A 57671-nucleotide genomic window follows, 5' to 3' on the forward strand; every position below is an offset into this window, starting at 1 on the left:
CGGCGACGGCGAAGTTGCGGAATTCCACGTCCCGCTCCGCGCCGCCGAGTCCCTCGGCGAGCAGGGCGGCCCAGCCCCGCCAGCCGCCCGGAACAGGGTCCCCGATTCCTTCGGTCAGCGAGTCCCCCAGTGCGGCGAACCGCAGGGTTTTACGGGCGGCCGTGGCGCCGGCTCCGGGTGTCGCGGGACCGGCCGTCGCGTGGAGGCCGGCCGGCCCGCTCATGGCCTCGCCCCGAGCGCTCCGCGCCGTTCGGGGGCATCGTGCGCGGCCAGGAACGCGGCCACCGAGCGTTCCCAGCCGAAGAGTTCGGCCCGCGCCCGCGCCGCCGCCCTGCGTTCCCGCTCGGGGCGGGCCAGGAGTTCCCGTACCGCGGCGGCGAACGCCTCTCCCGTGTCCGCGGCGGCCAGGCCTCCGTCTCCGATCACCTCCGGCAGTGCCGAGGTGCCGCTCGCGACGACCGGGGTACCGCAGGCGAGTGCCTCCAGGGCCGACAGGCCGAACGTCTCTGCGGGGCCCGGGGCCAGACAGACGTCCGCCGTCGCCTGAAGGTCGGCCAGGTGGGTGCGCTCCCGTACGTGGCCCAGGAACTCGACCGGCAGGCGCTCCGCACGGGCCCTGTTCTCCAGCCCGGCCCGCAGCGGCCCGTCACCTGCCACGACCAGCGCGGCGCGCACCCCTTGGCCCCGCAGCGCCGCCAGTGCGTCCAGGGCGCGGCCGGGCCGTTTCTCCACCGAGAGCCGTGAACACAGCAGCAGGAGCACCGCGTCGCCGACGGTGTGACGGGCGCGCAGCGTCCCGCTGCGGAGATCCGGACGGCACCCGCGCAGGTCCACGCCGAGCGGGGCGCGCACGACGTTGCGCACACCGATCCGTACGAACTCGCGCTCCGCCCATTCCGTGGTGCACACGATCCGGGTGTAGGCGTGGGCGCTCCGTGCGTTGAGACGGTCGGCGGCGCGACCCGCCGCCGCCGGGGGGACGCCCCAGGTGCGCAGGACTCCGTCGGCCGTCTCGTGGGACACCATGACCGCGGGCACCCGGGCGCGGCGTGCCCACTCCCCCGTCCATCGCAGTGTGGTCCGGTCGGACGCCTCGAGCCGGTCGGGGCGCAGCCCCTCCAGGAGGCCGCGCAGCCTCCTGCGGTTCGTCAGCACGCGGTAGCCGCCGCTTCCCGGCAGGACCGGCCCGGGCAGGGTGATCACGCGGCCCTGGGGGGTGTGCACGTCGCTCGCCGTGGCCCCCGGGACGATCAGTACGGGCTCGTGCCCCGCCGCGCGGTAGCCGCGGCCGAGCTCGTCCAGTGCGGTGCGCAGGCCGCCGGATGCGGGGGTGACGAAGTTCGCCAGACGCACGATCCTGAGCCCGTCCCGGGCTCTTGGGGTCCTGCCGTTCACGCGGCCACCGCCGTCCGGCCGCGGAGGACCTCGTCGTAGTGGCCGAGCAGCTGGTCGCCGACCGCTGCCCAGGTGCGGCCCTCGACCATGGCCCGTGCGGTCCTGCCGTAGGCCTCGGCGCGCGCGGGGTCCGCGACGAGGGCGCCGACCGCTGCTTGTACGGCCCCGGGGTCGTGCGGGGGGACGAGCACCCCGGTGCGCCCGTGGTCGACGAGGTCGAGCGGTCCGCCCGCCGCCGGGGCGACCACGGGGACGCCGGAGGCCATGGCCTCCTGCACGGTCTGGCAGAAGGTCTCGTACGGACCTGTGTGTGCGAACACGTCCAGGGAGGCGAAGATCCGCGCGAGTTCCTCTCCGGTCCGCCTTCCCAGGAAGACGGCTCCGGGCAGTGCCGTGCGCAGCGAGGCCTCGCTCGGTCCGTCGCCGACGACCACGACCCTGACGCCGGGCAGGGTGCAGGCTCCGGCGAGGAGTTCGACGTGTTTCTCCGGGGCCAGCCGGCCGACGTAGCCGACGATCTTCTCCCCGCCGGGAGCGAGCGAGCGGCGCAGCGCCTCGTCCCGCAGACCGGGGCGGAACCGTACGGTGTCGACGCCCCGCGGCCAGAGCCTCACCCGGGGCACTCCGTGGTCGGTGAGATCGCGCAGTGCGGCGGCGGAGGGGGCGAGGGTGAGGTCGGCCGCGCTGTGCACGGCGCGCATCCTGCGCCAGGCGGCGTTCTCACCGGTGCCCAGATAGGTGCGGGCGTAGCCGGCCAGGTCGGTCTGGTAGACGGCGACGGCCGGCAGCCCCAGCCGGGTGGCGACGGCCATCCCCCGTACGCCGAGGACGAAGGGTCCCGCGAGATGGACGAGTTCGGCGCGGTGCCCCGTGAGCGCGGCGGCGAGCCGTCGGCTGGGGAGCGCCACCCGGACCTGCGGGTAGCCGGGCAGAGGCAGGGAGGGGACACGCACCACCGGGCAGGGCGCGTCGGTGTACGTGGGGTCGGCGGAGACGGTGGAGGACGTTGTCCCGGCGGCTGCCGGGGCGATGACGAGCGGTTCGTGGCCTCGGGCGACGAGATGCCGTGCGGTCTGCAGGGTGCAGTGGGCCACACCGTTGACGTCGGGCGGGAAGGACTCGGTGACGATGACGACACGCATACCCGTGTTGTCGCCGCGCCGGGCGTGGCTGCGCCGACTTGGATCTTTCCGCCCGGGGAACGTCCTATGAGCTTTTGCGCCGCGTGCCCCCCGACACGCGGCATCCCGGGTTCGGCGCGGCAGCCCGCGCCCCGGGTCAGACGGCGGGAGCGTCCGGTCCGATCCGGCTGCGTACAGCCGTCTGTACCTCGGCTTCCTCGGCCGGGTCGGCGGCCAGCCGCCGCAGGCGTTCGGCGACCCTGATGTCCCCCGTCTCCGCGTGGAGCGCGGCGAGTTCCCGGGTCGTCTCCTCGCAGTCCCAGAGGCATTCGACCGCGAAGCCGGTGGCGAAGGAGGGGTCGGTGGCTGCCAGGGCGCGGGCCGCCCGTCCTCGAAGGTGCGAGGAGGACGTCTCCCGGTAGACGTGGCGCAGTACCGGAGCGGCGCAGGCGATGCCGAGGCGGCCCGTGCCGTCGACGAGGGTCCACAGCCGCTGGGCGTCGGGGCCGTCCCCCCGTACGGCCTCGCGCAGCGCGGCGAGTACGAGCGGGGCGTCCTCGGCGCCGCCGCGGCAGGCGAGCACTCCCGCGGCCGACGCTCCGAGGGCGTCGGGCCGGTGCGCCCAGCGCCGGGCTCGGTCCACCGCCGCGTCGCCGCACATGCGCTCGAACGCGGCCACGGCGGCTTCGGCGACGACGGACGAGGGGCTGAGGGCGGCCTGCTCGATCAGGTCGAGCACGGCCGGGTCCTGGGCCTCGACGAGGTAGTGGAGGGCCGCACAGCGTGCGCCGTCGGAGCCGCCGCGGGCGGCCTCGATGATCAGCGGCCTGTCCTCGGCGCCCGCGACGGCGGAGAGGCAGCGGGCGGCCGGCACGTGGAGCACACTGCCGCGCTCCAGACCTTCCTGTGCCCAGTCGAAGACGGCCTGGACACTCCAGCCGGGGCGGGGACCGCCGGGCCGCATCTGCCGCTGCCACCGGTCGAAGGAGCCCTGTTCGGTCGCGGCCCGGACGCGGGCTCCGACCGCTTCGCGCGGGTCGTCCGCCCACAGCCGCCAGGGCCGCGGCTCGAATGCGTCCCGTACGGCGGCGGCCAGCTCGGCGGTGCCTTCCGGGGTGGCGGGGAACCGGCCGAGTACGGGTACGGCGAGTGAGCGCAGTCCGGCGTCGTCGTCGCGCAGGGCCAGCTCGTCGAGTGCCCAGGCCCAGTTGGCCCCGGTGGCCGCGTAGCGCCGGAGCAGCACGAGGGCGTCGTCGCGTCCGTAGGAGGCGAGGTGGCCGAGTACGGAGAGTGCCAGGCCCGTGCGTGAGTCCTCGGTGTCGAGCTGGTCCTCGGGGTCCCACAGGTGCCGCTCGATCTCCTCGATGCCGCCGTCGAGATCGAGGTACAGGCGTGCGTAGTAGAGGGAGCGGTTGTCGACCTGCCAGTCGTGACGCGGATCGCTCAGGACGCAGTGGTTGAGGGCCGCGAGAGCCTCGGGGCGTGGTGCGGCGAGTGCGTGGAGCGTGCCGTCGCCGCGGCCCCTCTGCAACAGGCCGAGCAGGGTGCCGCTCGGCGCTATGAATGGATCGAACATGGGGAAAGCCTCACATCAAGCTGTCGACGCAACCGGGACTGTGCTGTTCCAAGTGCCTGGGAGGCACTAGGCCGCGCAGCAACATGATCGGCCGACCGCCGTCTTCTGCCTGGTGCTCATCTTCCTCTGCCTCTCGTCGGTGGTCCTGAGCGGACCCGCGACGTCATGATGACCCAGCCATTTCGCCGACGCGACCACATTTACGGCGCACCGGTCAGCCGGCGGTCCGGGCGGTGTCTCAGCGCGCACCGAAGAGTTCCAGCAGGTCGCCCTTGCCGAACATGCGTGCGGTGTCCACCGCGGACGGTGTTCCGGCGGCCGGATCGGCTCCCGCGGCGAGCAGTGCCTCGATCACGGTGCGCTCCCCCTTGAAGACGGCTCCGGCGAGCGGGGTCTGCCCCCGGTCGTTGGCGCGGTCAGGGTCCGCACCACGGCCGGCGAGGGCCGTGACGGCCTCTGCGTGCCCGTGGTACGCGGCGAGCATCAGCAGGGAGTCGCCCCGGTCGTTGGTGAGGTTCGCGGGGACTCCGGCGTCGACATAGGCGGCGAGCGAGTCGGCCTCCCCCTTGCGAGCGAGGTCGAAGACCTTGGTCGCCAGCTCGACCACCTCGGGATCGGGGGTTTCGCTCATCGGACGGACCGCCTTCCATAACCGTTGGTCGCCGTTGCCGACCTGGTGGGGAGTACGGCGGGGGCCGTACGAGTGAATCGACAGGGTACTGCTCCGGTGCCGACATGAGCGTGCCCGGATGCGGCAAAAGATCACGACGAGTGGCGGCCTTTGCGGCGCGCTCTCCGGACCGTTCCGCTCGGACAACCACTTTTCGCCCGCCGGTCGAGTGAAAACATCACCATTTCACCCAATTGCACCTTTTATCGTATAGATACATCTTGTGATCCTGGAAGTACTCATGGTGACTGTCCCCTTCAACCAGGAGAACTGCTCATGATCCTCTCCATCTCGGGCGTGGTACTGCTCGGCATCATCGTCTTCCTGTTCTTCAAGAAGGACGGGCTCAAGGCATCCCACGCCCTCATCTGCGCCCTGTTCGGCTTCTACCTGGCCGGCACCGCCATCGCTCCCAGCATCACCGCAGGCGGCGCGAGCCTCGCCAGCATGCTGGGCGGGATCAAGTTCTGACGCTCCCCTCCCGCTCCGACCTCTTCAGGAGACCGACGTGGCCCGGCGACCACTCCCCCGCATTCTGAGCAGCGGCAGCGCTTCGATCACTCGCAGTCGCGAGTTCGCGCGCACGGCCGCCGACAACGCCACCGACGTCCTCCATCCGCTGATCACGGTCACCCGTGGACTGCGGCTGCTGGCCGGAGCAGGACGACAGAAATGGGCCGCGACGCCCAGGGACAGGCGCGGGCACGTCCTGTTCCTCGTCGCGGCCTGCGTACTGGTGGTGGCGCTCATCCCGTACGGGCCCCTGCTGGCCCTGATCTCGGTGATGGGCGCCGCCGCGTGGAAGGGACGGGACCGCACTCCGGTGAAGACCGGTCCCGACGACACGGAGACGGCACGGCTGCAAGCGCTCTACGAGGCGCTGGTGCCCCACTTCTCCGTGGCCGACGACCCCAGTCCGCTGTACTCCCACGGCGGCGACTGGGAGAAGGCCTTCGACTCCTCGTTCGCGTTCGACGGCAGCGGCCGCCTCACCCGTCTCCAGGTGGGCTACCCGGCGTACTTCACGGACGGCGAAGCGGCTTCCCGGACGCGCATCGAGCAGGTCCTCCACGCCAAGTCGGGCCGGGGCCGCGAGTACCACTTCGCCTGGGACGAGGAGAACAACCACCTCCTCATGACCGTGCTCGAAGCGCTGCCCACCACCATTGCCGCCCAGCGCTTCGTCACCGGCCCCGGTGAGACCGTGCTGGGTTTCACCGACGCCGACGCGGTGCGGCGCACCGTTCCGGTCGTGGACGGTGACGCGACCCGGGACGCGCCTCCGGTGGTCTGGCGGACCGGAGCCCGTTCCACGGAACCGCATCTGCTCGTCGTCGGGCATCCTGGCAGCGGCACGACGACGCTCCTGCGGTCCATCGCGCTGCAGGCCCTCCAGCACGGCGACGTCCTCGTCGTCGAAGGCAGCGGAACCGGCGAGTACGGCTGTCTGGCAGGACGCCCGGGAGTCCTCGCCGTCGAATGCGGTCTGGCCGGGTCCCTGGCAACGCTCGAATGGGCCGCGCACGAGACGGAACGCCGGCTCATCGCGGCGAACCGGGCGCGCCAGGCGGGCCACCCCGAACCCGAGGACATCAAGCGCCCTCTCTGGATCCTGCTGGACCGCCCGAGCGCGCTCGGACACCTGGCGGCGGCCGACGGCAGGCCCGATCCGCAGGAGCTGCTCCAGGTACCACTGCGACACGGCCGTGCGGCCGGTGTGACGGTCGTCGTGGCGGACCAGTTCGACAGCGTGGACGCGCTCACCGATACCGTACGGACCCACACCCGGGCCCGCGCCGTCCTCGGCCCCGCCACGCACGAGCAGGTCGAGTCCGTGCTCGGTGCCCCGCCCCACACCACCCCGACCGCGGACGTACCGCCGGGCCGGGGGTACGCGCGACTGGGCACCGGCCCGGTCCTGCGGCTCCAGGTCCCGGCAACACCCGACCCGTACGACCACGCGACGAGCGAGGCGCACCGGCAGGCCGTGCTCGACCTGCTGCCGGGTGGGCAGCAGCCTCCGGTGGAACAGGCCCCACGGGCCGCGGAAGCCGCCGAATCCGTCCCCGTCCCGGCACACCCGGATCCGCTGATCACGGCGCCGGCCACTGCCGAGGGGTGAAGCCGACGGCCTCAGGCCACGAACGTCCGCGGGGTCTCGGCTCCCGCGCTCGCGCCGGACCTGACGAGCTCCGCTGCCGCGGCGAGTCTCACCGCAGCCTCGTCCGCCACCGGGCCGCCCACCGTGAACGGCAGCCGCACATAGCCCTCGAACGCCCCGTCGACCCCGAACCGGGGCCCCGACGGCACCCGTACGCCGACCCGCTCGCCTGCCACGGCCAGCCGTGATCCGGAGAGCCCGCCCGTGCGCACCCAGAGGGTGAGCCCGCCGCGCGGCACCTCGAACTGCCACTCCGGGAGTTCCCGGCGCAGTGCCCGCACCAGGTCGTCCCTGTTCACCCGCGCCTGGTCGCGCCGGACCTCCACCGCCTGTTCCCAGCCTCCGGTGCGCATCAGCCAGTTGATGGCGAGCTGTTCCAGTACCGGAGTGCCCATGTCCGCGTACGCACGGGCCGCCACCAGGCTGCGGATGACGTCCGGGGCCGCCCGGACCCAGCCGATCCGCATTCCCGCCCAGAAGGCCTTGCTCGCCGATCCGACGGTGAGGACGGTGCTGCCCGCCGGGTCGAAGGCGCAGACCCGGCGGGGCATCTCCACGTCGGCGTCCAGATGGAGCTCGTTCATGGTCTCGTCGACCACGAGCACCGTGCCCGCGGAGCGGGCCGCGTCGACCAGGGCGCGCCGTTGCTGCTCGTCGGCGAGCGCCCCGGTGGGGTTGTGGAAGTCCGCGACGACATAGGCCAGCCGGGGCGCGGAGTCCCGCAGGACCTGGCGCCACCGGTTCATGTCCCAGCCGCCGAGCCCCTCCTCCATGGCCACCGGTACCAGCCGGGCCCCGGCCTCCCGCATGAGCTGCAGGATGTTGGCGTAACTCGGGGACTCCACAGCGATGCGCTCGCCGCGCCCGGCGAAGAGGTGGCAGATCGCGTCGATGGCGCCCATCGCCCCGGTGGTGACCATGATCTGTTCCGGCATGGTGGGGATGCCGGAACCGGTGTAGCGGGCGGCGATCATCTGCCGCAGTGCGGGCAGGCCGGCCGGGTAGTCGCCGTGGGTGTGCGCGTAGGGCGGAAGCTCCTCCAGAGCGCCCTGGACGGCCCGGGTCAGCCAGGGCTCCGGGGCCGGCAGCGAGGCGCAGCCCAGATCGATTATCGAGCCGAGTGATTCCGGGGGCAGGGGTTCGAGACCGCGGGCGGGCAGCGGGTTGCCCGCGGGGACCGCGGTCCAGCTGCCGGCCCCGCGGCGGGACTCCAGGAACCCCTCGGCACGCAGCGCCTCGTACGCCGCGGCGACGGTGGTCCGGCTGAGCGAGAGGGCGAGGGCCAGCTCCCGCTCGGCGGGCAGCCGGGCGGCGACCGGGACCCTGCCTTCGAGGACGAGCAGGCGCACACCGTCGGCGAGGGCGCGGTAGGCGGGCGGCTTGCGGGTGCCCTGCCCGGCGGGCCGGGGCTGCTGCGCCCTGAGCTGCCGTGCGAGCTGCGCGGCACCCACCGTCGAAGTCCACTGAGCCATGGAAATCAGTCCACCTTCCTCGGATTGGCCATAGTTGGCAGCCGATCCCCCGCCACAGAGTGTCATGCAGCAGTCCAACACCACCACACAGGGGGCACCACTTGTCCGAACCCACCGCCCGGAGCGGGACCCGCCTCAGCCGGCGGCTGATCCAGCTCTATGCGGGCCTGGCCCTCTACGGAGCGAGTTCGGCGCTCATGGTCCGCGCCGGGCTCGGGCTCGAACCGTGGGGCGTGCTGCATCAGGGCCTCGCTGAGCGGACGGGCATCTCCATCGGCGTCGTCTCGATCATCGTCGGCGCCGTCGTGCTGCTCGTGTGGATCCCGATCAGACAGCGCCCCGGGCTCGGCACAGTCTCCAACGTCTTCGCCGTGGGCATCGCGATGGACTCCACCCTCGCCCTCCTTCCGGATGCGCACGGGTTCGGGGCGCAGATCCCGCTGATGGCCGCGGGCATCGTCCTCAACGGCGTCGCCACCGGGCTGTACATCTCGGCGCGGTTCGGCCCGGGGCCGCGCGACGGGCTGATGACCGGCCTGAACCGGCTCACGGGGCGCCCCATCAGGCTGGTGCGCACGGCGATCGAGGTGGCCGTCGTGGTGACCGGATTCCTGCTCGGGGGCTCCCTCGGCGCAGGCACTGTGCTGTACGCCCTGGCCATCGGCCCGCTGGCCCAGTTCTTCCTACGCGTCTTCGACCTCCCGGCGCCGGACGAGGGCACCCCGGATGTTGCCGGCCGGACACCGCAGGAGGCGATACTGCCGCAGTGACAACAGCGACTTCGGGACGCCACCCCTATCTGGACCACCCTTCGCCGATTCCGTTCGCCCACCGCGGCGGAGCGGCGGACGGGATGGAGAACACGGCAGCAGCCTTCCGTCGGGCGGCCGGTGCGGGCTATCGCTACTTCGAGACGGATGTCCACACCACCGCGGACGGCCGCCTGGTGGCCTTCCACGACTCCACCCTGGACCGTGTCACGGACGCCCGGGGCCGGATAGCCGAGCTCCCCTGGAGCGAGGTGAGCCGGGCGAGGGTGGCGGGAAGTGAGCCGCTGCCGCTCTTCGAGGAGCTGCTGGAGGAGTTCCCCGAGGCCCGCTGGAACGTGGACATCAAGGCGGAGCCTGCCCTCGTCCCGCTCATCGAGCTGATCCGCAGGACCGACGCCTGGGACCGGGTGTGCGTGGGGTCGTTCTCGGAGTCGAGGGTGGCCAGGGCGCACCGTCTCGCGGGTCCGCGCCTGGCCACCTCCTACGGTGTGCGCGGTGTGTTCGGCCTGCGGCTGCGTTCGTACGGCATTCCGGCGGCGCTCCGCGCCGGGGCCGTGTGCGCACAGGTCCCGGAGAGCCAGAACGGCATCCGGGTGGTGGACCGGAGCTTCGTCCGTACGGCCCACGCACGCGGACTGCAGGTGCATGTCTGGACGGTCAACGAACCGGAACGAATGGCGGCGCTCCTGGACCTCGGTGTGGATGGCATCATGACCGATCACATCGAGACGCTGCGCACGGTGCTGAGCGAGCGGGGGGCCTGGGCCTGACGCCGGCACGGCCGCGTCCGCACTGCATCAGCGAGGGGGCGCGGCGTGAGCACCGGAACCGCAGAATCGACCGGACCTGCGGAACGGCCCCCCGGGGCCGCGGACCGCCTTCGGGAACAACGAGGCTGGTACTTCTACGACTTCGCCTGTTCCGTCTACTCCACCAGCGTCCTCACGGTCTTCCTCGGCCCGTACCTGACGTCCATAGCCAAGGCCGCCGCCGATGCGGACGGCTTCGTGCATCCGCTGGGCATACCCGTGCGGGCCGGCTCGCTCTTCGCGTACGCCGTCTCGGTGTCGGTCGTGGTGGCGGTACTGGTGATGCCGATGGCGGGCGCCGCCGCGGACCGTACGGGGCGCAAGAAGCCGCTGCTCGCGGCGGCGGCTTACGTGGGCGCCACGGCGACCGCCTGCATGTTCTTCCTGGACGGCGAGCGCTATCTGCTGGGTGCGTTCCTGCTCATCGTGGCGAACGCGTCGATCTCCGTGTCGATGGTGCTGTACAACGCCTATCTGCCGCAGATCGCGGCTCCGGAGGAACGCGACGCGGTCTCCTCCCGCGGATGGGCCTTCGGGTACACCTCGGGTGCCCTCGTCCTCGTCCTGAACCTCGTCCTCTACACGGGCCATGACTCCTTCGGCCTGTCCGAGTCCGACGCGGTCCGGATCTGTCTCGCCTCGGCCGGTGTGTGGTGGGGCGCCTTCACCCTCGTACCCCTGCGAAGGCTGCGCGACCGACGGGTGGCTCCCGGCGGCGAGGGGGCGGTCGGATCCGGCTGGCGGCAGCTGATGGCGACCCTGCGCGACATGCGCCGCCATCCGCTGACGCTGTCCTTCCTGCTCGCCTACCTCGTATACAACGACGGGATCCAGACGGTGATCTCCCAGGCCTCGGTGTACGGCTCGGAGGAGCTGGGCCTCGACCAGACGACTCTGATCACCGCGGTGCTTCTCGTGCAGGTGCTCGCGGTGGCCGGGGCGCTCGGGATGGGCCGGCTCGCCCGGGTGTACGGCGCGAAGCGCACGATTCTCGCCTCGCTGGTCGTCTGGACGCTGATCCTCGTCTGCGCCTACCTGCTGCCTGCCGACGCGCCGGTGTTCTTCTACTCGCTGGCGGCCGCGATCGGCCTGGTTCTGGGCGGCAGCCAGGCGCTCTCGCGCTCGCTGTTCTCGCACCTCGTGCCGCGCGGGAAGGAGGCCGAGTACTTCTCGGCGTACGAGATGAGCGACCGGGGACTCAGCTGGCTGGGCCCCCTGGTCTTCGGTCTCGGCTATCAGCTGACCGGCAGCTACCGGGACGCGATCCTGTCCCTGGTGATCTTCTTCACGCTCGGTTCCGTGCTGCTCGCGCGGGTGCCTGTGCGGGCGGCTGTGGCCGCCGCGGGCAATCCCGTGCCGGACCGGATTTAGACGTTGAAGTGAAAGGCCGGTAGTGTACGCCTTTGGCCTGCCCGGAGGACCGTTACTGCGAGTGGTAGAAGCAAAACCGTTGGGTGACAACTTCCACCAGAGGTGACAAACCGGGCACCGATGGGTACTCAACCCAGATACAGCAGCGGCACGACGGGCGACGCATGACCGGAAACGGGAATCTTTACCGCCGACCGGACGTTGACCGGATGACGACGACAGCGACATTTGTCCTGTGGGCGACAAGCCCGGGAGGCACGATTCATGAGTGAGCGAGCTCTCCGCGGCACGCGACTTGTGGTTACCAGCTACGAGACGGACCGCGGCATCGATCTGGCCCCGCGCCAGGCGGTGGAGTACGCATGCCCGAACGGCCATCGATTTGAGATGCCGTTCTCGGTAGAGGCGGACATTCCGCCGGAGTGGGAGTGCAAGGCGTGCGGCGCCACGGCACTCCTGGTGGACGGGGATGGCCCCGAGGAGAAGAAGGGCAAGCCTGCGCGTACGCACTGGGACATGCTCATGGAGCGGCGCACACGCGAGGAGTTGGAGGAAGTGCTGGCCGAGAGGCTGGCGGTCCTGCGCTCCGGCGCCATGAACATTGCCGTGCACCCGCGGGACAGCAGGAAGTCTGCCTGACCGCATATCACCGCACAGATCCAAGAGCCGCGGGCCGTGACACAGAACGTGTGTCACGGCCCGCGGCTCTTTGTCCGCCCGTGCACCCAGGGCTTGTGCGCCCAAGGCGTTGTGGGCCGCGCTGCACTTCTGTGGGCTGTGCGGCCTCGGGAGCCGTACAGCCCACAGAGTTTCAGGGGGACAGCGGCGGCCGGTTCGCTCCGGGGCCCTCGTCGGGGCGGGAGTGCGTCCGCGTGCCGTCCTCACGGATGACCTCGCCCTGGACGACCTTTCCGTCCGGCCGGTGCATACGGGCCTGCTGGAAGGCGTCCGACAGGCTGCCCGGCCCGGCCGCCCGCATCCGGCGCTCCAGGGAACGCTCCACGTAGCGGCCCGCCATCGAGCGGACCGGCGGCAGCAGGAGCAGCAGTCCCGCCGCGTCCGAGATGAGGCCGGGGAGCATGAGGAGCAGGCCGGCCAGCATCAGGAAGCCGTTGCCCTTGCTGCCCGACGGGGCAGCGGCCGGGGTCGCCGTCGCGCCCGGCTGCCCGGGCATCTGCTGGAAGGTCTCGGTGAGGGTGCGCATGGCCCGCCGCCCCGCCCGCTTGATCACCACGGCCCCGAGTACGGCGCCGGCGACCAGGATCAGCAGCACGGTGAACGCGCTCGCCGCTTCGGCCACCACGGTCAGCAGCCAGATCTCCAGCACCAGCCAGGCCGCGAGGCCCAGGGGCAGGAAGGTACGGGCGCGTGAGCGCCGTGGACGGTTCGAAGGCGGTGTGCCGGTCGTCATGCACCCAGTGTGCCTGTACGGGCGTGGAAGCGGCATAAGGGGGTGATCATGGTGCCCGCCGCCGATCATCGACCGGGGCCGGGAGGTCAGGAGGGCTTGCGGCCGAGGACCTTGCTCACCCGGGTGGTGATTCCCCATCCGGTGACCCGCCACAACGCCTCGACCAGGATGTCGCGGCTCATCTTGGAGTCGCCGATCTCCCGCTCCATGAACGTGATCGGCACCTCGACCACGTGGTAGCCCGCCTCGACCGCGCGGCGGGCCAGGTCGACCTGGAAGCAGTAGCCCTGCGAGGCGACCTCTTCGAGGCCGAGGCCGTCCAGGGTCGGGGTGCGGAAGGCACGGTAGCCGCCGGTGACGTCCCGCACCGAGAGGCCGAGGAGCATCCGGGAGTAGAGGCTGCCGCCGCGGGAGATCATCTCGCGGTGCCTGGGCCAGTTGACCACCCGGCCGCCGGGGACCCAGCGCGAGCCGAGGACGAGATCGGCGCCCTTCAGCGCGGTCAGGAGCCGGGGAAGTTCCTCGGGCTGGTGGGAGCCGTCGGCGTCCATCTCGACGAGAACGCCGTAGTCGTTCTCCGAGCCCCAGCGGAAGCCCGCCAGATAGGCGGCTCCGAGCCCTTCCTTGCCCTTGCGGTGCAGGACGTGCACGTGGTCGTCGCCCGCTGCGAGCTCGTCGGCGACCTTTCCGGTGCCGTCGGGGCTGTTGTCGTCGGCGACCAGGATGTCCGCTTCCGGAACGGCGGCGCGCACCCTGGCGACGATCAGCTTGATGTTCTCGGCCTCGTTGTAGGTCGGAATGATCACCAAGACTCTGCCGAGCGGGCCGAACTGCCTCTGACCGCCGTCGTTCACTACTGCCCCTTAAAGTCCGTACGCAGGTGCACACCATATCCAGCGCGCCACGGCCGGACTCCGACGCGGTCACGACGTGACGCGCGAGGCGCGCCCGCGGTACCGGACAGAAGGATGGAACTGCGGACAGAACTGCGGATCGGGGCCCGGCGTCCTTCGGGCCGACCTGGGACCCGCTGGCTGCGGGTCGACCGAATGCCGTTGTCTACTGAACCTCCGGGCCCCACCCGGGTCGCACCCGCCGTCCGGCCGAAACCTCCCCTCGCCCCCGAGGCGCGGGCGCTGAACCTGGCTGTCAGTGGTGGCGCGCCGGTGCGGCACACCACCCCGTGACCCAGCGGCGTTCGACGACTGCGTGGAGGTTTGACCGGGCGGACGTCCAGTGGTGGACCCAGCCGAACCTACCGGCCCGTGGGCACTCTCTGTCAACAGCCGTTTGACCTGCGATTTTTACCTAAAGCGCCTGGCCAGTGCCAAGGGTCCGCAGGTCGCGGCAGAGTGCGCGCAACTTCGATCGGCGGTACGAAATGTCACGACGTCACTCGTTCGGCCGTACGTAGACAGTTTGTCCGAAAACCACGGTGCGCAGGCATACGGGAAGCTCACCCCCGGGAGTGAGATCCGGCAGGCCAGGGGTGCCGGAACGGGGGTCGGTCGACCAGCGGGAGACCCTGTCGTCGGGGGCCTGAACGACCAGCTCACCGGCACGCCACACGGCGTAGTCGGCGGGCGCGCCGGGGACGAGGACTCCCGCGTCGTCGCGGCCGACCGCCCGCCAGCCGCCGCGGGTGTGTGCCGTGAAGCCCGCCCGTACGGAGATGCGGTGCCCCGCCGTCCGGTGGAAGGCAGCGGCGCGCACGGTCCCCCACGGGTCCAGAGGGGTGACCGGGCTGTCCGAGCCGAAGGCGAGGGGCACACCTGCGCGCAGGAGTGCCGCGTACGGATTGAGCGTGCCGGCCCGCTCGGCACCCAGCCGACCGGTGTACATGCCGTCCGGGCCGCCCCAGGCGGCGTCGAAGGCGGGCTGGACGGATGCGGTGAGCCCCAGCTCGGCAAAGGCCGCGATGGTCTCGGGGGTGAGCATCTCGGCATGTTCCACCCGGTGCCTGGCGGCGCGGATCCGGGCCAGTCCGAGAGTCTCGGAGGCAGCCCGTACACCCGCCACGACCGCGGAGACCGCGGCGTCGCCGATGGCGTGGAACCCCGCCTGCAGTCCCGCCTCGGTGCAGGCCGTGACATGCGCGGCGATCTGCGCCGCGTCCAGATGGGCGGTGCCGGTGTGCGGCGCGTCGGCGTACGGCTCGTGGAGGAAGGCGGTGTGCGAGCCCAGGGACCCGTCGACGAAGAGGTCCCCTGCCGCGCCGGCGGCTCCGAGCTCCCGGATCCGGGCGGCGCCCTTCGCGTCCTCGATCCGTTCGGCCCAGTATCCGAAGACCCGGGGGCCCGACTGTTCGGCGGCGATCTTCAGCAGAGCGGTGAAGTCCTCCTCGTCCGAGATGTCGGGGCCGGCGCACTCGTGCACCGTCCCGATGCCGAGCGAGGCCGCCTGCGCGAGCGCGGCACGCTGGGCCTCGGCACGCTGCTGCGGTGTGACGGCGCCGTGGGCCGCGGCGCGCACCGCGTGGTGCGCGGCGCCGACCAGAGGGCCGTCGGGGTGGTAGCCGGTGAGCTCGGTGGCACCCGGGACGAGGTCCAGGAGCGCGGTGGTGACCACCGCGGAGTGCACATCGACACGGGGCAGGTAGACCGGCCGGCCGCCGGCCGCCGCGTCGAGTTCGGGGCGCGAGGGGGGCCGCTGTTCCGGCCAGCGCGTCGCGTCCCAGCCATGGCCGAGGACGACCCGCTCCCCCGGGTGGCTCTTCACGTACGCACGCACGAGCCGGAGGGCGTCGGCGAGCGTGCGCGCGCCCGAGAGGTCCAGCCCGGTGAGAGCGAGTCCGGTCGACGTGGTGTGGACGTGCGAGTCGGTGAACGCCGGGGTGACCAGGGCCCCTTCCAGGTCGATCACCTCGTCGACGCCGCTCGCGAAGGCGTCGGCGGCCCCCTCGGACCCCACCCAGGCGACATGCCCGCGTTCGACGACCATCGCGGTCGCGAACGGGTCGGCGGGGCTGTGGACGTCTCCACCGCGCAGCAGCACGGTGCGGTGGTCGCCCTGAAAGGCGGTGCTCTCGGTCATGGCACCAGTCTCGCGCCTGCCCGGACCGCTTCGGTCCGCACCCCCCTCGACGGAGGGCTGCACCCCCTCGACGGGGGGCCGGCACCCACGCACCGACGAGCACCGCCCGCTCCCGGGCGGGGGCCGGGGCACCGCGCCTCAGATACGCGGGGGGCGGGCCTCGTACGGTGTGGAGAGGACGACGGTCGTACGGGTGGAGACACCGGCCAGCGAGCGGATCCGGGTCAGCAGGTGCTCCAGCTCCAGGGGGGTGGCGACCCGCACCTTGAGGATGTAGTTCTCGTCGCCCGCGACGCTGTGGCAGGCCTCGAGCTCCGGGACACCGGCGAGGCGTTCGGCGATGTCGTCGGGCGCGCTCGGGTCGAACGGCTTCACCGAGATGAACGCGGTAAGGGGCAGGCCGACGGCTTCGGGGTCGACGACCGCGGCATAGCCCCGGATGACCCCGCGCTGCTCCAGCCTGCGCACACGCTGATGAACGGCCGAGGTGGACAGGCCCGTGGCCTTGCCCAGGTCGGTGTAGCTCATCCGCCCGTCCTTGACGAGCAACTCCACGATCTGACGGTCCAGCTCCTCCATGCGGATCAACCTATGGCCCCAGGTCCCTCCAAGCACAGTCGTGGAGCCTGTGGAACTGCACGTTCGGGGGGCATGTGACGAATGCCACAAGTTTACGGGTGGGTAGCCGACGGCCTCGCGGTTACCGCCCGCTCCCGACGGGAAGTGCTTGCTGTGGTCGAGGCCGTGGCGCCTTGCCGGCCCACCCGAGGGGGGAACAACCCATGCAGAGCCTGAAGCTCACCGGACGTACCGAACCGGAGCCCGTTGATTCCGACGAGGACACCGCTCCCGACGCGTACGACACATTCGAGATGTACCGGGTGATCTGCCCGGACTGCTCCCAGCCCATCGCCCTGCTGGCGGACGAGGACGTCCTGCCCGAGCACGCGTTGTGCCCCTCCCCGTGGAATCCGTTCGTCCTCACCGTGTGCTCGGGCACGAGCCGCTCCGCCGCGGACGCGCGTCCGGCCGATGAGTCCCTCGATGCCCAGGAGCAGGAGACGGCCCTGCTGCTGACACTCCCTCAGGGGCTCGACTGGCGGATGCAGCCCTTCTCGCACGCCGGCGGCCCCGGCTCACGCCCCCTGCAGGTTCCGCAGATGCGGCGTCGCGCCGCCTGACGTTCCCTGAGTCGCACATCTGTGCCGCACCACGACGGCGGGCCGTCGTGGTGCGGACAGTTCCACCGACCGGTTCCGGCGCCCGTACAGCCCGGACACCGTCCGGGGCACCCGCATGCGCCCTCCGGGGCCCGTGCACCCGAGGAACGGGCGCACGAATCGCCCGGACGGTGACCCGCCGCCCTGCCGGGGCGTTGTTTGCGTATGAGCATGCTGCACTCGACAGCCGGACCGGTTCGCCGCCGCCTGACCGCTCCGACGCCCGAAGAATCGGTTCCTCAGCCCGGCCAGGCACCCCGGGAGGCGGCACAGCCGCCCGTGCCGCACACGACCGACCCGCCCATCTACCGGGCGATGCTGCACCATTGGGAGGGTACGGGCCGGACGCTGCCGGGCCGCCAGGACCAGGAGTGGAACCGGATCATGACGACGCCGGTGTGGTCGGACCGGCCCGTCCGGGTCAGCGCGTCTCGGGACCCGCGAGATGGCGGGCGATGACCATGCGCTGGATCTGATTGGTGCCCTCGACGATCTGCAGCACCTTGGCCTCACGCATCAGACGCTCGACGGGGAAGTCGAGGGTGTAGCCGTAGCCCCCGAGCACCTGGACCGCGTCGGTGGTCACCCTCATGGCCGCGTCGGTGCAGAACAGCTTCGCCATCGCCGCCTGCCGGGAGAACGGCAGGCCCGCGTCACGGAGGCGCGCCGCCTCCAGGTAGAGCGCCCGTCCGGCCTCGATCTGGGTGGCCATGTCGGCGAGCATGAAGCGCAGGCCCTGGAAGTCCGCGACGGGACGGCCGAACTGACGTCGTCCCGTCGCGTAGCCGACGGCCTCGTCCAGGGCCGCCTGGGCGACCCCGATGGCACAGGCGGCGATCCCGAGCCGCCCCGAGTCGAGCGCGGACAGGGCGATGGCGAAGCCCTGCCCCTCGTCGCCGATACGGCGGTCACCGGAGATCCGCACACCGTCGAAGTGCAGCTGGGCGGTCGGCGAGCCCTTCATGCCCATCTTCTTCTCGGGTACGGCCGCGGTGAGCCCCTCCGCGTCCCCCGGGACGAGGAACGCGGTGATCCCGCGGGAACCCTCCACCCCGGTCCTCGCCAGCACCGTGTAGAAGTCGGCGATGCCGCCGTGCGTGATCCAGGCCTTGGTGCCGGTCAGCACCCAGTCGTCGCCGTCCCGCACCGCCTTCGTGCGCAGCGAGGCCGCGTCGGAGCCCGAGGCGGGCTCCGAGAGGCAGTAGGCGCCCAGCAGACCGCCCGAGAGCATCGCCGGGAGGTGGGTTGCCTGCTGCTCCTCGGTGCCGTATCCGGCGAGCGCGTGGCAGGCGAGGGAGTGGACACTGACTCCGAGTCCGACGGTGAGCCTGGCCGCGGCCAGCTCTTCGAGCACCTGGAGGTACACCTCGTACGGCTGGTCACCGCCGCCGTGTGCGGAGTCGTACGGCAGGCCGAGCAGTCCGGACTCGGAGAGCAGGGTGAAGACCGCGCGCGGGAAATGGCCCGCTTCCTCCTCCTCCGCCGCCCTGGGAGTGATCTCCTTGGACACGATGTCGCGGACGAGCTCGATGAGCTGCCGGGACTCCTCGGTGGGCAGGCGGCGTTCCACCGGCTGCGGGGCACTGTCGGACATGACGGCGCTCTCCTCCCTGTCGGGCGTTGCGGCGGTCGCGCGCGCGGGGTGTGAGCGGCGCCGCCGGGTGGTCCCGGGCGATGCCCGGAAATCTATGACTCCCCAGCCGATCCTGCCTGCTCGGATCACGAGAGGCGCTGGCCAGCGGCTGTGGCGCGTTGAGTATGCCCGATCGGAGCGCTTGCGTCACCGGTCGCCCGGCGTCCTTGATCAGGGAAATTGGTCCGAACCATTGACCCAACTGGTCTAGTCCACCTACGGTTTCCCCCATTGCCGATCGCGTCCATGCCAAACCTATGGATTCGGTCGGCACCCCCACACAGAAGCCCTCCCCCACGAGGAGCCACAATGACCGGACTTCACCGTCCACGCGCCCGCTTCCGGGCGCTCGCAGCGACCGTCTGCACCGCCGCGCTCGGAGCCGCCCTCCTAGGCGTAGCAGGGACGTCGTCGGCGGGTGCGGCCCCCGCCGCCCCCGCACCGGCAGCCGCCGAGGCCGCCCCCGCCGCCGCCGGCGGCAAGGTGGTCGGATACTTCACCAACTGGGGTGTCTACGAGCGCGATTACCACGTCAAGAACATCGAGACGTCCGGCTCGGCCGACAAGCTCACGCACATCAACTACGCCTTCGGCAATGTCCAGGGTGGCAAGTGCACCATCGGCGACAGCTACGCCGACTACGAGAAGGCGTACACGGCCGACCAGTCCGTCGACGGCGTCGCGGACACCTGGGACCAGGAACTGCGCGGCAATTTCAACCAGTTGCGCAAGCTGAAGAAGCTGCACCCGGACCTGAAGATCATCTGGTCCTTCGGCGGCTGGACCTGGTCCGGCGGCTTCGGTGAGGCCGCGCAGAATCCGGCCGCCTTCGCCGAGTCCTGCTACAACCTGGTCGAGGACCCCCGCTGGGCCGACGTCTTCGACGGCATCGACATCGACTGGGAGTACCCGAATGCCTGCGGCCTGAGCTGCGACACCAGCGGCCGTGACGCCTACGGCAACCTTCTGTCCGCTCTGCGCACCAAGTTCGGCACCGGCAACCTGATCACCTCGGCGATCACGGCCGACGGCTCGGACGGCGGAAAGATCGACGCCGCGGACTACGCCGGTGCGGCGAAGTACCTCGACTGGTTCAACCCGATGACGTACGACTTCTTCGGCGCGTTCGCGGCCGAGGGGCCGACCGCCCCGCATTCCCCGCTGACCTCCTACCCGGGCATCCCGACGGAGGGCTTCGACAGCGACGCGGCCATATCCAAGCTCAAGGGTCTGGGCGTCCCCTCGGAGAAGCTGCTGCTGGGCATCGGCTTCTACGGCCGCGGCTGGACGGGCGTCACGCAGTCGGAGCCCGGCGGCACGGCCACCGGGGCTGCCCCGGGGACGTACGAGGCGGGCATGGAGGACTACAAGGTCCTGAAGAACAGCTGCCCGGCCACGGGCACGGTCGCCGGGACCGCGTACGCCCACTGCGGCACCGACTGGTGGAGCTACGACACCCCGGCCACCATCGCCACGAAGATGGACTACAAGAACCAGCAGGGCCTGGGAGGCACCTTCTTCTGGGAGCTCAGCGGTGACACCACGAACGGCGAGCTGATCAAGGCGATCAACTAGCCGCGACGGGGTACACGCACGACAGGGCGGGCGAGGGGCGGGGGGCCGGGCGGGCGCCTCGCCCCTCTCGCACGTGCCCCCGCGCCGCGATCGTCCGGCGTCACATGAGTCCGGCCTGGGTGACGAACATCGCGAGCACGACCACGAGCGTCCAGCCCAGGATGTGCTCCAGCACCTTCGGCCCGTCCTGGGGGCCGCCCGTGCGGGCGCGGCGGGCGCGGGTCGTGTTCTCGGCTGCGGTCGCGGTCATGGCATCTCGCTCGGTCGTTCGGCAGTGGTCGTCCCCCGTGACCCGACCACAGTGCCAGCGTGGCCGGCTCACGGGTAGAGACCCGGATCACTCCCGCCGCGGCCCGCGGACCGGGCGTGCGGCCGGCCGCTGTCCCGGATCCCCTCTGCCGTAAGGGATCCGGGACGGGACCGGAGCGGAGGGAGCGTGCCGGCTGTGCGGGACACCACACGGCACCCGAACCGACTCCGGGCCCGCTCCGGTCCGACGCGGACGCACCGGCCGGCGGGGCATTCCTCGTCTCGGGCAGCGGGCGTTTCCGCCCTCCTCCTCATGGCCGAGGTGCCCTGCGAGCGGGCACGGGCATCAGGTGATGCTCCATCGCTGGGCATTGTTGTTGTTGCAGGTCCATTGACGGACCTCGGCGCCCGGCGCGGTACCCCAGTTGTAGTTGTCGAGGCACAGCCCGCTGTGCCGGTTGACGAGGGTGGAATACCCTTCCCCCACCGGAACCGGCCGCCATTGCTGCACTGTCGCGCCATTGCACGTCCACTGCTGAACGACGGATCCGGGCGCGGTCGCGAAGTCCTTGTTGTCCAGGCAGAGCCCGCTGTGCCCGTTGCGGATCCGGTAGTACCCGTTCTCCGTGGGTGTCAGGGTCCAGTTCTGGACCGCGGCGCCGTTGCATGTCCACTGGCGCACCTCCGCTCCTGGCGTGGTGGCCCAGTCGTAGTCGTCCAGGCACAGGCCGCTGTGCCGGTTGCGGAGGGCCACCGGTGCGGGGGCGGCGCCGGCCTCGCCCGACGGGCCCTGGAGGACGGTCGACGTCGAGACCGGGGTGCCCAGGTTCGGAGTGCCATCGGCGTTCCAGGAGATCTTCTGCACCCGCGTCGTGCGTGTGGTGCCGCAGCCCTGGCTCGCCGAGGAGTTCGCGTGGTAGGCGATCCAGGTCTCGCTGCCGTCGGGGGACGTGAAGAACGAATGGTGCCCGGGCCCGAACACCCCGGCCGCGTCGTTGCGCTGGAAGATCGGCTGGGGCGACTTGGCCCAGGACGCGGTGGCGAGCGGGTCGCCACCGCTGTACTCCAGCATGCCCAGCTTGTAGTGGGGGCCGTTGCAGTGGCTGGCCGAGTACGTCAGGAAGGTGCGGCCGTTGCGTTGCAGGGCGAACGACCCCTCGTTGACGGCTCCGTCCTGCCGTTCCCACGCGAGGGTCGGAGCCGATATCCGCGTGCCGTGGGCGCCGGCCGTCCAAGGGTTCGACAGGGGTGCGATGTAGAGCGACTGCAGACCGTCCTGCGGGGAGAACGCGGAGTAGGTCATGTAGAGAGCGCCGTTGAGCCTCAGCGGGCTCGCATCGATCGCCCACCCGTTGTCCGGCATCAGATGGATGATGCCTCGGTCCGTGTACGGCCCGAGCGGATCGGTCCCGGCGCTCTCCAGTGCGTGCGTCCGACGGGGGCCACCGGACTGCTCGACCGAGTAGTACAGGTACCAGCGGTCGCCGATCATCTCCAGGTGGGGTGCCCACATCGCCGTTCCGGCCGTGCGGAAGACCACCTGTTCCGGGGCGTTGCGCAGACCTGCGACGGTCGTCGACCGGCGCATGACGACGTCGGAGGACCATGTCGTGGCGACGTAGTAGTAGAAGCCGCCGTGGAAGACCAGCGTCGGGTCCGCGCTGTTCGGAACATTTACCACAGGGTTGGTGAAGGATGGGCCGGGTGCCGCCTGAGCAGGGCTCGCGCTAGGCAGGCTCATGCCAATTGCGGTGATGAACGCGAGAAGGAGGAGAATTCCTCGCCCCACGGCTCTTCCTTCATGGACGAACAGCACATCTTCTCCTCGGGGGAGTGTGAAGGTTGCGGACGACGGACTGCGCTGCGCAGCCGAGATCGCTCGGGCAGGAGGAGCCCTCTCGGCAAGCCCTGCGACGGAAGCGTGGTCACTGCTGGCGGAACGTGGCGTCCTGGTTGGCGGTCGTCGTACCGACGCTCTGTACGTACAGCAGGAAGCCGAAGTGCCGGACGTACTGTCCCGGAAGCCGGTAGGCCTCGTAGGAGACACCACCGGCCGCATCCGCGAGGCCGGGCCGCTGGTAGAAGGTCGCTCCGTCGGCGAAGGTCGTGGTGCCGTCGTTCTTCTCCACCCAGACCTCGCCGTTCCTGGCGCGCAGGTAGTAGCCCGGGAAGTTGGCGGACTCCAGCGAGACCGTTCCGCTGCCGGTGAGCCCACTCACGGTGCGGAATTGCGAGTCAGCGAGATTGCTGACGTTCGCCTCGAGCTTTCCGCGGAATTCCCAGTGCCGGATGTAATGGTTCGGGAAATTGAAGGAGGACAGACGCTTGGGGGTGACACCATCGGCGACCGGAATCCCGAAATTGGGTGTGCCGTCGGCGTTCCAGTAGACCTTCTGGACACGCGTCCTGCGGTTGGGGTCGTTGAGCGGATCGCCGGCGATGTCTTTGTAGTTGCGGTCGTGATAGACGAGTACGTCGCTCCTGTTGTCCTCCGAGGTCGTGAAGGAGTTGTGACCCGGGCCGTACTGGCCGGTGGCCGCGTTGGTGGCGAAGACGGGAGTGGCGCTCTTCGACCAAGCCGCGGGATCGAGCAGATTTCCGGTGGCCGAGGCGGTGAGCATGCCGAGGCAGTAGTTGCTGTCGGTCGCAGACGCGGAGTACGTCATGAAGACCTTGCCGCCGTGCTGGATCAACGCCGGACCCTCGTTGACTCGATAGCCGGCGGTCTCCCAGCCGTACGTGGGCACGCTCAGCCGTACAGGCGTGCCGCTGATGGTCCACGGGTTGACCATCTTGGCGATGTAGAGGTTGGAGTTGCTGTTGATGCCCGGGTCCTGCTGCGCCCAGCTGAGGTACCGGGAACCGTTCACCACGAAGGTGGTCGCATCCAGCGCGAAGCTGTCCATCGGCGTTTTGATCTGACCCTTTTCGGTCCATCCACCGGTCAGCGGGTTCGCGGCAGAGCTCTCGAGGACGTGCATCCTGATCTTCCACACGTCGTCGGCGCGTCCTGCAGCGAAGTAGACATACCACTTGCCGTCGATGAAGTGGATTTCCGGCGCCCAGATGTGTGCGCCCATCTCTCCGGTCGCGTGCTTCGTCCAGATCACCGTTTCGGAGGCGGTGGAGAGTGCCTGGATGGTTGTGGCCCGGCGCAGGACGATGCGGTCGTACTCGGGGACGGTTGCGGTGAAGTAGTAGAACCCGTCCGTGTGTTTGAAGATATGCGGGTCGGCCCGCTGATTCACCAAGGGTTGGAATACGGGACGGCCGGCGAGTCCGGCGCGGCGGCCTGGGCGGGAGAGGGCAGCAGCAGGGTTGCCACCATGACAACCCCGACCGCGAGAGCGCTGAAGAGCTTACGGAACCCCACTCTGTCCTCCTCATGTGGCGACAGTGAGGCCGACGGCCATCACTGGTAAACGTGCGTTGGGCCGGGCTGAGCCGAGATGGGCCGGGCTGGGACGGGCTGGGCTGAGCTGGATGAACTTTCAGGCCTACGCATGTCGCTGCACCCCGACGCCCCTTCGTCCTCGCGCACCAGCTGGGCATGCGTGGACGAAGGCCGACCCACGCCCGCCGGCCGGGGCCGCGGGCGATCATGCGGTGGCGTACGACATGGGCCCTGCCGTGCCGTGGGCTGAGACAACGAGCAGCGCCTGCCGTTCGACCCAGGAGGTCCATCGGTTGCGAGATTGTTAACGCTAACAGCCCGGGCGTCAAGAGCTCTGTCAAAGTTCGACTCCACCCCTACGCCCGACCGGCTCTGCGGGCCTGGTGGAGCTCCAGCGTCACGCCGACCCCCGAGGCGGATGACCTCAGGGCCGCCCGTCGCGTCCACCGCGTATCAACTCATCGCATCTAGGGATGAATCAACCAGCGTGGTCCCGGTCTCCGCTCACGGAGCCCGGCATCCCACCGCCCTCCGACGCCTTACGCCTCCACCCTGGATACCGGCCGCCTGGAAGCATGATGAGCCCCTCAAGGCCCGACGGGTCAAGAATGGATAACGCGTCACCGAGGCCTTGAAGTCTCGATGTGTGAACGCTAACAATGATGCGCGCTCAGCCTCTGGCCACCTCCCGCCTCGCCTCCCTGGCGGCCACGGAGCCCTCCCACGGCGCACCCTCAGGGACCCATCCACCCCGGTGCACTGCCTTCACCGTGCTCCGGGGCCCACCCGCAGATGCGAGAGGACCCAACGACCATGAAGCGCAGAGCTCTTCTCGCCGCCGCCGTTCTGGCAGGCTCGATGCTCACCGCCTGCTCCACCGAGCAGTCGTCCGGGGAGGACTCGGACGGCGAACTGGTGCTCGGATTCGCCCAGGTCGGCTCGGAAAGCGGCTGGCGCACGGCGAACACCAAGTCCGTTCAGGAGGCGGCGAAGAAGGCCGGCATCACCCTCAAGTTCTCCGATGCGCAGCAGAAGCAGGAGAACCAGATCGAGGCGATCCGCGGATTCATCCAGCAGAAGGTCGACGTCATCGCCTTCTCCCCGGTCGTGGAGTCAGGCTGGGGTGCGGTACTGAACGAGGCGAAGGACGCCAAGATTCCGGTCATTCTCACGGACCGTGCGGTCGACTCCGAGGATGTCCCTCTCTACACGTCCTTTCTCGGCTCGGACTTCGTCGAGGAGGGCGAGGAGGCGGGAGTCTGGCTCGTCAAGGAGTACGAGGACCGTAGTGGCCCGGTCGACATCGTCGAACTCCAGGGCACCACCGGATCCGCTCCCGCGAACGACCGCGAAGCGGGTTTCGCCGAGGCCATCAAGCTGGACGCCAAGTTCAGGATCGTGGCTTCGCAGTCGGGTGACTTCACCCGCGCCAAGGGCAAGGAGGTCATGCAGGCCATTCTGAATTCGCACAGGAACCCCGATGTCCTGTACTCCCACAATGACGACATGGCTCTGGGTGCGATCGAGGCCATCGAGGAAGCCGGAATGGAACCGGGGACCGACATCAAGATCATCTCGGTCGACGGCACGAAGGATGCCTTCATGGCCATGAAGGCCAAGAAGATCAATGTCATCGTGGAGTGCAATCCGCTGCTCGGCGACCAACTGATGCGCCTGGTCCGGCAGGTAGCAGCCGGGAGCAGGGTTCCCCGGCGCGTCGAGACGGTTGAGGACGTCTACACCCAGGAGGAGGCCGAGGTGGCTCTGCCGAGCCGCGAGTACTGACGGGCCGCCGACCACCGCGTCGCCGTCGGCGATCGGTACTCCATTGTCACACCAGCAGGTGCTGCTGACGGATCACTCCCGGGAACGCTCCCCCGAAAGAAAGTCCCCTGCGTGATCATGGAGTCGTCCCAGCCGGTCATCCGGCTCCACCGCCGCAGTCCCGGAGGGTGATGCCGCACTGCGGGCGAGAGGACGCAGACCGCACCCGAAGGGCCGGCCGAGGCCCGGCCCCGGCGCACCGGGTCACTCCCGTCGCCCCGTACGTGTCGGCGGACGAAGCGGGCTCGGGCATGGGCCCCTCGTGGGGCCGCCGAAGGCCGACCGGTCTCGAAGGCCTGCGTCCGGGCGGCAGAGCGGGCACCTACCGCCGCCTCCGTGTCCGCGTCCACCCGAAGTCATGACGTCGCAGCCGGGCACGCCCGGCGGCCCGCTCGGACGGAACCCTTCCCTGGCGAGCTCCGTGGGCGACGCCGTAGGAGCGCCCCCCGAGCCGCACACACCTGCTGTTGCCCGGCACGCCGCAGTCAACGGGCAGGCGTATGAGCGGAGTTGCCGTAATAGGCGTCCGGTCCGTGCTTCCGCGTGAAGTGCCTGTCCAGGAGATGCTGCGGTGGGGCCGACACGGCCTCGAGTGCCGGCTGGAGCGCCAGCGTGTGCAGGGCCATCTCGGCTACGGCCTCACAGATGATGGCGTTCTCGAGCGAAGCCGTGGCGGTGGCCCCCCACGTGAAGGGACCGTGACGCGAAACGAGTGCCCCGGGGACGTCCTCGGCACGTCGGGGGTCGCCTTCGAGCAGGGCGACGATCACCTGGCCGGTGTTGTACTCGTAGTCCTTCATGCACTGTTCGGCGGTGAGATCCGCTGTCACGGGGATGGCCCCGTTGAACGTGTCCGCATGTGTCGTACCCAGGACGGGTACGGGGCGCCGGGCCTGCGCGAAGGCGACCGCGTGGGTCGAATGCGTGTGAGTGACTCCCCCCACCGAGGGAAAGGCCCGGTAGAGGCAGCGGTGGGTCTCGGTGTCGGTGGACGGCTTGAGGCTCCCTTCCACGACACTGCCGTCCTCCAGCGCCACCACCACGAGATCTTCCTCGGTGAGATCGGTGTAGGAGACGCCGGACGGCTTGATGACGAACACACCCGCGTCACGGTCCACTCCACTCACATTCCCCCAGGTGAGCGTCGCAAGCCCGGCCTCCGGGATCCGCAGGTTGGCCGCCAGTACCTCGCGGCGGAGCTTCTTGATGGTGGTCTCGCTCACTACGTGTTCACCGGGCCTTCTGGGGTCGGCAGCAGTTCTCCGGAAGCGGAGCCGGCGGAGGCTGCGGCACGTCGAGTGTGTCGGGCATGGGTGCGCGTCGGCCGCGAGGGCAGCGGCTCTATGCCAATCAGATTGTGAGCGCTAACATCACAACACTCAAGACCTCTGGTGCACCAACTTCCCTGTCGCCCCGTACCAGGCATGGGGCAGAATGTGCGCGCGCACAAGAAGGACGGGTCATCACGCAAGTCGGCACCCACGCCCCGGCGTGGCCCCGGGCGGTACCTTGGACATGCCGCTCGCTCGAGGAAGGAAGAGGATTGACCCAGCTCCCAGATGTGGCGAGAGCCCCCACGATGGCAGACGTCGCTCGCGCGGCGGACGTGTCCCATCAGACGGTTTCCCGCGTCCTCAGTGGTCATCCGAACGTGAGCGCCAAGACCCGCGCCGCGGTGACACAGGTGATCGAGCAGCTGGGTTACCGCCGCAACTCGGCGGCTCGCGCCCTGGCAACCCGGCGCACTCACACTCTCGGTGTCATCGCGGTGAACACCACCCTGCACGGGCCCGCAAGCACCCTGTCGGGCGTCCAGGAGGCGGCTCGGGAGCGCGGTTACCTCGCTTCGGCCGTGACCCTGCGCATGGCCAATCAGGCCGCGCTCACGGAGGCCATGCAGCACCTCACGACCTGGGGAGTGGAGGGTGTCATCGCCATCACCCCCCAGCGTGACGCCGTGAAGGCCTTGGCGGCGCTCGACACCCCATGCCCTGTCGTCACCGTGGAAGGCGGCCACACCCTCGATCTGCCCGGGGTGTCCCTGGACCAGCACCTGGGCGCCCGGATGATCACTGAGCATCTCCTCGCCACCGGGCACTCCACCGTGTGGCACGTCGCAGGCCCTCAGGACTGGCTGGAGAGCGAAGCGCGGACCGCGGGATGGGAGAGCGCCCTGCGCGACGCCGGCGCCACGGTACCGCCGCCACTCCGGGGCGACTGGAGTCCCATGTCGGGGTACCGGGCAGGCCAGCAGCTCGCCGGCCACGTCCTGGCCTCACCCGGACGCGGGGACGGTCTGACCGCCGTGTTCGTCGCGAACGACCAGATGGCACTCGGGGTACTGCGCGCATTTCGGGAAGCCGGCGTGCAGACACCCACGGACGTCGCGGTCGCCGGCTTCGACGACATCCCCGAGGCGGAGTTCTTCCCGCCCCCGCTCACGACGATCCGTCAGGACTTCACCTCACTGGGCCGAAGCAGCATCGCACTGCTCCTGGACCACATCGAGGGCCGGACCAGCGAGTCGACCCACCTCACCGTCGCGCCGGAGCTCATCGTGCGTGCGAGCACCGCGCGCCGGAACATTCCGCACGCGGAATGACGACCCCCTGCCGCCGATCCCCGTGCTCCGACAGCGCGGTCGGACTCCTCGGCAGCGAGAGGCGTTCGCGGTACGTCACGCCCCGGGCCTGAGCAGTACCTTGCCGACACCGGGGTCGACCGATTCGGAGAGCTGTATGGCTTGCTGATAGGCGTCCAGGCCGAAGGTGTGCGTGATCAGAGGGCGGGTGGAGAGCCGTCCCGAGGTGAAGGCCCGCACGGCGCGGACCCACGCCGCCGATGTCGCTCCGAGGACACACTGCACATTCAGTTGCCGCTTCATGAGTTCGGCGGGATCGAGGAGGTCCGGGCCCAGACCCGTACTCGTACCGATCAGGCGACCACCCTTCCGGAGTGTTCCGACCGCCTGCTGCGAGGTGGTGTGCGCGTCGACGGTGTGTACGGCGACGTCGAACTCCCGGGGCAGAGACTCACCGAGAGCGATGTAGGCATGCGCGCCGAGAGCCAGGGCCAGGTCCTCGCGGCCCGCACCCGAACCCACCACGGTCACCCGCTTCGCACCGGTCGCCACCAGGAATTGGACGACGAGGAGCCCGAACACCCCGTCGCCGAGCACGGCGATGCTCTCCAGGGGGAGGGGCCGCGCCTTGAGCACGGCGGCCACCGCGCAGGCAGCCGGCTCGAGCAGGGCGGCCGCGGCAAGATCCGCGTCGTCCGGAAGCACATGCAGGTGCCGTGCGGGAATCACGAGCGTTTCGGCCATGCCGCCGGGCTGGGTGAACCCCGTCTCCTCGTACCCCGACTCGCACAGCGTGCTCTCACCCAGGTGACACCGCTCGCAGATCTGGCATCCCCGGGCACTCTCGCCGACAACCTTCCGGCCCAGGAGCCCTTCCGGCACCCCGCTGCCCACGCGCTCCACGGTTCCGGACCACTCATGGCCGGGCGTGAGCGGATACCGCACATAGCCGTCGGGTCTCGCACCGCGGAGTATGTCCGTGTCGCTTCGACAGAGCCCGTTGCTGTGTACGCGGACCAGCGCTTCGGCCGGGCCGGGCGACACGACTGGTTGCGATATCACCTGGTGCGCTCCCGGCCCGGTGACCAGGATCGCGGCACTCATCATTCACCGTCCATGGGCTGGTGGTGCCGCAGAGCCTCTTCTGGTCGGCGCGGTCGGCTGCCGTGCCGGAGTCCTTGTCTTGCGACGATCATCACCATGGCCCGATCTGTTCGGTATATCGAATGACGTTCGAGATGTTGGCGGTACGTTAGAGGCGGCGTCGAAACGAAGTCAATGGGCGTGCGTACGCCATCGAGGGGCCCTTCGAAGCCGAGCCTGACGGCTCGGACAGACTTCGGACGGATGGCCGCCCGCACGACCGGACAACCTCGCAGATGCGGACGGCCGGAGCGCACCGCTGCCGAAATCCGGGAGGGGTGCCGTCGGGGCGATCGTCCTCGACCGCTCTCCCGGAGGACGTGCCGACGACCCGACCCTCATCCGGGGCCGGGTACCAGCGGGTTCTCCGGTCAGTCCGTCGTGAAGCTCAGTACCGTGGTGGACCGGTACACCTCACCGGGCCGCAGCAGGGTGGTCGGATCACTTGCCCGATTGGGCGAATCCGGGAAGTGCTGGGTTTCCAGGGCTATCCCCGCATAGGCGCGGTACGGCCTGCCGCCCTTTCCGATGACGTCTCCGGAGAAGCCGTTTCCGGTGTACACCTGCATGCCTGGCTCTGTGGTGCGGACTTCGAGGCGCCGTCCGGACACCGGAGCGTGGAGAACGGCCGCCCTGCGCAACTGGGAGCGCCGCGCCGGGTAGAGGACCCAGTTGTGGTCGAACCCGCCTCCTGCGGTGATGAGCTGGGCGTCGGTGTGGGTGAGGACGTCGGACAGCCGCCGGGGACGGCGCAGGTCGAACGGTGTGTCGCTGACCGGCCGATGAGGACCTTCGGGGATGAGTTCGGCATCGACCGGGGTGAACAGCGGTGCGTCGATCTGGAGATGGTGCGCCAGGATGTTGCCGCGGTCCTCTCCCTCGAGGTTCCAGAAGGCGTGGTTGGAGAGGTTGACGACGGTCGGGGCTTCGGCCTCTGCCCGGTAGGACAGGGTCAGGTTGTCCTCCCGGTCCAGCGTGTAGCTCACGCGGATGCTCACGGCGCCCGGGAACCCCTGGTCCCCGTCCGGGCTGTGCAGGAAGAGCCTGACGCCGGTGCGGTTGGCGGAGTGAAAGGGTTCGCAGCGCCAGGACCGCTGATCGAACCCGTCGGGGCCGCCGTGCAGGCTGTGACCGGTGTCCTGCGTGTCGAGGCGATGGGTGACCCCGTCGACGGTGAGCCGGCCGTGGGCGATGCGGTTCGCGTAGCGGCCCACCGTCGCACCGAAGTAGCGGGCCTCGCCCTGGAGCGCCCCTGCTTCCCGGGGGGAGAGGACGACATCCGCGAGGCGGCCCCACCTGTCGGGTACGACAAGGGAGTGCAGGCGGGCGCCGCGTGTGTGGACTTCCGCGCGTGCCCGGCCGGGGAATCCGAAGACCCACCGGTCGCCCGTCCCGACGTCCGCCGACGGGAAGGGTCTACGGACCCGCCCGGAGGGCTCGCCCGTCTTCGGCCGGGGCAGTCCGCCCACTGATTCCTGTGGATGTCCCATGGTCTGTGTTCCCTTGGACGTGTGGCGTACCCGGTAGCGGTACCGGGCAGGGGGCGGGCGGCCGCTGCCCGGGCTGCACGGGCGGGCCGACCGGTGGGAGGAGAGACGTGCGAGGCGTCAGTCGGCGGCGGGGCGACGACCACTCATCAGGCGCTGCAGCACGATGAAGACGAGCAGCAGGGCCCCGATGACGATGCGGGTCCACCAGGAGCTGAGCGTGCCCTGGAAGTTGATGACCGTCTGGATCATGCCCAGGACGAGAACGCCCATGGCCGTGCCCAGGACGAACCCCGAACCTCCCGTCAGGAGGGTGCCGCCGATGACGGTGGCGGCTATGGCGTCGAGCTCCAGGCCCATGGCGTGCAGGGCGTAGCCGGAGAGCATGTAGAAGGTCAGCAGCACGCCACCGAGTGCGGAGCACAGACCGCTGATCGCGTAGACCGCGACCTTCGTCGTGCCGACCGGCAGACCCATCAGGCGGGCTGAGTTCTCGTTGCCGCCCAGAGCGTGGACGTTGCGGCCGAACCGGGAGTGGTGGAGGGTCACGAAGGCGGCCACCACCACCGCCAGCGCGATGACCACGGATATGGAGACGAAGAGTCCCCCGGGTGCGTAGAGACGCGTCTGCGCGATCTGCACCGTGGTGGGGTCGCTGATCGAGATGGACTCGGTGCTGATGGTGTAGCACAGGCCCCTGGCCAGGAACATGCCGGCGAGGGTGACGATGAACGGCTGGATCTCGAAGGTGTGGATGATCCAGCCCATCAGGGATCCCCCTGCCCCTCCCACCAGCAGCACCAGAGGGATGACGGAGACCAGCGGCCATTGGTGCTGTTCGACCAGCCAGGCGGTGAGCATCGTCGACAGGGCGACGACCGAACCGACGGAGAGGTCGATGCCACCGGTGAGGATGACGAAGGTGACGCCGACGGCGACGACCAGGAGGAAGCCGTTGTCGATCAGGAGGTTGAGCAGGACCTGTGCCGAGAAGAACCCGTCGTAGCGCACCGAGCCCACGGCGAACATCGCCACCAGCAGGACGGCGGTGACCATCAGGGGGATACGGGCGCGACTGCGCGCCGAGGCGGTCGCACGGAAGGGCCGGGTGAGGGTCGCGGCGGCCCCCGCGATGCCGGTGCTCATGCACGTACCTCCTGCTGCCGCGGGGTCTCGCCCGCCGTGGTGTGTGATCCGGGGGGCGCCGTTCTTCTGCGGCGGCGCAGTGCCTTGGCCCGGAATACCGGGGACTGCACGAGGCAGACGACGATGACGACGACTGCCTTGAAGACGAGTGTGACCTCGGGCGGAACGCCCAGGGTGTACACGGTGGTCGAGAGCGTCTGGATGATCAACGCACCCAGGACGGTGCCGCCGATGGAGAAGCGCCCGCCGGTGAGCGCCGTGCCCCCCACGACGACGGCGAGGATCGCGTCGAGCTCGATCCACAGTCCGGCGTTGTTGCCGTCTGCGCTGGAGACGTTGGAGCTGATCATCAAGCCGGCGATGGCGGCGCACAGGGCGCTGAAGACGTAGACCACGGTGAGGACACCGGCTGCGCGGATGCCGACCAGGCGGCTCGCTGTGGGGTTGCCGCCCACCGACTCGATCAGCAGGCCCAGTGCGCTGCGCCGCGTGATGGCCGAGGTGAGCGCGACGACGGCCGCCGCAAGGAGCACGGCGAAGGGGAACATGAGCCAGTAGCCCCCGCCGATCATCTTGTAGGGGCTGCTGGTCACCGTGATGATCTGACCGTCGGTGATCAGCTGGGCGACGCCGCGGCCGGCCACCATCAGGATGAGGGTGGCCACGATGGGCTGTACTCCGAGCCGTGAGACGAGCAGCCCGTTCGCCAGGCCGAGTACCGACGCCACACACAGCGCGATGACGACTGCCGTGGCCATGGTGCCGACACTGCCGGGATGTTCGGAGGTTGCGATGTGCTGGCAGGCGAGCGCGCCGGCGATGGCGACGGTGGAACCGACGGAGAGGTCGATACCACGAGTGGCGATGACGAGCGTCATGCCGAGCGACACCAGGATGAGGGGAGCGCCGAACTGCACGATGTCGATGAGGCTGCCGTAGAGGTGGTCGTTGCGTACGCGCACGGCGAGGAAGTCGTGCGTGAAGGCGAGGTTGCCGAGCAACAGGGCGAGCAGGATGAGCGAGGGCCACAGGAGTCGGTGGCCGGCCAGCCGCTTCCGGAGGCCGTCGGCCGCTGTGGCCTTGGCAGGCTGCGGGGTCATGAATGCGCTCCGGTGGCGATGGTGGCCAGAATGCGTTCGGGTGTGACGCTGTCGTCGTTCGTGAGGGTGGCGACCATGCGGTGGTCCCGCAGCACGGCGATGCGGTGGCTGAGGCGCAGGACCTCCTCGATCTCCGCGGAGATGAACAGCACGGCGGTGCCATCGGCCGCGAGGCGGGCCACGAGCTTCTGGATCTCGGCCTTGGCCCCGATGTCGATGCCCCGGGTGGGTTCGTCGAGGATCAGCAGTCTGGGGTCCGTCAGCAGCCAGCGAGCCAGCAGGACCTTCTGCTGGTTGCCTCCGCTGAGATGGCGCACCTGGGCCTCGGGGGCGGCGGGACGGATGTCCAGGGCGTCGATCCAGTGCCGCGCCAGCTCGTCCTGCCTGGCCCGGGACAGGGGCTTGGTCCAGCCACGGGCGGCCTGCAATGCGAGCACGATGTTCTCGCGGACGGTCAGTTCACCCACGAGCCCCTCGGACTTGCGGTTCTCCGAGCAGAACGCGATCCGGTGGGCGATGGCGTTGCGCGGGGTGCGGAACGAGACCGTCTCGCCTTCCACACTCAGCTCGCCGGCGTCCGCGCTGTCCGCGCCGAACAGCAGGCGGGCGGCCTCCGTTCGGCCGGAGCCGAGGAGCCCGGCCAGGCCGATGACCTCTCCGGGACGGATGTCCAGGTCGTACGGTTCGATGAATCCGGTGCGCGTCAGCTGCCGCGCCCGGAGGAACGGCTCGCCGCCGGCACGTTCGGAGGCTTCTCGGTGGGCTTCGTCCGAGAGCTGGTCGAGTGTGGCCAACGCCCCGCCGATCATGCGCTGCACCAAGGAGACAGGGGTGAGTTCCTCGATGGGGTACTCACCCTCCAGGCGGCCGTTGCGCAGGATCGTGACGCGGTCGCAGATGTCGAAGACCTGATCGAGGAAGTGGGTGACGAACAGAATGGCCACACCGCGGTCCCGCAGGCGGCGTACCAGCGTGAACAGCTGCGCGACTTCCTCCCGGTCGAGGCTGGAGGTGGGTTCGTCCAGCACGAGAACCTTGGCCGAGACGTCCACGGCCCGGACGATGGCGACCAGTTGCTGTACGGCAAGGGAGTGCGTGCTCAGCGGACTGGTGACTTCCAGGTCGAGGTCCAGTTCCGTCAGGAGTTCCCTCGCCCGCTGCCGCAGCGCCGACCAGTGGATGAGACCGAACCTGCGGGGTTCCCGGCCGATGAGGATGTTCTCCGCGACGGAGATGTTCGAGCAGAGGTTGACTTCCTGGTAGACCGTGCTGATGCCCGCACGCTGGGCCTGGAGGGGGTCGCCGAACTCCTGCGGCCGTCCGCCGACGAGAATGGTGCCTTCGTCGGCCGGGTGCACGCCGGTGAGAACCTTGATCAGAGTGGACTTCCCCGCGCCGTTCTCACCCATCAGGGCGTGAACCTCTCCGGGGTAGAGCCGCAGGGCTACCCCGTCCAGGGCGAGCACACCCGGGAATTGCTTGCGGATTCCGTGGGCTTCCAGAACCGGCCGTCGCTGGTCGGCCGTCTCTGCCTGGGGGGTGGTTGGGGCTGCCATCCGCCCTCCTCTCATGAGGTGTGGCCGAAGGAGGCGCACCGCGTCGGGGCCTCCTCCGTGCCGGTCGGACGTGCGTCAGTACTTACGGGTCGGCAGTGCGGCCTCGGCCTCGGCCTGGGGGAAGACTCCCTCCTCGGTCTCCACGCGGGCCGGCACGTCCTCCCCCGCTGCGACCTTCTTGGTCAGCTCCATCAGCTGGTCACCGAGCAACGGGTTGCACTCGACGACGACGTTGATCTTGCCTGCGGCCATCGCGACGAAGGCGTCCTTGATCCCGTCCACCGAGATGATCTTGATGTCGGTGCCCGGCTTCTTGCCCGCTTCCTCGATCGCCTGGATCGCGCCGAGTGCCATGTCGTCGTTGTGGGCGTAGAGGACGTCGATGTCCTTCTGGGACTTCAGGAAGGCCTGCATGACCTCCTTGCCCTTGGCGCGGGTGAACTCGCCGGTCTGCGAGGCGGTGATCTTGAACTTGTCGTCGCCCTTGATGACGTCGGCGAAGCCGGCCTTGCGGTCGTTGGCCGGCGCCGAGCCGGTGGTGCCCTGGAGTTCGACGATGTTGACCGGCGCGTCCTTGCCCTCGTACTCCGCCGTCAGCCACTCACCGGCGGACTTGCCCTCCTTGACGAAGTCCGAGCCCAGGAAGGACTTGTAGAGCGAGGAGTCCTTGCTGTCCACCGCACGGTCGGTGAGGATCACCGGGATGCCGGCGTCCTTGGCCTCCTTCAGGACGGTGTCCCAGCCGGACTCCACCACCGGCGAGAAGGCGATGACGTCGACCTTCTGCTGGATGAAGGTGCGGATCGCCTTGATCTGGTTCTCCTGCTTCTGCTGCGCGTCGGAGAACTTGAGGGTGATGCCGGCCTTCTTCGCCGCCTCCTGGACGGACTTGGTGTTGGCGGTACGCCACCCGCTCTCGGCGCCGACCTGGGCGAAGCCGAGCACGATCTTGCCGTCGGAGCCGCCCCCGCCGGCGCCCGCGGATCCGGATGCGGGGTTCTCCGTGGAGCAGGCGGTCAGCGCCGAGGACGCGATGAGGGCGATGCTGACGGCAAAGGCAGCTCTGCGAGCCATGATGGGTGTCCTTTCGGGATACACGAAATTCACGTCGGCGCGACCACGAGGCGGTCTCCGCAGGCGAGTTGAGCCCTGTTCGAGCAGTGGAGCCGGCAGCAGGAACGAGTACCGACAGGCCCGCCTCGAAGGGTGGGTGCCGCAGCATTGTGAGCGCTAACAGCTCAACATCTCAATCCCTTGACGCGCGTTACTTTTCCGTTATCTTGCTCCATGCCTCGGGTCGACCGACCTCCTCTCCGTCGGCAACTGCACCGCCACAAGGCTCGCCGTGACGCACACAGGACATGGAACTGCCGAGCAGATCAGCACCATTTACCCATAACCGGACAACATTTGCCCCACGTCTCGACCGGCGGCACGCACGGTCACCTCCCGCGCGAGAGGCGCCGGCAGCGCGCGACTCTTGATTTCACGATTGTTAGCGCTCACACTTCGAGTGTCGAGCAAGCCCGCTCCCTGGGCCCACACGAGTCGCCGCCCTCCTGCCGGCCGCTTGCTGTTGAACAACTTCCTCGAAAGGCACCCCTGGTGACGTCACCCCATCCCCCCGCGTCCCCCGTACCCCCGCGTTCCGAGGGCTCCGAGAGCTCCGAGAGCTCCGAGAGCTCCGAGCAGTACACCGTGGGAGTCGACTTCGGCACTCTGTCGGGCCGCGCCGTGGTGGTGCGCGTGCGGGACGGAGCGGAGCTGGCCACCGCGGTACACGACTATCCGCACGGGGTGATCGACCGGAATCTGCCCGGCACCGGCGCATCACTGCCGCCCGACTGGGCCCTGCAGCACCCCCAGGACTGGGTCGACGTCCTGCGCCACGCCGTGCCGGCGGCTGTCGCGGCGGCAGGCGTCGATCCCGTCTCGGTCATCGGCATCGCCACCGACTTCACCGCCTGCACCGTGCTTCCCACGCTTGCGGACGGGACCCCGTTGGCCGAGACGGGGCTCGCCGACCGCCCTCACGCCTGGCCGAAGCTGTGGAAGCACCACGCCGCACAGGGACAGGCCGACCGCATCAACGATCTCGCTCACGCACGGGGCGAGCAGTGGATCTCGCGGTACGGCGGCAAGATCTCGGCCGAATGGCAGTTCGCCAAGGCCCTGCAGGTCCTGGAGGAGGACCCGCAGGTGTACGACTCGTGTGCCCGCTGGATCGAGGCGGCGGACTGGATCGTGTGGCAGCTCACCGGTGCGGAGTCGCGGAACGCCTGCACCGCCGGGTACAAGGGCATCTACCAGGACGGCTCCTACCCCGGCGAGCAGTACCTGGCCGGCCTGGACCCACGCTTCTCGGACTTCGCCCGGACCCGGCTCGAGTTCCCTCTGTCCGCACTCGGCTCCCGTGTGGGATCACTGTCCGCCAGGGCTGCCGACTGGACCGGTCTTCCCGCCGGTATCGCCGTCGCGGCCGGCAACGTCGACGCCCATGTGACCGCGGCGGCCGCCCAAGCCGTGGAGGACGGCCGTCTGCTGGCCATCATGGGCACCTCCACCTGCCATGTCGTCAATGCTCCCGTGCTGGCCGACGTCCCCGGGATCTGCGGTGTCGTCGCCGGAGGCATCGTGGAGGGCACCTACGGCTACGAGGCGGGGCAGAGCGCGGTCGGCGACATCTTCGCCTGGGCCCTTCGCCAGGGCGTCCCGGCGGAGTACCTCGAAGAGGCGGCGTCCCTGGGCGAGGATCTGCACACCCTGCTGACCCGCAAAGCGGCTCGGCAGCCGGTCGGGGGCCATGGGCTGGTGGCCCTGGACTGGATGAACGGCAACCGTTCGGTGCTCGTCGACCACCACCTCTCCGGTGTCATCGTGGGACTCACCCTGGCCACCCGGCCCGAAGACGTCTACCGCGCGCTCCTGGAAGCCACCGCCTTCGGCACCCGCGTCATCGTGGAGACGCTGGAGAGCGGCGGCGTCCCGGTCAACGAGTTCATCGTGGCCGGCGGACTGGCCAAGAACCAACTGCTCATGCAGATCTACTCCGACGTACTGCGCCGTCCTGTCTCCCTCGCGGCCTCCCAGCAGGGACCGGCACTCGGCTCGGCCATCCACGCCGCCGTCGCCGCGGGAGCGCACCCTGACGTGCGTACCGCGACAGCCGCCATGGGCAGCCTGAAGCGCGACGCCTTCACGCCCGACTCCGCGCGCGCCGACGCCTACGACGCGCTGTTCGCCGAATACCGGCTGCTGCACGACCACTTCGGCACCGGCGACCTCCTGCACCGCCTGAGGAACGTACGGAACAACGCGATCGCCTCCCTCTGACAACGGCCACGACGCCCGCAACGCTCTGCGCGCGGCCCCACCACGTACACGACTACCTCCAGGAGCTCCCGTGTCCAGCCCCGCATCATCCATCCACGAGATCTGGTTCCTCACCGGCAGCCAGGGCCTCTACGGCGAGGAGACCCTGCACCAGGTGGCCGAGCAGTCCGGGCAGATCGCCGCTGCTCTCGCCGACGCGAGCGACCTCCCGGCGCGCATCGTGTGGAAGCCCGTGCTGACGGAGGCCTCCTCGATCCGGCGCATGTGTCTCGAGGCGAACAGTGACGATCGCTGCGTGGGCCTCATCGCCTGGATGCACACCTTCTCCCCCGCGAAGATGTGGATCTCCGGCCTGGACGCCCTGCGCAAGCCCCTGCTCCACCTCCACACCCAGTCGAACGTCGCCCTGCCCTGGGCCACCATCGACATGGACTTCATGAATCTCAACCAAGCCGCCCACGGCGACCGCGAGTTCGGGCACATCCAGTCCCGCCTCGGGGTGGCCCGCAAGACCGTGGCCGGCCATGTCACCGATCCCCTGACGGTCGCCCGGGTCACGACCTGGGCCCGTGCCGCAGCCGCCCGCTCCGAACTCGCCACGCTCAAGGTCGCCCGCTTCGGCGACAACATGCGCGACGTGGCCGTCACCGAGGGCGACAAGGTCGAGGCGCAGCTCCGCTTCGGGGTGTCCGTCAACACCTATGGCGTCAACGACCTCGTCGACGTGGTCGACAGCGCGGACGAATCAGTGGTCAGCGCCCTGGTCAAGGAGTACGACGACACCTATCACCTCGCACCGGAGCTGCGCACCGGGGGCGAACGGCACGAGTCGCTCCGCTACGCGGCCCGTATCGAGGTGGGTCTGAACACCTTCCTCGACGAGGGCGGGTTCGAGGCCTTCACCACCAACTTCGAGGACCTCGGCGGCTTGCGCCAGCTCCCGGGTCTTGCCGTGCAACGCCTCATGTCCCGGGGCTACGGCTTCGGAGGCGAGGGCGACTGGAAGACCGCCGTGCTGCTGCGCGCCCTCAAGGTCGCCGCCGCGGGCCTCCCCGGCGGAACGTCCTTCATGGAGGACTACACGTACGACCTCACGCCCGGCAACGAAGTCATCCTGGGCGCGCACATGCTCGAGGTCTGCCCGACGATCGCGACCGGCACTCCCAGCTGTGAGATCCATCCGCTGGGCATCGGCGGCCGCGAGGACCCCGTACGTCTGGTGTTCGACGCCGCCCCGGGCCCCGGCGTCGTTGTAGGTCTGGCCGACCTCGGGGACCGCTTCCGCCTGGTCGCCAACGACATCGACGTCGTGTCCCCGGCCGAGCCCCTGCCCGCCCTTCCTGTGGCCCGCGCCGTCTGGCAGCCCCGCCCCGACCTGCGTACCTCCACCGAGTCGTGGCTCACGGCCGGCGGCCCGCACCACACCGTGCTGAGCACCGCGCTCACCACGGAGCACCTGGACGATCTGGCCGAGATGCTCCGCATGGAACTCGCTGTCATCGACGGGGCGACGAACGTGCGGCAGTTCACGCGCGAACTGCGCTGGAACCAGGCATATCACCGCCTTGCTCTGGGGTTGTGACGCCGCCGGAGCCGCCCCGTCGCGCAGGGGAACGACCTGATCGGGGCGTGCGACGAGAACGGTGCGGTCAGTAGGGGGCCGGGGCGGGTGCGGGACCCGCCCCGGCCCTCATCTGCGCAGAGGCTGTGGTCGTGGCGCGACCGGCGGCGGGCGAGTCACTTCTCGATCCACCCTGCCGATGCGGTCCTGTCCCGCGGCAGCGTGGCTGCGGGGGCCCAACGGGGAGAACACGCAGCCGATCCGGCCTGAGAGACCTTCGAAGGAGCCTCATGTACGGAAATACGGAAACGCCAGTTCCTGCCTTGGGCTATTTCTTTCCTCTGCGTGGAAAGGTGAAGAGAGGCACGCGAGGTTCGGAATATCGAACACATGCCAGATGTCGCCGGAACCATAAGTGCCGGGCAATGCGGAGTCAACTCCCAGGACGCCTTTCGGTGACGTGAGGGCGGAGCAGATGAGACGGCAACGGCAGGCGCAAGAAATTACGTCACAGGCGTTGACGTCGCAGCGGCGGGCCCCTAATTTCTGACCGCCCAACCGAACTGGGTTCGAGATGCCGAACACGCGACCAATATGTCACTTCGCACTCCGCACCTGCACTCCCTCAGCTCGCCCCAGACCCCTGCCTCCAGCGAGAAACCGGAGTTCCGATGAGCATTCCCACCCGCCCCCGAGCCCTTTCGCGCCGTTCATTTCTCGGCGCCGCCGCAGCCACTTCTGTGGCTCTGGCCGCCGATGTGTCCCTAGGGGCCCGGACAGCTCACGCCGCCGATTCTGCATACGTCATGGGCTATTTCACCGAATCACCACTGAACAACGGAAACGACTACGGCCTCCACCTGGCTGTCAGCACCGACTCCCTGAATTGGATGCCGCTGAACCAGAACGCACCGGTGGTCACCCCCACCGCGGGCGCCGGCGGCTTGCGCGACCCGTTCATCCTGCGTAAGCAGGACGGCGCCTTCGTGGTTCTCGCCACCGATCTGAAAGGCACCGACTGGGGCTACAACAGCCAGTACATCCATGTCTGGGACTCCGCCGACCTGCGCACCTTCACCAACTACCGGCGCCCGAAGCTGCACGGCATGGCCACCCACAGCTGGGCCCCGGAAGCCTTCTGGGACGCCTCCCGGGGCCAGTACGCCCTCATCTACTCGTCGGTGAACTCGACCGGGCACAGCGTCATCATGGTCAACTACACGACGGATTTCCTGACGGTCTCCGCACCGCAGGTCTTCTTCGACCCGGGATACGACGTCATCGACGGGGACATGGCGGTGGGGGTGAACGGCGTCAACTACCTGTTCTTCAAGAACAGCGCCACCGGCGGTCTGACCGGGGCTCGGTCCACGTCGCTGAACCCGGGAAGCTTCGTTCCCTTCGGCACCTCGCTCGCCCACGGTGGCACCGAGGCGCCCACCCTGGTGAAGTCCCTGACCTCGAACACCTGGTACCTGTGGGGCGACACGTACACGCCGAACGGCGTCCTCTACGCCTGGCAGACGAACGATCTCGCCGCCGGCAGCTGGACCCCCGTCGACCAGCGGCTCTACACCCACCCCCTCAACGCCAAACACTGCACCATCGCCGCCATCACCGCCGGCCAGCACAGCAATCTCGTGACGCGGTGGGGAGCACCCGCCTGGAACCGGCTCAAGTCCTACAACTTCCCGGACCGGTACGTACGCCACGCCAACCTGATCGCGCGGTTGGACACCTACCCGTTCGACCCGTACCCCGACTCGCAGTGGAAGCTGGTACCCGGCCTCGCCGACGCTTCCGGAGTGTCCTTCCAGTCGGTCAACTACCCGACCCGCTACCTGCGTCACTTCAACTACGCGCTGCGCCTCGACGAGAGTGACGGCACGGCCGGATTCGCAGCGGACGCGACCTTCCACCGGGTCGCCGGCCTCGCCGATGCCTCCTGGGCGTCCTTCCGTTCACACAACAACCCGACCCGCTACGTCCGGCACTCCGACTACACCCTGCGGATAGACCCTGTCGTGACCGCCACCGACAGGGCGGACGCCACCTTCTCGGTCGGCTACTGACGAGAGCGATCGGCCCGCGTCGCAACCGCTGGGTGCATCCGGCCGAGCCGGCACCCAGCGGGCCCCAGTCGACATCAACGCCTGGGACTTCGCCGGGTCGACGTCACGGTGGACCCCGTACGGCCACCTCGCCCAGGACGGCCGGGAGCACTGCCGTCAGGTCGTCGAGGCGGCCGTGGGGTTCCCCGCTCAGGCCAGGCCCAGCGACCTCAGAACCCGCTGCTGACCCGGTGTCGGGTCCGTCGGCCAGTAGACGTAGCAGACCCCGCCCGTACCGCTCCTGACCGCGCCGTTCGCGTCGTAGCGCTTCGTCCTCAGCCAGATGTTCTCCCACTCTCGCCGAAGGTAGACGCGCCGCACGGCCCCGTTGTCCGGCGAGGCGGGGTCATTGGCGATCACATCGCCGTCGGCCGTGAAGCCGATGACGGTCATCAGATGGCCGGAGGTGCCGTAGCCCGCCCCGGTCAGCTCCGTCTCGAGGAACGACTGGGACGTTATGACCGGCACGCCCGCACCGACCAGCTTCTCCAGATCGCCCAGCGACCCGAGCCGGGTGACGACCGCGTTCATGTCCTTGTACGTGGCCGCGTATGCGGCGTTGAAGGGCCAGTTGCCACAGCCCTCGTACTGGTAGTCGAAGGTGTAGCGGGCCGCGTGGCAGACCTGGGGGTCGGCGAGCCCCGGCTTGACCCAGGACAGCTCGTCCGCGGTGGGCTTGCGCCCCCAGTACTCGATGATCATCTGCGAGGAGGTCGGGCTGCACCAGGCCTCGCCACCGTTGTCGTACTCGGGGTACTGCCCCACGTGGACGTTCTGCGAGTAGCGGGGCACCGGCAGTTCGCGGACGAGCCCCGGCGCGGCGGCCGGGACGGTGAAGCGGTCCGGGACGTCCGAGGCCATCGCGCCGACGCGGTGGACCGTGGGGGTGAGACGGCTGCCCGGGGTCCGGTGGAGGGTGAGCCGCAGCCGGTACGAGACCAGCCGCAGCCCGCTCGCGGCGTCGTCCACCGAGAAGGTGTCGGTCCAGACCGTGCTCCTGTCGTCGGTCTGGTCGTCGACGGAGGTCCGGCGGATGTCCGCGTCGCCGGAGGCCCAGCGGCCCATCACGTACCAGGGGGTGTCGGTCCCGTCGGAGTACCGGCCGCGCAGCTCGATCTGGATCCATGTACCGGCCGGGGTGCGGGCGTTCCACGAGGCGATCACCTCGGTGGCCGGCACCGTGGAGCGGTGGACGGGTGAGGTCCAGGTCGCGTACTCCCAGGTGGTGGTCCTCCCCGTGTGCGGGTCGGCGTAGTCGGTGGTCCCGGCGGGGGTCGAGATCACGAGACCCGGCCTGCGGCCGGCGACGGCGCGTGTGCCCTCGGAGGTACCGAAGCGCCAGTCGGTGTAGGTGTTCCAGAAACGGTTGTCGACGAGCGAGGCGACCGCCGGGGTGGGAGAGGTGCGGGCGGGAGCGGCTGCGGCGGAGCCTGCGGCGGACACCGCGCCTGCGCCGGCCGCGAGCGCGGCGGTCAGCACGGTTCTGCGTGAAGTCGGTCTGGTCATGGGCGAGACCCCCTGTCGTGAGCGGATATGGGGCTGCGGATGCCGAGCGGTGCGCCAACTATTGCGGGTCCGGACCGGATCCGGCCAGCGATTCGCGCCGCGTCGCGTGATCAATATTGGTCTGGTCCACTGGCGTGACCTGCGAGGGCTCCGGCCGGGGTGCGGGACAGCCCTTAGGCTGGAGACATGAACGACCTGGCGGACCACGCCCGCCGCCTGCGCTCCCTGGCCCCGTCCTGCGGGCCGGTGCGGCTGATCGCGGTCGACGGACACGCGGGCTCGGGCAAGACGACCTTCGCGGGCCGGCTGGCCGCAGCCCTGGACGACGCCCCCGTGCTGCATCTGGACGACCTCGCCACCCATGGCGAGCTCTTCGCCTGGACCGGCCGGCTGCGGGCGCAGGTCCTCGGCCCGCTCTCGCGCGGAGAGACGGCGCACTACGCCCCGTACGACTGGACAGGCCGGTGCTTCGGGCCGCAGCGGGCACTGCCGCCCGCCCCGGTGATGCTGATCGAGGGGGTGGGCGCGGGCCGGAGCGCGGTGCGCCCCTTCCTGGCGGAGCTGCTGTGGCTCGAAGGGGACAGCGGCAGGTCCTGGGAGCGGGGCCGCCGTCGCGACGGCCCCGCGCTCTCGGAATTCTGGGACGGATGGACCGTCGCGGAACTCGAGCACTTCGCCCACGACCCCTCGTACCCCTTCGCGGATGCGGTGATACGGCAGTTGCCCGAGGGGTACGCGTGGCTGGAAGCGCCTCACGCGACAGCGGGAACGCGTCACATCATCACGCACAGTGAAGGTTGAGGGTCGCCATACCGAGCAGTCGGAATTCGCTCCCGGCGTGCCCCAACTCGGCTTGACCGAGGGGCCGTACAGGTCTTACGTTCTCGATGTGCGGCTTTTCGGAGCCCTCACAGACGCGGAGCCCCCGGTTGTTCCCCCGTGATCGGGGGCTTCGTTCTGCCCTCGGGCAGCCGTTTCCGGCCGCCCGGTGACGCGTTCCGCTCACACTGGGTCACGACTCCGATGCGCCGGTTACGCCCTTCGCTGCTCACTCCCTGTACAGGTACGATGCATCTCGGTGCGGTCAATTCCCGTCCCCGACGCAGTGATTCGGCACGCTCCGATGGGCATGCTGTGCGGGCGGGACATTCTGGGGGCACGGTTTGTGGGGGACCTGATGGACATCGGCACGCAGGGCTCACAAGCCCCCGCCGACCTTGCGTGGCTGCGCGGCGTGGACGCCTACACGATGGGTGCGTACCCGCAGGCCGAAGAGGAATTCCGAAGTGCGGTGCGCTTCGACCCCGGCATGGCGGACGGCTGGCTCGGCCTGCACGCCCTGCGGATCGACACCACCACCGCGCTCTTACGCATGTACCGCCATCGAGACCGGTTCGGCGAGCAACGGGCGCGCCATCGACGCACCCTCAACTCCTGGTACTGGCTGGGCTGGTGGGTGCAACCGGTGCTCGAGAGCCCGCGCGACCTGCTTCTCGCGCACGCCTCGCACTGGCTGGACGGCCGTCACGTACCCGAGCTGGACCGGGCGTTGGCGGGCCTTCCCCCGATCGACACGGATCCGCATGTGCGGTTCCTCCACGCCTGCCGCGCCTACCTGGTCAAGGACTGGGAGCAGCTCGTACGCACCACGGAGCAGCTGGTCGACGATCCACTGCTCGGCATCGAGGCCGGGCTCTTCGGCGGGATGGCACGGGTGCGCCTGGAGATGTACGGGCATGCGGAGCCACTGCTGTCCGCCGCCCTGATGCGCTGCCGCAGCGAGCAACCGCAGCGCAAGGAGCTGCGCTACTGGCTGGCGCGGGCCCATGAGGGCACCGGGCGTAGCGCGGCGGCGCTTCCGCTGTACCGGGCGGTGCATCGCGTGGACCCCGCCTTCATGGACACCTCCGCCCGGCTCGCGGCGATCTCCGAGGGGGACGGATACGACGAGGCGGCCGATCTGGCCGCGGTGTCGATGACCGGCTTCGGCCCGGACGGCACGGGCACGGAGGCCCAGGCCGACGGGGACTCGCTGCTGGACACCGGTCTGGTGGACGGGCGCGAACCCTGGCTCGGCGGGGACCCGCAGGACCTGCCCGGAGCCGGTTCGGCTCCGCGTGCCGACGGGGTGAGGGAGAAGTCCGCGGGACAGCCCGCGCCCGCCGCCTTCCCCTCGGGGCCGAGCGATCCGGCGCTGCTCGCCGAGGCCCTGGCGGAGCTGGAGCGCATGGTGGGACTCGAACCCGTGAAGCGCCAGGTCAAGGCTCTGTCCGCGCAGCTCAACATGGCGCGGCTCCGCGCCGAGCAGGGTCTTCCGGTGCAGCCGCCCAAGCGTCACTTCGTCTTCTCCGGGCCGTCCGGGACGGGCAAGACCACGGTCGCGCGCATTCTCGGCCGGGTGTTCTACGCGCTCGGCCTCCTGGGCGGTGACCACTTGGTGGAGGCCCAGCGGTCCGATCTCGTCGGTGAGTTCCTCGGCCAGACGGCGGTGAAGGCCAATGAGCTGATCGACTCGGCGCTCGGCGGGGTGCTCTTCGTGGACGAGGCGTACAGCCTCTCCAACTCCGGTTACAGCAAGGGCGACGCGTACGGCGACGAGGCCCTGCAGGTCCTGCTCAAGCGGGCCGAGGACAACAGGGACCATCTCGTGGTCATCCTCGCGGGCTATCCGGAGGGCATGGACCGGCTGCTCTCCACCAATCCGGGTCTCTCCTCACGCTTCACGACCCGGGTGGACTTCCCCAGCTACCGCCCTCTGGAACTCACCGCGATCGGCGGGGTGCTGGCCGCCGAGAACGGCGACGTCTGGGACGAGGAGTCGCTGGACGAGCTGCGCAGCATCAGCGGGCACGTGGTCGACCAGGGCTGGATCGACGAGCTGGGTAACGGCCGCTTCCTCCGCACCCTGTACGAGAAGAGCTGCGCCTATCGCGATCTGCGGCTCTCCGGCTACGCGGTCGCGCCGACCCGGGACGATCTGGCCACGCTCCGGCTGCCGGACCTGATGCAGGCGTACGGCGAAGTGCTCTCCGGGCGGGGTCCGGTGGACCGCGGGAAGCCGGAGCCAGGGGCGCTGTGAGCAGCAGGGCGCCGGGTCCCCCGGCGCCGGGGGGCGGGTGCCCTCCCGGCGCCGAGCCGGTTCCGTGCGGTGGTGAATGACCCGTCAGCCCAGTGGGGCCATGGCCTTGCGCTCCGTCGGCACCTTCACCGTGCGGCGGGGCACCGAGACGCGGTGCGCCGGGTCCCGGACCTCACCGACGAGCTTTTCCAGGACGTCCTCCATGGCGACCAGGCCGAGCACCTTGCCCGTGGCGTCGGCGACCTGGGCCAGATGCGTCGCGGCGCGGCGCATCACGGTCAGGGCGTCGTCCAGCGGGAGTTCCGCCCGCACGGTCGCCATCGGGCGCCAGATCTGCTGCGGGACGGCACGCTCGCCGTCCTCCAGCTCGAGGACGTCCTTGACGTGCAGATATCCCATGAAGGGGCCGCCGCCCTCCGCACGGACAGGAAAGCGCGAGAAGCCGGTCCGTACGGTCAGCTCCTCGACCTGGCGCGGGGTGACGGACGGATCCACCGTCACCAGGGACGCCCGGTCGAGCAGCACGTCGGTGACGGGCCGGCTGCCCAGCTCCAGTGCGTCCCCGAGCCGTTCCTGCGCCTCGGGTTCGAGCAGTCCGGCCTGTCCGGAGTCCTCCACCAGCCGGTTGAGCTGTTCGCTGGTGAAGACGGACTCGACCTCGTCCTTCGGCTCGACCTTGAAGAGCCGGAGCACGAGCCGGGCACACGCTCCGAGCGCCGAGGTGACCGGCCGGCAGAGCCGGGCGAAGCCGACCAGTCCGGGGCTGAGCCACATCGCGGTCTTCTCGGGAGCGGCCATCGCCAGGTTCTTCGGGACCATTTCGCCGATGACGAGATGGAGGAAGATCACGGAGACGAGGGCCAGGGCGTAGCCGAGGGGGTGGATGAGTCCCTCGGGCATGTGCGCCGCGTGGAAGACCGGCTCCAGGAGATGGGCGACGGTCGGCTCGGCGACGGCGCCGAGGGTGAGCGAGCAGACCGTGATGCCGAACTGTGCGGCGGCCATCATCTGCGGCAGGTTCTCCAGGCCGTACAGCACCTTCCCCGCCCTGCTCGACCCGTTGGCGGCCAGGGGTTCGATCTGACTGCGACGCACGGACACCAGAGCGAATTCGGCGCCGACGAAGAAGCCGTTCGCCAGCACCAGGAGCCCCGCGAAAAGCAACTGGACGAGACTCATCGCACAGCCTCCGCCAGTGCACGGACGGGCTCGTGCGCCACCGGTTCCGCCGCGCCCGTCAGCCGCACGAAGCGCACCTGCTCGGCGCGGTAGTGGCCGACCTGGCGGACGGAGATCCGCCAGCCGGGCAGCTCGGCCCGGTCACCGGGAGCGGGGATGCGTCCCAGCAAATCGGCGACCAGTCCTGCCACGGTCTCGTACGGCCCTTCGGGCACGTCGAGGCCTATCCGCAGCAATGTCAGTACCCGGCAGCTTCCCTCCACGTCCCAGCCGGGGCGTCCGTCGTCGGTGACGACGGACGTCAGCTCGGGGCGGTCGGCGCCTTCCGCGTCATGCTCGTCCCTCACCTCGCCGACGAGTTCCTCGATGATGTCCTCGAGGGTGACGACACCGGCGGTGCCCCCGTACTCGTCGACCACGACGGCGATCGGCTGCTCGTTGCGCAGCTGCCGGAGCAGCTGCTCGACGGGAAGCGTCTCCGGTACCAGGAGCGGCGGTACGGCGATCCGGCCCGCCGGGGTCCGGAGCCGGTCCTGGGCGGGGACGGCGAGGGCGTCCTTGAGATGCACCATCCCCACGACCTCGTCGATGCGGTCCCGGTAGACGGGAAAGCGGGAGAGCCCGGTGGCCCGGGTGAGGTTGAGGACGTCCGCGGCGGTCGCCGACGACTGCAGGGCGCTGACCTTCACCCGCGGGGTCATCACGTGCTGCGCGGTGAGACCGGCGAGCGACAGGGTCCGTACGAAGAGATCGGCGGTGTCCTGCTCCAGGATGCCGGCCTCTGCCGAGTGGCGGGCGAGCGAGACCAGTTCGCCGGGGGTCCGCGCGGAGGCCAGTTCATCGGTGGGCTCGACGCCCAGCAGCCGTACCAGCCGGTTGGCCACGGTGTTCAGCACGGTGATCACCGGCCTCAGGAGGGTGGCGAACCGGTGCTGGGGACCGGCGACGAACCGGGCGACCTGGAGCGGCCGGGAGACCGCCCAGTTCTTCGGTACGAGCTCGCCGATGACCATCTGGACGGCGGAGGCGAGCAGCATGCCGATCACGACGCTCACACCGGGGACGGCGCCTGCGGGCAGTCCGGTGGCGGTGAGCGGTCCGGCGAGCAGCTGGGCGAGCGCGGGTTCGGCCAGCATGCCGACGACCAGCGAGGTGATGGTGATGCCGAGCTGGGTGCCGGAGAGCTGGAAGGAGAGTTCACGCAGGGCCGCGACGACGGTGCGGGCCCGGCGGTCGCCTTCGGCGGCGGCGCGTTCGGCGTCCGGCCGGTCCACCGTGACGAGCCCGAATTCGGCTGCCACGAAGAATCCGTTGGCGAGGATGAGAAGGAATGCCGCGCTGAGAAGCAGCAGGGGGGTTGTCATGCCGCCGCCTCCGGGGAGAGGGCGGCGCAGGTACTACCGGACGATCCGTCCATTGCTGGAGGGAGTCACTCCTTGGGTCGCAGGAATGCCCCGCCGGCCCGTGGGCCTCTGGTGCGGGGCGGGGCGCTCGAGGCGCCGCCGCCCTCCAGAGTAATCAAGATGCGGCTCTTCGGGGCAGAGGGCTCAGACGTTCTCCGTGGCGTCGTCCGTTCCGGTGCCGTGTGAATTCCACGAGCGCGCGGAGTGTCCGTGCGTCACGAATGGCCTGTTCCCTGGCGATTCCGGGCTGGATGCCGAGGGCGGGCATGCTGGTGCCGTCGCTCAGGTCGAGGAAGACCCAGGGGTCGCCCGCCCGCAGATTGACGCGCAGGATCTCCGCCCAGGCCAGTCGGCGGGTCCGGGTGATGTTGACCACCCTGACCCCGGCCTCGTCGGCGACGATCTTCGGCCTGCTGAGCAGGGCGAGCACACCGAGGAAGAGCAGCGCGACGAAGACGAAGCTGGTCCGCTCCCCCGGGCTCAGGTGTTCGAGGATCAGTGCGACGACGGTGATGACGACGAACATGGCCACCCCCACGGTCAGCAGGACCACCCGGGTGAGGGTGGGCCTGAAGGTGACCGGGAGGGCGGGGAGTTCGGTCCGGGACGCGGGGGCGGACATGAGACTGTCGTCCTTCGGTGTGCGCTGGTCGGTCCGGGCCGTCAGAGGCGGCAGGCGTGGATGGCCGTCGTGAGGATGGCGCGGGCGCCGAGCTCGTACAGGTCGTCCATGATCCGCTGCGCCTCCTTGGCGGCGACCATGGAGCGGACGGCCACCCAGCCCTCGTGGTGCAGCGGGGAGATGGTCGGCGACTCGAGGCCCGGGGTGAGGGCCACGGCGCGCTCCAGGTGCTCGACGCGGCAGTCGTAGTCCATCATCACGTAGCTGCGGGCGACCAGGACGCCCTGCAGGCGGCGCAGGAACTGCTCCACCTTGGGCTCGTCGGCGGGGGCGCCCTTGCGACGGATCACGACCGCTTCCGAGGACATGATCGGCTCGCCGATGACTTCCAGACCGGCGTTGCGCATGCTGGTGCCGGTCTCCACCACATCGGCGATGATCTGGGCGACACCGAGCTCGATGGCCGTCTCGACCGCGCCGTCGAGGTGCACGACCGAGGCCTTGACACCCACTTCGGCGAGGTGCTTGGCGACGATGCCCTCGTAGGAGGTGGCGACCGTCATGCCGTCGAAGTCCTGCGGGCCGGTGGCCGTGCCGGGCTTCGTGGCGTAGCGGAAGGTGGAGCGGGCGAAGCCGAGCTGGAGGATCTCCTCGGCGTCGGCACCGGAGTCCAGCAGCAGGTCGCGGCCGGTGATGCCGATGTCCAGGCGGCCGGAGCTGACGTAGATCGCGATGTCGCGCGGCCGCAGATAGAAGAACTCGACCTCGTTCGTGGGGTCGACCAGGACGAGTTCCTTCGACTCCTTGCGCTGCTGGTAGCCCGCCTCATGGAGCATCGCCATCGCAGGCCCGGAGATTGCACCCTTGTTGGGGACGGCGATGCGCAGCATGAGGTCAGGTTTCCTTTGTACGGAGGGAGTTCCGGGAACGTGCGGGGCTGTGCTCAGAGGTGGGCGTAGACGTCGTCGAGGGAGATTCCGCGGGCGACCATCATCACCTGGACGTGGTACAGCAGCTGCGAGATCTCCTCGGCGGCGGCTTCCTTGCCCTCGTACTCGGCGGCCATCCAGACCTCGGCGGCCTCCTCGACGACCTTCTTGCCGATGGCATGCACGCCCTTGTCCACCAGTTCGGCGGTGCGGGAGGTGGAGGGGTCGCCGTTGGCGGCCTTGAGCTGCAGCTCGGCGAAGAGCTCTTCGAAGGTTTTGTTCGCCATGATGGTCCTTAGAATACGGGGTCCCGGACCCTCTCTCAGCGCCAGGGTTCGCTGACGGTGCGCAGCGTGGCCGCGGTGGCGACGGCGGCGGTGACCGCTTCGTGCCCCTTGTCCTCGTTGGAACCCTCGAGTCCCGCCCGGTCCAGCGCCTGCTCCTCGGTGTCGCAGGTGAGGACGCCGAAGCCGACGGGGACGCCGGTGTCGACGGTGACCTGGGTGAGGCCGTTGGTGACGCCCTGGGACACGTACTCGAAGTGGGGGGTGCCGCCGCGGATGATCACTCCGAGGGCGACGATCGCGTCGTAACCGCGTCCCGCGAGGACCTTGGCGACCACCGGGAGCTCGAAGCTGCCGGGGACCCGGAGCAGGGTCGGTTCGTCGATGCCCAGGTCGTGCAGGGCGCGCAGTGCCCCGTCGACGAGTCCGTCCATGACCTTCTCGTGCCACTGCGCAGCGATCACTGCCACCCGCAGGTCACCGCAGTTGCGTACGGACAGTTCGGGTGCGCCCTTGCCGCTCATGTCTCTCCTACTGTTCGTCTGTGCTTACTGGTTGCCGCAGGTCGACGCGGTGACCGCGTCGAGCCAGGGCAGGTCGTGCCCCATGCGGTCCCGCTTGGTGCGCAGGTACCGCAGATTGTGTTCGCCGGCCTGGACGGGCATGGGTTCGCGCCCGGTGATCCCGAGCCCGTGCCGCACGAGCGCGGCGGTCTTGTCGGGGTTGTTGGTCATCAGCCGGAGCGTGCGGACGCCGAGGTCCTCGAGGATCTGGGCACCCGCCGCGTAGTCCCTGGCATCGGCCGGCAGGCCGAGCTCGAGATTGGCGTCGAGGGTGTCGGAGCCCCGCTCCTGGAGTTCGTACGCGCGCAGCTTGGACAGCAGGCCGATGCCGCGTCCCTCGTGACCGCGCAGATAGACGACGATGCCGCGGCCCTCGGTCGTGATGCGTTCCATCGAGGCGTGCAGCTGGGGGCCGCAGTCGCAGCGCTGGGACTGGAAGATGTCCCCCGTCAGGCACTCGGAGTGGACCCGGACGAGGACGTCCTGGCCGTCACCGATGTCCCCGTGGACGAGTGCCACGTGCTCGACGCCGTCGACGGTGGAGCGGTAGCCGAACGCGGTGAACGCGCCGAACGCGGTCGGCAGGCGTACCTCGGCCTCACGGCGGACGGTCGGTTCCGAGCTGCGCCGGTAGGCGATCAGGTCCTCGATGGAGATGATCGTCAGTCCGTGCTTGCGTGCGAACGGGACGAGGTCGGGCAGCCTGAGCATCACCCCGTCCTCGCCGGCGATCTCGACGATGGCGCCTGCGGGCCGCAGCCCGGCGAGGCGGGCGAGGTCCACCGCGGCCTCGGTGTGGCCGTTGCGGACGAGGACACCACCGGAGCGGGCGCGCAGCGGGAAGATGTGGCCGGGCCGGACGAAGTCGCCGGCGCCCGCCCTGCCGCCCGCCAGCATCCGCAGCGTGGTGGCCCGGTCGGCTGCGGAGATCCCGGTGGTCACACCATGGGCGGCCGAGGCGTCGACGGAGACGGTGAAGGCGGTCTTCATCGACTCGGTGTTGTTGTCGACCATCTGCGGGAGTTCGAGCCGTTCCAGCTCGTCGTTCTCCATGGGCGCGCAGATCAGCCCACGGCACTCGCTCATCATGAACGCGACGATCTCGGGGGTCGCCTTCTCGGCGGCGATGACGAGGTCGCCCTCGTTCTCGCGGTCCTCGTCGTCGACGACGACGACGGGCCGGCCGGCGGCGATGTCGCGGATCGCCTGCTCCACGGGGTCGAGGGACAGGTCCTCGGCCGTACGGTCGTGCAACCAGGTGGGCTGGGCAGTCATGCCGTGGCTCCTTCCAGAGCGGGTGACCGCGTACGCAGCCACCAGTCGCGCATGCCCCACAGGACGAGGGCCCCGTAGACGACGTAGATGAGACCGGAGAAGGCGAGTCCGCTGTGGAAGTTGAGCGGTACGCCGACGAGGTCGACGAGCAGCCACGCGAACCAGAACTCGACCATGCCGCGGGCCTGGGCCAGCATCGCGACGAGCGTGCCGGCGAAGATGTACGCGTCCGCCCACGGGCTCCAGGAGAGCGAGGGGAAGGCGGTGAACAGGCAGCCGACCGCGAGGGTGCCGACCGCGGCGCCGCCCGCCAGGTACGCACGCTCGCGCCAGGTGGCGAAGCGCACGGCGATGGAACCGTCCTGCTGCCTGCCGCGGGTCCACTGCTGCCAGCCCCATACGGCGACGGCGACGACGATCAGCTGCTTGCCGACGCTGCCCGCCTGCTGCACGGAGACGTTGGCGGCGATCAGGACGACGCCGGACAGGAGCTGGGCGGGCCAGGTCCAGACCGAGCGGAGCCAGCCGAGGGCCAGGGCTGTCAGACCGATCGTGTTGCCGATCAGGTCCGACCAGATGATGTGCTGGCCGAAGGCGGTGAACGCCTCCGAGTTCAGCCAGTCCAGGGCGCTCATGCGACCGGCCCTCCGGATTCCGGCGCGTTCCCGCCGAGCAGCCGCTCGACGTACTTCGCGATGACGTCCACTTCGAGGTTGACCGGGTCGCCGGGCTCCTTCACGCCCAGAGTGGTCAGCGCGAGGGTGGTGGGGATGAGGCTGATGGTGAAGTAGTCAGGGCCCGCGTCGACGACGGTCAGGCTCACGCCGTCGACGGTGATCGAGCCCTTCTCCACCACGTAACGGGTGAGATCGGCGGGCAGGGAGATCTTCACGATCTCCCAGTTCTCGGAGATCTTGCGCTCGATGATGCGGCCCGTGCCGTCGACGTGGCCCTGGACGATGTGTCCGCCGAGCCGGCCGCCGAGCGCCATGGGGCGCTCCAGGTTGACCCGGGAGCCGGTCTCGAGCGCTCCGAGGCTGGAGCGGCTCAGCGTCTCGGCCATCACATCGGCGGTGAACTCGTGTTCGCCGAGGTCCACGACGGTGAGGCAGACGCCGTTGACGGCGATGGAGTCGCCGTGCTTGGCGCCTTCGGTGACAACGGGGCCGCGCAGTCGGAAGCGGGAGGCGTCGCCGAGTTTCTCGACGGCGGTGACCTCACCCAGTTCTTCGACAATTCCGGTGAACACTCAGTTTCCCTTCCGAGCAGGGACGGGGACGGCGGTGATGCGCAGATCGGGGCCGATACGGACGGTCTCGGTCACGTCGAGGCGCAACGCCTGGGAGATGGTGGAGATTCCGGCGTCGGCGAGGGCTGCCGGGCCCGCGCCGAGGAGGACCGGAGCGAGGTAGCCGACGACCTTGTCGACTGCTCCCGCGGCGACGAAGGAACCGGCGAGGACGGGTCCGCCTTCGAGGAGTACGGAGCGGATCCCGCGCCTGTGCAGGGCCGTGAGCAGGGACGGGATGTCCAGGCCGGGGCCGGTGGCGGCGCGGGGCAGCCGGAGCACGGTGCCTTCGGGGAGGTGCGCGGTGTCGGCGTCGCCGGCGACCGCGATCAGGGTGGGTGCCGTGCCGTCGAGCACCCGGGAGCCGGGTCGTACGGCGGTGGCGCCCGTGTCGACGACGACACGGAGAGGCTGGTCGGCGCCTTCGATGCCGCGTACCGCGAGCTGGGGGTCGTCGGTGCGGGCCGTGCCGGAACCGACCACGACGGCGTCGGCCTCGGCGCGCAGCCGGTGGACGTCGGCGCGGGACTCGGCGGAGGTGATCCAGCGGCTCGTGGCGTCCGCGGCGGCGATCCGGCCGTCGAGGGTGGCCGCGTACTTCCACAGGACGTACGGGCGGCTGAGCCGCACGGAGGTCAGCCAGGCGGCGTTGCCCGCCTCGGCCTCTTCGGCGAGGAGGCCCTGCTCCACCTCGATCCCGGCGGCACGCAGGGTGTCGGCGCCTCCGGCGGCCTGCGGGTTCGGGTCACCGACGGCGTACACCACCCGCTCGACACCGGCTGCCGCGAGCGCCTGCGCGCAGGGGCCGGTGCGTCCGGTGTGGTTGCAGGGTTCGAGGGTGACGTAGGCGGTGCCGCCCCTGGCCTGCTCGCCGGCCTCGCGCAGGGCGTGGATCTCGGCGTGCGGCCCACCGGCGCGCCGGTGGAAGCCCTCACCGGCCGGCTGTCCGGCGGCGTCGAGAATCACGCACCCGACGACCGGGTTGGGGCTGGTGGAGCCGAGTCCGCGGGCCGCGAGCGTGATCGCTCGCCGCATGGCGGTGATATCGGCTGCGGTGGCCACCGGGTCCTCCTGCCTCTTCGGGCACGGACTCCGGGGCCTGTCGATGACGACAGATGAAGCGGAACGCAACAGGGGAACGCCGAGCCGGGACACGGATGCGTGGTCCCGGAAGATCCCGGAACGCATCCGCCCAAGGCGGCGTACCTGTGACGGACCGCCGCGCACTGCCTCCCATCCGGACTTTCACCGTCGGTCCAGGAATCTCACCTGGTCAACCGGCCGCTGGATGCGGACGGGTCGCGGACTATAACCGCCGGTTCGGAATTACACCGACCCCGGAGTGCGCTGCTACTGGTACAGCACACATTCTGCCACGGCTGGAGTTCAGCCATGCGGGTGCGCACTGTGGCGTGGATCACAGAAAGCTACCGGGCGCCACCCGGAGCGAACAGGACCTCCTGCGCGGCCTCGCGGGCGGCGAGCAGCGCGCCACGCAGGACCGCGCTGCCACCCAGCTCCCCCGCCCTGACCTCCGTGGGCAGGGGCGACATGCGGGCGAGCCGTTCCTCGACCCGTGCGGCGAGCGTGTCACCGCCCGCCCTGCCGACCTCGCCGGCCAGGACGAGGCAGCCGGGGTCGAGCACCGAGACGACGGCTGCGGCGCCGAGCGCGATCCGGTCGGCCAGCGCCGCCAGGAACGCGTCGCCCTCCGGGCCGTCCGCGGCCAGCGCGGAACGGACGACGGACGCGGCTGCGAGGTACTGCTCCTGCTCCCCGTCGCCGGCGGGGCCCTGCGCCTTGATGCCGTGGTCGGCTGCCAGTTCGCAGACGGCGACCGAGCCGGTCAGCGAGTGGTATCCGCCGTCGCAGTTGTGTGCCGAGGGCACCCCGCCGGTGCCGGGTACCGGCAGGAATCCGATCTCGCCCGCCCCGCCGGAGGCGCCGCGGCGCAGCTTCCCGTCCAGCATGACGGCGGCTCCGATGCCGTGGCCGAGCCAGAGCAGGACGAAGGTGTCGCGGTCGCGTGCGGCGCCGATGCGGTGTTCGGCGACGGCGGCCAGATTGGTCTCGTTCTCCACGAGGACCGTCGCGGGCAGCCGCTGCTGGAGCACCTTGACCAGCCCGCGGTGCCAGGCGGGGAGCCCTGTCGTGTCGCGGAGCTCGCCGGAAACGGGGTCGATGAGGCCGGGGGCTCCGATGCCGACGCTGTGGAGCGGCGCCGTTCCCGCGGCGCGGGCGGTGCGCTCCAGCAGCGCGACGGCCTGTTCCACCGCGGGCTCGGTCGCGGTGTCGCTGCCGATGGGCAGGGTGGCCTCGGCGAGCGTGACACCCAGCAGATCGGCGACGACCACGGCGACGCTGTCGGTGCGTACGTCGAGAGCGGCCAGGTGTGCGCGGTCGGCAACGATCCCGTACAGCCGGGCGTTGGGGCCCCGGCGGTCCGATCCGCTCTCGCCGACGACCCTGACCAGGCCGGCGTCCTGCAGTCGTTCGACCAGGTCGGCGACCGTGGGGCGGGACAGTCCGGTCAGGGTCTTGAGCTGAGTGGCCGTCAGCGGGCCGTCCTGCTGGAGAAGTCGCAGGGCGAGCCGGTCGTTGATGGCCCGGGCCGTGCTGGGGGATGCGGGCATGCCGGGATCCTTCCAGATCGCTGCCGGCCCGCCGTGGCGGGCTATTTATCAGGCAGGGTTCCTGATAGTTTACGTCCCGCACCGCGTGGACGGGCACCCGAGTGGCCTGTTCGGCGAGGATTCTCCGGGGAGGGCACGGCGTATGACGATGGATCCAACGGTCCGGGTTTTCGGCATGGAACAGGTCAGGCGGGCCAGGTACGCGGTCGCCGCGGTCTTCGCCGTGCACGGAGCGGTGACCGGCAGCTTCGCGACCCGGGTCCCCTGGATCCAGGACCATGCCTCGGTGAGCGCCGGACAGCTCGGCCTCGCCCTCGCCTTCCCGGCCATCGGCGCGTCACTGGCCATGCCGCTGGCCGGCCGGGTCAGTCACCGGTTCGGCGCACGGACGGCCCTGCGCGGGCTGCTGGCGCTCTGGACGCTGGCACTGGCCCTTCCGGCCCTGGCCCCGAACCTGTTCACGCTCTGCGCGGCGCTCTTCGTGTACGGGGCGACCGCCGGGATGTCGGACGTCGCCATGAACGCGCTCGGCGTCGAGGTGGAGAACCGGCTCGACAAGTCGATCATGTCCGGGCTGCACGGGTGGTGGAGCGTGGGCGCGCTGGTCGGTTCCGCGGCCGGCACGGTCGCCGCGCACATCGGCGCCGATGCCCGGCTCCATCACACCCTGGCCGCGCTCGTGCTCACCGTGCTCGGCCTGATCGCGTGCCGGCACGTGCTCGACCTGCGCAGCGAGCCGGACGAGGAGCCGCCGCCACGCTTCACTCTGCCGCCGAAGTCCGCGCTGGTCATCGGCGCGGTGGGCTTCTGCGCCGTGTTCGCCGAAGGAGCGAGCCTGGACTGGTCGGCGGTCTACCTCAAGGACAACATGGGCAGTTCCGCCGGGCTCGCCGCGGCGTCCACGACCGCGTTCGCCCTGATGATGGCGATCGCCCGGATCGCCGGCGACCGGGTCGTCGACCGGTTCGGCGCGGTGCGGACCGTACGGGTCGGCGGCGTCCTGGCCACCGTCGGCGGGCTGCTGGTTGTCCTGGCGCCGAACGCGGGGCTGGCGCTGTGCGGCTTCGGCCTGCTGGGACTGGGCGTCGCGGTCGTCGTACCGCTGGCGTTCGCGGCGGCCGGGCGCAGCGGGGACAACCCGAGCCGGGCCATCGCGGGCGTCGCCACCATCACGTACACCTCGGGGCTCATCGCCCCGTCCGCGATCG

Annotated in this window: 48 protein-coding genes, 1 pseudogene and 1 riboswitch (2 of these 50 cut by a window edge); of the genes and pseudogenes, 16 read left to right on the forward strand and 33 right to left on the reverse strand. The window is 70.0% G+C overall.

From position 1 onward, the window contains the following. From OG844_RS05695 to OG844_RS05715, 5 genes are all read right to left on the reverse strand, one after another. On the reverse strand, positions 1–223 hold the 5' end (the start) of the coding sequence (locus tag OG844_RS05695; protein ID WP_406388535.1) for an SGNH/GDSL hydrolase family protein. Its footprint begins 725 nt before the window's first position; 223 of the gene's 948 nt are visible here — the first part of the coding sequence; it begins with the start codon at positions 221–223; its stop codon lies beyond the left edge, outside the window. Further along, positions 220–1395, reverse strand: a complete 1176-nt coding sequence (locus OG844_RS05700; RefSeq protein WP_406388537.1) for a glycosyltransferase — start codon at positions 1393–1395, stop codon at positions 220–222. Before OG844_RS05700 ends, OG844_RS05695 begins: the two co-directional genes overlap by 4 nt. Then, positions 1392–2537, reverse strand: a complete 1146-nt coding sequence (locus tag OG844_RS05705) for a glycosyltransferase family 4 protein (protein ID WP_406388538.1) — start codon at positions 2535–2537, stop codon at positions 1392–1394. The genes OG844_RS05700 and OG844_RS05705 overlap by 4 nt, the downstream gene beginning before the upstream one ends. A gap of 136 nt (positions 2538–2673) precedes the next feature. Then, positions 2674–4092, reverse strand: a complete 1419-nt coding sequence (locus tag OG844_RS05710) for a HEAT repeat domain-containing protein (RefSeq protein WP_406388539.1) — start codon at positions 4090–4092, stop codon at positions 2674–2676. Positions 4093–4330: 238 nt separating this feature from the next. Then, positions 4331–4723, reverse strand: a complete 393-nt coding sequence (locus tag OG844_RS05715; RefSeq protein WP_406388541.1) for an ankyrin repeat domain-containing protein — start codon at positions 4721–4723, stop codon at positions 4331–4333. 315 nt (positions 4724–5038) lie between these two features. On the opposite strand from OG844_RS05715, the gene OG844_RS05720 reads away from it, so the two are divergent. Together OG844_RS05720 and OG844_RS05725 are read left to right on the forward strand one after the other, a co-directional pair. Further along, positions 5039–5233, forward strand: a complete 195-nt coding sequence (locus tag OG844_RS05720) for a hypothetical protein (RefSeq protein WP_014044751.1) — start codon at positions 5039–5041, stop codon at positions 5231–5233. A gap of 37 nt (positions 5234–5270) precedes the next feature. Next, positions 5271–6884 (forward strand): hypothetical protein, encoded by a 1614-nt coding sequence (locus OG844_RS05725; RefSeq protein WP_406388542.1) that lies wholly within the window; start codon positions 5271–5273, stop codon positions 6882–6884. 11 nt (positions 6885–6895) lie between these two features. Here the strand turns inward: OG844_RS05725 and OG844_RS05730 are convergent, their stop codons facing one another. Beyond that, on the reverse strand, positions 6896–8395 hold the full coding sequence (locus OG844_RS05730) for a PLP-dependent aminotransferase family protein (RefSeq protein ID WP_406388543.1): 1500 nt from the start codon (positions 8393–8395) through the stop codon (positions 6896–6898). Between the two features lie 101 nt (positions 8396–8496). Between OG844_RS05730 and OG844_RS05735 the strand changes: the two genes are divergently transcribed. The 4 genes from OG844_RS05735 (at position 8497) to OG844_RS05750 (ending at position 11984) form a co-directional block, all read left to right on the forward strand. Then, positions 8497–9165, forward strand: coding sequence for a YitT family protein (locus OG844_RS05735; RefSeq protein ID WP_406388544.1), 669 nt, complete (start codon positions 8497–8499; stop codon positions 9163–9165). Next, entirely contained in the window at positions 9162–9935 is a 774-nt protein-coding gene (locus tag OG844_RS05740) for a glycerophosphodiester phosphodiesterase family protein (protein ID WP_406388545.1), read from the forward strand. The genes OG844_RS05735 and OG844_RS05740 overlap by 4 nt, the downstream gene beginning before the upstream one ends. Positions 9936–9980: 45 nt before the next feature. After that, positions 9981–11345 (forward strand): MFS transporter, encoded by a 1365-nt coding sequence (locus OG844_RS05745; RefSeq protein ID WP_406388546.1) that lies wholly within the window; start codon positions 9981–9983, stop codon positions 11343–11345. 264 nt (positions 11346–11609) lie between these two features. Then, a complete protein-coding gene (locus tag OG844_RS05750) occupies positions 11610–11984 on the forward strand; it encodes an RNA polymerase-binding protein RbpA (protein WP_329213065.1) in 375 nt (124 codons plus the stop codon). 172 nt (positions 11985–12156) lie between these two features. Here the strand turns inward: OG844_RS05750 and fxsA are convergent, their stop codons facing one another. From fxsA to OG844_RS05770, 4 genes are all read right to left on the reverse strand, one after another. After that, entirely contained in the window at positions 12157–12756 is a 600-nt protein-coding gene (gene fxsA / locus OG844_RS05755) for an FxsA family membrane protein (RefSeq protein WP_406388548.1), read from the reverse strand. 86 nt (positions 12757–12842) lie between these two features. Continuing rightward, on the reverse strand, positions 12843–13610 hold the full coding sequence (locus tag OG844_RS05760) for a polyprenol monophosphomannose synthase (protein WP_406388549.1): 768 nt from the start codon (positions 13608–13610) through the stop codon (positions 12843–12845). Positions 13611–14148: 538 nt separating this feature from the next. Further along, entirely contained in the window at positions 14149–15789 is a 1641-nt protein-coding gene (locus OG844_RS05765; protein WP_406388551.1) for an amidohydrolase, read from the reverse strand. Between the two features lie 138 nt (positions 15790–15927). Beyond that, entirely contained in the window at positions 15928–16368 is a 441-nt protein-coding gene (locus OG844_RS05770) for an Lrp/AsnC family transcriptional regulator (protein WP_014044761.1), read from the reverse strand. 203 nt (positions 16369–16571) lie between these two features. On the opposite strand from OG844_RS05770, the gene OG844_RS05775 reads away from it, so the two are divergent. After that, positions 16572–16970: a hypothetical protein gene (locus OG844_RS05775; protein ID WP_406388552.1), complete on the forward strand. Its 399-nt coding sequence runs from the start codon at positions 16572–16574 to the stop codon at positions 16968–16970. Positions 16971–17430: 460 nt separating this feature from the next. Here OG844_RS05775 and OG844_RS05780 read toward each other — a convergent pair whose 3' ends face one another. Then, positions 17431–18603: an acyl-CoA dehydrogenase family protein gene (locus OG844_RS05780; RefSeq protein WP_406388554.1), complete on the reverse strand. Its 1173-nt coding sequence runs from the start codon at positions 18601–18603 to the stop codon at positions 17431–17433. A 348-nt stretch (positions 18604–18951) separates the two neighbouring features. Here OG844_RS05780 and OG844_RS05785 point away from each other — a divergent pair, with 348 nt between their 5' ends. Further along, positions 18952–20217, forward strand: a complete 1266-nt coding sequence (locus tag OG844_RS05785; protein WP_406388555.1) for a glycoside hydrolase family 18 protein — start codon at positions 18952–18954, stop codon at positions 20215–20217. 100 nt (positions 20218–20317) lie between these two features. On the opposite strand, the gene OG844_RS05790 is transcribed toward OG844_RS05785, so the two are convergent. The 3 genes and pseudogenes from OG844_RS05790 to OG844_RS05800 all read right to left on the reverse strand — a co-directional run bounded on the left by OG844_RS05790 (position 20318) and on the right by OG844_RS05800 (position 23794). Beyond that, complete coding sequence (locus tag OG844_RS05790; protein WP_406388557.1) at positions 20318–20467, reverse strand: SCO1431 family membrane protein; 150 nt, start codon at positions 20465–20467, stop codon at positions 20318–20320. Between the two features lie 345 nt (positions 20468–20812). Further along, the gene (locus OG844_RS05795) at positions 20813–22207 is read right to left on the reverse strand and encodes a family 43 glycosylhydrolase (protein ID WP_406388558.1); all 1395 of its coding nucleotides are present in this window, start codon (positions 22205–22207) and stop codon (positions 20813–20815) included. Positions 22208–22391: 184 nt separating this feature from the next. Then, positions 22392–23794 (reverse strand): annotated as a pseudogene (locus tag OG844_RS05800) (family 43 glycosylhydrolase). An 879-nt stretch (positions 23795–24673) separates the two neighbouring features. Here OG844_RS05800 and OG844_RS05805 point away from each other — a divergent pair. Further along, on the forward strand, positions 24674–25645 hold the full coding sequence (locus OG844_RS05805; protein WP_406388559.1) for an ABC transporter substrate-binding protein: 972 nt from the start codon (positions 24674–24676) through the stop codon (positions 25643–25645). 524 nt (positions 25646–26169) lie between these two features. Here the strand turns inward: OG844_RS05805 and araD are convergent. Further along, positions 26170–26907, reverse strand: coding sequence for an L-ribulose-5-phosphate 4-epimerase AraD (gene araD, locus OG844_RS05810; protein ID WP_406388561.1), 738 nt, complete (start codon positions 26905–26907; stop codon positions 26170–26172). Positions 26908–27263: 356 nt separating this feature from the next. Between araD and OG844_RS05815 the strand changes: the two genes are divergently transcribed. Further along, positions 27264–28286, forward strand: coding sequence for a LacI family DNA-binding transcriptional regulator (locus OG844_RS05815; protein ID WP_406388563.1), 1023 nt, complete (start codon positions 27264–27266; stop codon positions 28284–28286). Positions 28287–28361: 75 nt separating this feature from the next. Here the strand turns inward: OG844_RS05815 and OG844_RS05820 are convergent, their stop codons facing one another. From OG844_RS05820 to OG844_RS05845, 6 genes are all read right to left on the reverse strand, one after another. Continuing rightward, positions 28362–29369: a zinc-binding dehydrogenase gene (locus OG844_RS05820; protein WP_406388565.1), complete on the reverse strand. Its 1008-nt coding sequence runs from the start codon at positions 29367–29369 to the stop codon at positions 28362–28364. Positions 29370–29779: 410 nt separating this feature from the next. Further along, positions 29780–30898, reverse strand: coding sequence for an aldose epimerase family protein (locus OG844_RS05825; protein ID WP_406388566.1), 1119 nt, complete (start codon positions 30896–30898; stop codon positions 29780–29782). A gap of 117 nt (positions 30899–31015) precedes the next feature. Continuing rightward, a complete protein-coding gene (gene yjfF, locus OG844_RS05830) occupies positions 31016–32041 on the reverse strand; it encodes a galactofuranose ABC transporter, permease protein YjfF (RefSeq protein WP_406388567.1) in 1026 nt (341 codons plus the stop codon). After that, positions 32038–33141 carry an ABC transporter permease gene (locus OG844_RS05835; RefSeq protein ID WP_406388568.1) on the reverse strand — a complete coding sequence of 368 codons (1104 nt, stop codon included), beginning with the start codon at positions 33139–33141 and terminating at the stop codon, positions 32038–32040. The genes yjfF and OG844_RS05835 overlap by 4 nt, the downstream gene beginning before the upstream one ends. Further along, on the reverse strand, positions 33138–34697 hold the full coding sequence (locus OG844_RS05840) for a sugar ABC transporter ATP-binding protein (protein ID WP_406388570.1): 1560 nt from the start codon (positions 34695–34697) through the stop codon (positions 33138–33140). The genes OG844_RS05835 and OG844_RS05840 overlap by 4 nt, the downstream gene beginning before the upstream one ends. Before the next feature lie 75 nt (positions 34698–34772). After that, positions 34773–35771, reverse strand: a complete 999-nt coding sequence (locus OG844_RS05845) for an ABC transporter substrate-binding protein (RefSeq protein ID WP_406388571.1) — start codon at positions 35769–35771, stop codon at positions 34773–34775. Positions 35772–36395: 624 nt separating this feature from the next. On the opposite strand from OG844_RS05845, the gene araB reads away from it, so the two are divergent. The 3 genes from araB (at position 36396) to OG844_RS05860 (ending at position 41663) form a co-directional block, all read left to right on the forward strand. Next, on the forward strand, positions 36396–38030 hold the full coding sequence (gene araB / locus OG844_RS05850; protein ID WP_406396014.1) for a ribulokinase: 1635 nt from the start codon (positions 36396–36398) through the stop codon (positions 38028–38030). A gap of 70 nt (positions 38031–38100) precedes the next feature. Continuing rightward, entirely contained in the window at positions 38101–39612 is a 1512-nt protein-coding gene (gene araA, locus OG844_RS05855; protein ID WP_406388572.1) for an L-arabinose isomerase, read from the forward strand. Between the two features lie 650 nt (positions 39613–40262). Continuing rightward, complete coding sequence (locus tag OG844_RS05860; protein WP_406388574.1) at positions 40263–41663, forward strand: glycoside hydrolase family 43 protein; 1401 nt, start codon at positions 40263–40265, stop codon at positions 41661–41663. Positions 41664–41852: 189 nt separating this feature from the next. Here OG844_RS05860 and OG844_RS05865 read toward each other — a convergent pair whose 3' ends face one another. After that, a complete protein-coding gene (locus tag OG844_RS05865) occupies positions 41853–43208 on the reverse strand; it encodes a peptidase C39 family protein (protein ID WP_406388576.1) in 1356 nt (451 codons plus the stop codon). A gap of 186 nt (positions 43209–43394) precedes the next feature. Here OG844_RS05865 and OG844_RS05870 point away from each other — a divergent pair, with 186 nt between their 5' ends. After that, positions 43395–44009 (forward strand): uridine kinase, encoded by a 615-nt coding sequence (locus OG844_RS05870; protein WP_406388577.1) that lies wholly within the window; start codon positions 43395–43397, stop codon positions 44007–44009. Positions 44010–44385: 376 nt separating this feature from the next. Beyond that, entirely contained in the window at positions 44386–46287 is a 1902-nt protein-coding gene (locus tag OG844_RS05875) for an AAA family ATPase (protein ID WP_406388578.1), read from the forward strand. A gap of 84 nt (positions 46288–46371) precedes the next feature. Here OG844_RS05875 and OG844_RS05880 read toward each other — a convergent pair whose 3' ends face one another. The 11 genes from OG844_RS05880 to OG844_RS05930 form a co-directional block, all read right to left on the reverse strand. Then, entirely contained in the window at positions 46372–47466 is a 1095-nt protein-coding gene (locus OG844_RS05880) for a hemolysin family protein (RefSeq protein ID WP_406388579.1), read from the reverse strand. Continuing rightward, entirely contained in the window at positions 47463–48830 is a 1368-nt protein-coding gene (locus OG844_RS05885) for a hemolysin family protein (protein WP_406388581.1), read from the reverse strand. The genes OG844_RS05880 and OG844_RS05885 overlap by 4 nt, the downstream gene beginning before the upstream one ends. A gap of 154 nt (positions 48831–48984) precedes the next feature. After that, positions 48985–49491 (reverse strand): PH domain-containing protein, encoded by a 507-nt coding sequence (locus tag OG844_RS05890; protein ID WP_406388582.1) that lies wholly within the window; start codon positions 49489–49491, stop codon positions 48985–48987. A gap of 41 nt (positions 49492–49532) precedes the next feature. Beyond that, the gene (gene hisG / locus OG844_RS05895; protein ID WP_328908993.1) at positions 49533–50381 is read right to left on the reverse strand and encodes an ATP phosphoribosyltransferase; all 849 of its coding nucleotides are present in this window, start codon (positions 50379–50381) and stop codon (positions 49533–49535) included. Positions 50382–50434: 53 nt separating this feature from the next. Next, entirely contained in the window at positions 50435–50707 is a 273-nt protein-coding gene (locus OG844_RS05900) for a phosphoribosyl-ATP diphosphatase (RefSeq protein ID WP_056787177.1), read from the reverse strand. 35 nt (positions 50708–50742) lie between these two features. Further along, positions 50743–51228, reverse strand: coding sequence for a 6,7-dimethyl-8-ribityllumazine synthase (gene ribH / locus OG844_RS05905; protein WP_307128077.1), 486 nt, complete (start codon positions 51226–51228; stop codon positions 50743–50745). A gap of 24 nt (positions 51229–51252) precedes the next feature. Further along, positions 51253–52542, reverse strand: coding sequence for a bifunctional 3,4-dihydroxy-2-butanone-4-phosphate synthase/GTP cyclohydrolase II (locus tag OG844_RS05910; protein ID WP_406388584.1), 1290 nt, complete (start codon positions 52540–52542; stop codon positions 51253–51255). Beyond that, positions 52539–53177, reverse strand: a complete 639-nt coding sequence (locus tag OG844_RS05915; RefSeq protein ID WP_406388585.1) for a nicotinamide riboside transporter PnuC — start codon at positions 53175–53177, stop codon at positions 52539–52541. The genes OG844_RS05910 and OG844_RS05915 overlap by 4 nt, the downstream gene beginning before the upstream one ends. Beyond that, a complete protein-coding gene (locus tag OG844_RS05920) occupies positions 53174–53791 on the reverse strand; it encodes a riboflavin synthase (RefSeq protein ID WP_406388586.1) in 618 nt (205 codons plus the stop codon). The genes OG844_RS05915 and OG844_RS05920 overlap by 4 nt, the downstream gene beginning before the upstream one ends. After that, positions 53792–54892 carry a bifunctional diaminohydroxyphosphoribosylaminopyrimidine deaminase/5-amino-6-(5-phosphoribosylamino)uracil reductase RibD gene (gene ribD / locus OG844_RS05925; RefSeq protein WP_406388588.1) on the reverse strand — a complete coding sequence of 367 codons (1101 nt, stop codon included), beginning with the start codon at positions 54890–54892 and terminating at the stop codon, positions 53792–53794. It lies immediately after the preceding gene. A 157-nt stretch (positions 54893–55049) separates the two neighbouring features. After that, positions 55050–55180, reverse strand: a riboswitch (FMN riboswitch). Between the two features lie 77 nt (positions 55181–55257). Further along, positions 55258–56463 carry an ROK family transcriptional regulator gene (locus OG844_RS05930; RefSeq protein WP_406388589.1) on the reverse strand — a complete coding sequence of 402 codons (1206 nt, stop codon included), beginning with the start codon at positions 56461–56463 and terminating at the stop codon, positions 55258–55260. 142 nt (positions 56464–56605) lie between these two features. On the opposite strand from OG844_RS05930, the gene OG844_RS05935 reads away from it, so the two are divergent. After that, positions 56606–57671 carry the 5' portion of an MFS transporter gene (locus tag OG844_RS05935; RefSeq protein WP_406388590.1) on the forward strand. It continues 176 nt past the right edge of the window, so 1066 of the gene's 1242 nt are visible here — the first part of the coding sequence; it begins with the start codon at positions 56606–56608; its stop codon lies off the right edge, out of view.

It is taken from the genome of Streptomyces sp. NBC_00887 (assembly GCF_045207585.1).

Bases quoted from the DNA above. Each gene is read 5' to 3' on its own strand.
- OG844_RS05890 (WP_406388582.1), bottom strand. From the start codon at position 49,491: ATGTCCGCCCCCGCGTCCCGGACCGAACTCCCCGCCCTCCCGGTCACC.
- OG844_RS05870 (WP_406388577.1), top strand. From the start codon at position 43,395: ATGAACGACCTGGCGGACCACGCCCGCCGCCTGCGCTCCCTGGCCCCG.
- OG844_RS05705 (WP_406388538.1), bottom strand. From the start codon at position 2,537: ATGCGTGTCGTCATCGTCACCGAGTCCTTCCCGCCCGACGTCAACGGT.
- OG844_RS05875 (WP_406388578.1), top strand. From the start codon at position 44,386: ATGGACATCGGCACGCAGGGCTCACAAGCCCCCGCCGACCTTGCGTGG.
- OG844_RS05915 (WP_406388585.1), bottom strand. From the start codon at position 53,177: ATGAGCGCCCTGGACTGGCTGAACTCGGAGGCGTTCACCGCCTTCGGC.
- OG844_RS05910 (WP_406388584.1), bottom strand. From the start codon at position 52,542: ATGACTGCCCAGCCCACCTGGTTGCACGACCGTACGGCCGAGGACCTG.
- yjfF (WP_406388567.1), bottom strand. From the start codon at position 32,041: ATGAGCACCGGCATCGCGGGGGCCGCCGCGACCCTCACCCGGCCCTTC.
- OG844_RS05880 (WP_406388579.1), bottom strand. From the start codon at position 47,466: ATGAGTCTCGTCCAGTTGCTTTTCGCGGGGCTCCTGGTGCTGGCGAAC.
- OG844_RS05930 (WP_406388589.1), bottom strand. From the start codon at position 56,463: ATGCCCGCATCCCCCAGCACGGCCCGGGCCATCAACGACCGGCTCGCC.
- OG844_RS05785 (WP_406388555.1), top strand. From the start codon at position 18,952: ATGACCGGACTTCACCGTCCACGCGCCCGCTTCCGGGCGCTCGCAGCG.
- OG844_RS05720 (WP_014044751.1), top strand. From the start codon at position 5,039: ATGATCCTCTCCATCTCGGGCGTGGTACTGCTCGGCATCATCGTCTTC.
- ribH (WP_307128077.1), bottom strand. From the start codon at position 51,228: ATGAGCGGCAAGGGCGCACCCGAACTGTCCGTACGCAACTGCGGTGAC.
- OG844_RS05845 (WP_406388571.1), bottom strand. From the start codon at position 35,771: ATGGCTCGCAGAGCTGCCTTTGCCGTCAGCATCGCCCTCATCGCGTCC.
- OG844_RS05770 (WP_014044761.1), bottom strand. From the start codon at position 16,368: ATGGAGGAGCTGGACCGTCAGATCGTGGAGTTGCTCGTCAAGGACGGG.
- OG844_RS05860 (WP_406388574.1), top strand. From the start codon at position 40,263: ATGAGCATTCCCACCCGCCCCCGAGCCCTTTCGCGCCGTTCATTTCTC.
- hisG (WP_328908993.1), bottom strand. From the start codon at position 50,381: ATGCTGCGCATCGCCGTCCCCAACAAGGGTGCAATCTCCGGGCCTGCG.
- OG844_RS05825 (WP_406388566.1), bottom strand. From the start codon at position 30,898: ATGGGACATCCACAGGAATCAGTGGGCGGACTGCCCCGGCCGAAGACG.
- OG844_RS05835 (WP_406388568.1), bottom strand. From the start codon at position 33,141: ATGACCCCGCAGCCTGCCAAGGCCACAGCGGCCGACGGCCTCCGGAAG.
- OG844_RS05815 (WP_406388563.1), top strand. From the start codon at position 27,264: ATGGCAGACGTCGCTCGCGCGGCGGACGTGTCCCATCAGACGGTTTCC.
- OG844_RS05795 (WP_406388558.1), bottom strand. From the start codon at position 22,207: ATGAGCCTGCCTAGCGCGAGCCCTGCTCAGGCGGCACCCGGCCCATCC.
- OG844_RS05790 (WP_406388557.1), bottom strand. From the start codon at position 20,467: ATGACCGCGACCGCAGCCGAGAACACGACCCGCGCCCGCCGCGCCCGC.
- OG844_RS05780 (WP_406388554.1), bottom strand. From the start codon at position 18,603: ATGTCCGACAGTGCCCCGCAGCCGGTGGAACGCCGCCTGCCCACCGAG.
- OG844_RS05710 (WP_406388539.1), bottom strand. From the start codon at position 4,092: ATGTTCGATCCATTCATAGCGCCGAGCGGCACCCTGCTCGGCCTGTTG.
- OG844_RS05730 (WP_406388543.1), bottom strand. From the start codon at position 8,395: ATGGCTCAGTGGACTTCGACGGTGGGTGCCGCGCAGCTCGCACGGCAG.
- OG844_RS05820 (WP_406388565.1), bottom strand. From the start codon at position 29,369: ATGAGTGCCGCGATCCTGGTCACCGGGCCGGGAGCGCACCAGGTGATA.
- OG844_RS05750 (WP_329213065.1), top strand. From the start codon at position 11,610: ATGAGTGAGCGAGCTCTCCGCGGCACGCGACTTGTGGTTACCAGCTAC.
- OG844_RS05840 (WP_406388570.1), bottom strand. From the start codon at position 34,697: ATGGCAGCCCCAACCACCCCCCAGGCAGAGACGGCCGACCAGCGACGG.
- OG844_RS05805 (WP_406388559.1), top strand. From the start codon at position 24,674: ATGAAGCGCAGAGCTCTTCTCGCCGCCGCCGTTCTGGCAGGCTCGATG.
- OG844_RS05885 (WP_406388581.1), bottom strand. From the start codon at position 48,830: ATGACAACCCCCCTGCTGCTTCTCAGCGCGGCATTCCTTCTCATCCTC.
- OG844_RS05715 (WP_406388541.1), bottom strand. From the start codon at position 4,723: ATGAGCGAAACCCCCGATCCCGAGGTGGTCGAGCTGGCGACCAAGGTC.
- fxsA (WP_406388548.1), bottom strand. From the start codon at position 12,756: ATGACGACCGGCACACCGCCTTCGAACCGTCCACGGCGCTCACGCGCC.
- OG844_RS05775 (WP_406388552.1), top strand. From the start codon at position 16,572: ATGCAGAGCCTGAAGCTCACCGGACGTACCGAACCGGAGCCCGTTGAT.
- OG844_RS05865 (WP_406388576.1), bottom strand. From the start codon at position 43,208: ATGACCAGACCGACTTCACGCAGAACCGTGCTGACCGCCGCGCTCGCG.
- OG844_RS05765 (WP_406388551.1), bottom strand. From the start codon at position 15,789: ATGACCGAGAGCACCGCCTTTCAGGGCGACCACCGCACCGTGCTGCTG.
- OG844_RS05900 (WP_056787177.1), bottom strand. From the start codon at position 50,707: ATGGCGAACAAAACCTTCGAAGAGCTCTTCGCCGAGCTGCAGCTCAAG.